General features: G+C 68.6%; 59 protein-coding genes (1 of these 59 running past the window's edge). 37 read left to right on the top strand and 22 right to left on the bottom strand.

From position 1 onward, the window contains the following. The 5 genes in view from APY03_RS28530 to APY03_RS28510 are tightly spaced (at most 16 nt apart) and all read left to right on the top strand, a layout consistent with a single transcriptional unit that may run on beyond the window. Nucleotides 1-201, top strand: the 3' end of a protein-coding gene (locus APY03_RS28530; RefSeq protein ID WP_068682253.1) for an ABC transporter substrate-binding protein. It extends 1,023 nt beyond the left edge of the window; the window shows 201 of its 1,224 coding nt (coding positions 1,024-1,224); its start codon lies beyond the left edge, outside the window; its stop codon occupies nt 199-201. Continuing rightward, complete coding sequence (locus APY03_RS28525; RefSeq protein WP_068682251.1) at nt 198-962, top strand: ABC transporter ATP-binding protein; 765 nt, start codon at nt 198-200, stop codon at nt 960-962. Before APY03_RS28530 ends, APY03_RS28525 begins: the two co-directional genes overlap by 4 nt. 2 nt (nt 963-964) lie before the next feature. After that, a complete protein-coding gene (locus APY03_RS28520; RefSeq protein WP_068682249.1) occupies nt 965-1,684 on the top strand; it encodes an ABC transporter ATP-binding protein in 720 nt (239 codons plus the stop codon). Next, nucleotides 1,677-3,602 carry an ABC transporter permease gene (locus APY03_RS28515; protein ID WP_068682247.1) on the top strand — a complete coding sequence of 642 codons (1,926 nt, stop codon included), beginning with the start codon at nt 1,677-1,679 and terminating at the stop codon, nt 3,600-3,602. The genes APY03_RS28520 and APY03_RS28515 overlap by 8 nt, the downstream gene beginning before the upstream one ends. A gap of 16 nt (nt 3,603-3,618) precedes the next feature. Further along, on the top strand, nt 3,619-4,344 hold the full coding sequence (locus APY03_RS28510) for a DJ-1/PfpI family protein (protein WP_068682245.1): 726 nt from the start codon (nt 3,619-3,621) through the stop codon (nt 4,342-4,344). Between the two features lie 23 nt (nt 4,345-4,367). On the opposite strand, the gene APY03_RS28505 is transcribed toward APY03_RS28510, so the two are convergent. Beyond that, nucleotides 4,368-5,150 (bottom strand): IclR family transcriptional regulator domain-containing protein, encoded by a 783-nt coding sequence (locus APY03_RS28505; RefSeq protein WP_068682299.1) that lies wholly within the window; start codon nt 5,148-5,150, stop codon nt 4,368-4,370. Nucleotides 5,151-5,296: 146 nt separating this feature from the next. On the opposite strand from APY03_RS28505, the gene APY03_RS28500 reads away from it, so the two are divergent. From APY03_RS28500 to pcaF, 3 genes are read left to right on the top strand one after another with little or no spacing between them, the layout of a single operon-like run. Beyond that, nucleotides 5,297-5,998 carry a 3-oxoacid CoA-transferase subunit A gene (locus tag APY03_RS28500; protein ID WP_068682243.1) on the top strand — a complete coding sequence of 234 codons (702 nt, stop codon included), beginning with the start codon at nt 5,297-5,299 and terminating at the stop codon, nt 5,996-5,998. Between the two features lie 2 nt (nt 5,999-6,000). Beyond that, entirely contained in the window at nt 6,001-6,645 is a 645-nt protein-coding gene (locus APY03_RS28495) for a 3-oxoacid CoA-transferase subunit B (protein WP_174262823.1), read from the top strand. Between the two features lie 26 nt (nt 6,646-6,671). Continuing rightward, nucleotides 6,672-7,877 (top strand): 3-oxoadipyl-CoA thiolase, encoded by a 1,206-nt coding sequence (gene pcaF / locus APY03_RS28490; protein ID WP_068682239.1) that lies wholly within the window; start codon nt 6,672-6,674, stop codon nt 7,875-7,877. Here pcaF and APY03_RS28485 read toward each other — a convergent pair. Next, nucleotides 7,858-8,880 carry an ornithine cyclodeaminase family protein gene (locus tag APY03_RS28485; RefSeq protein WP_083944616.1) on the bottom strand — a complete coding sequence of 341 codons (1,023 nt, stop codon included), beginning with the start codon at nt 8,878-8,880 and terminating at the stop codon, nt 7,858-7,860. The two genes, pcaF and APY03_RS28485, sit on opposite strands and share 20 nt — an antisense overlap. Before the next feature lie 337 nt (nt 8,881-9,217). On the opposite strand from APY03_RS28485, the gene APY03_RS28480 reads away from it, so the two are divergent. Next, entirely contained in the window at nt 9,218-9,436 is a 219-nt protein-coding gene (locus tag APY03_RS28480) for a hypothetical protein (RefSeq protein ID WP_068682237.1), read from the top strand. Nucleotides 9,437-9,465: 29 nt separating this feature from the next. Further along, nucleotides 9,466-9,834: a hypothetical protein gene (locus APY03_RS28475; protein WP_068682231.1), complete on the top strand. Its 369-nt coding sequence runs from the start codon at nt 9,466-9,468 to the stop codon at nt 9,832-9,834. 30 nt (nt 9,835-9,864) lie between these two features. On the opposite strand, the gene APY03_RS28470 is transcribed toward APY03_RS28475, so the two are convergent. From APY03_RS28470 to APY03_RS28440, 7 genes are read right to left on the bottom strand one after another with little or no spacing between them, the layout of a single operon-like run. Continuing rightward, complete coding sequence (locus APY03_RS28470) at nt 9,865-10,350, bottom strand: MarR family winged helix-turn-helix transcriptional regulator (protein WP_068682229.1); 486 nt, start codon at nt 10,348-10,350, stop codon at nt 9,865-9,867. A 48-nt stretch (nt 10,351-10,398) separates the two neighbouring features. After that, nucleotides 10,399-12,126, bottom strand: coding sequence for an acyl-CoA dehydrogenase family protein (locus tag APY03_RS28465; protein ID WP_068682227.1), 1,728 nt, complete (start codon nt 12,124-12,126; stop codon nt 10,399-10,401). Continuing rightward, complete coding sequence (locus APY03_RS28460) at nt 12,123-13,844, bottom strand: tannase/feruloyl esterase family alpha/beta hydrolase (protein WP_068682225.1); 1,722 nt, start codon at nt 13,842-13,844, stop codon at nt 12,123-12,125. Before APY03_RS28460 ends, APY03_RS28465 begins: the two co-directional genes overlap by 4 nt. Further along, the gene (locus APY03_RS28455; RefSeq protein WP_068682222.1) at nt 13,841-14,830 is read right to left on the bottom strand and encodes a tripartite tricarboxylate transporter substrate-binding protein; all 990 of its coding nucleotides are present in this window, start codon (nt 14,828-14,830) and stop codon (nt 13,841-13,843) included. The genes APY03_RS28460 and APY03_RS28455 overlap by 4 nt, the downstream gene beginning before the upstream one ends. 49 nt (nt 14,831-14,879) lie before the next feature. Beyond that, the gene (locus APY03_RS28450) at nt 14,880-15,644 is read right to left on the bottom strand and encodes an SDR family NAD(P)-dependent oxidoreductase (protein ID WP_068682220.1); all 765 of its coding nucleotides are present in this window, start codon (nt 15,642-15,644) and stop codon (nt 14,880-14,882) included. Further along, entirely contained in the window at nt 15,641-17,509 is a 1,869-nt protein-coding gene (locus APY03_RS28445) for a feruloyl-CoA synthase (protein WP_068682218.1), read from the bottom strand. The genes APY03_RS28450 and APY03_RS28445 overlap by 4 nt, the downstream gene beginning before the upstream one ends. Beyond that, nucleotides 17,506-18,282: a crotonase/enoyl-CoA hydratase family protein gene (locus tag APY03_RS28440; protein ID WP_068682217.1), complete on the bottom strand. Its 777-nt coding sequence runs from the start codon at nt 18,280-18,282 to the stop codon at nt 17,506-17,508. The genes APY03_RS28445 and APY03_RS28440 overlap by 4 nt, the downstream gene beginning before the upstream one ends. A 117-nt stretch (nt 18,283-18,399) precedes the next feature. On the opposite strand from APY03_RS28440, the gene APY03_RS28435 reads away from it, so the two are divergent. Continuing rightward, nucleotides 18,400-19,263, top strand: coding sequence for an amidohydrolase family protein (locus tag APY03_RS28435; protein ID WP_068682216.1), 864 nt, complete (start codon nt 18,400-18,402; stop codon nt 19,261-19,263). 24 nt (nt 19,264-19,287) lie between these two features. Here the strand turns inward: APY03_RS28435 and kefC are convergent, their stop codons facing one another. Both kefC and kefF read right to left on the bottom strand, forming a co-directional pair. After that, entirely contained in the window at nt 19,288-21,141 is a 1,854-nt protein-coding gene (kefC, locus tag APY03_RS28430; RefSeq protein ID WP_068682214.1) for a glutathione-regulated potassium-efflux system protein KefC, read from the bottom strand. Then, entirely contained in the window at nt 21,141-21,785 is a 645-nt protein-coding gene (kefF, locus tag APY03_RS28425) for a glutathione-regulated potassium-efflux system oxidoreductase KefF (protein ID WP_068682212.1), read from the bottom strand. Before kefF ends, kefC begins: the two co-directional genes overlap by 1 nt. 83 nt (nt 21,786-21,868) lie before the next feature. On the opposite strand from kefF, the gene APY03_RS28420 reads away from it, so the two are divergent. Continuing rightward, on the top strand, nt 21,869-22,489 hold the full coding sequence (locus tag APY03_RS28420) for a ParA family protein (protein WP_068682210.1): 621 nt from the start codon (nt 21,869-21,871) through the stop codon (nt 22,487-22,489). 146 nt (nt 22,490-22,635) lie between these two features. Further along, nucleotides 22,636-23,094, top strand: coding sequence for a MaoC family dehydratase (locus tag APY03_RS28415; RefSeq protein ID WP_068682206.1), 459 nt, complete (start codon nt 22,636-22,638; stop codon nt 23,092-23,094). A gap of 23 nt (nt 23,095-23,117) precedes the next feature. Here the strand turns inward: APY03_RS28415 and APY03_RS28410 are convergent, their stop codons facing one another. Continuing rightward, nucleotides 23,118-23,579: a tRNA (cytidine(34)-2'-O)-methyltransferase gene (locus APY03_RS28410; RefSeq protein WP_068682205.1), complete on the bottom strand. Its 462-nt coding sequence runs from the start codon at nt 23,577-23,579 to the stop codon at nt 23,118-23,120. Nucleotides 23,580-23,592: 13 nt separating this feature from the next. Continuing rightward, nucleotides 23,593-24,327 carry a ComF family protein gene (locus APY03_RS28405; RefSeq protein ID WP_068682204.1) on the bottom strand — a complete coding sequence of 245 codons (735 nt, stop codon included), beginning with the start codon at nt 24,325-24,327 and terminating at the stop codon, nt 23,593-23,595. Between the two features lie 22 nt (nt 24,328-24,349). Here APY03_RS28405 and APY03_RS28400 point away from each other — a divergent pair, with 22 nt between their 5' ends. From APY03_RS28400 to APY03_RS28370, 8 genes are all read left to right on the top strand, one after another. Next, nucleotides 24,350-25,264: a biotin synthase gene (locus tag APY03_RS28400; protein ID WP_068682203.1), complete on the top strand. Its 915-nt coding sequence runs from the start codon at nt 24,350-24,352 to the stop codon at nt 25,262-25,264. 146 nt (nt 25,265-25,410) lie between these two features. After that, nucleotides 25,411-25,887 (top strand): DUF2244 domain-containing protein, encoded by a 477-nt coding sequence (locus tag APY03_RS28395; RefSeq protein WP_068682297.1) that lies wholly within the window; start codon nt 25,411-25,413, stop codon nt 25,885-25,887. A 63-nt stretch (nt 25,888-25,950) separates the two neighbouring features. Further along, on the top strand, nt 25,951-27,129 hold the full coding sequence (gene coxB, locus APY03_RS28390; protein ID WP_068682201.1) for a cytochrome c oxidase subunit II: 1,179 nt from the start codon (nt 25,951-25,953) through the stop codon (nt 27,127-27,129). A gap of 51 nt (nt 27,130-27,180) precedes the next feature. After that, nucleotides 27,181-28,818, top strand: coding sequence for a cytochrome c oxidase subunit I (ctaD, locus tag APY03_RS28385; RefSeq protein WP_068682199.1), 1,638 nt, complete (start codon nt 27,181-27,183; stop codon nt 28,816-28,818). 12 nt (nt 28,819-28,830) lie between these two features. Beyond that, nucleotides 28,831-28,941, top strand: a complete 111-nt coding sequence (locus APY03_RS44680) for a cytochrome oxidase small assembly protein (RefSeq protein WP_232081142.1) — start codon at nt 28,831-28,833, stop codon at nt 28,939-28,941. 7 nt (nt 28,942-28,948) lie between these two features. Next, nucleotides 28,949-29,581: a cytochrome c oxidase assembly protein gene (locus APY03_RS28380; protein ID WP_068682197.1), complete on the top strand. Its 633-nt coding sequence runs from the start codon at nt 28,949-28,951 to the stop codon at nt 29,579-29,581. After that, on the top strand, nt 29,578-29,793 hold the full coding sequence (locus APY03_RS28375; RefSeq protein ID WP_068682195.1) for a DUF2970 domain-containing protein: 216 nt from the start codon (nt 29,578-29,580) through the stop codon (nt 29,791-29,793). The genes APY03_RS28380 and APY03_RS28375 overlap by 4 nt, the downstream gene beginning before the upstream one ends. 54 nt (nt 29,794-29,847) lie before the next feature. Beyond that, entirely contained in the window at nt 29,848-30,729 is an 882-nt protein-coding gene (locus APY03_RS28370) for a cytochrome c oxidase subunit 3 (RefSeq protein ID WP_068682193.1), read from the top strand. Between the two features lie 71 nt (nt 30,730-30,800). On the opposite strand, the gene APY03_RS28365 is transcribed toward APY03_RS28370, so the two are convergent. After that, on the bottom strand, nt 30,801-31,022 hold the full coding sequence (locus tag APY03_RS28365; RefSeq protein WP_068682191.1) for a twin transmembrane helix small protein: 222 nt from the start codon (nt 31,020-31,022) through the stop codon (nt 30,801-30,803). Between the two features lie 51 nt (nt 31,023-31,073). Between APY03_RS28365 and APY03_RS28360 the strand changes: the two genes are divergently transcribed. Genes APY03_RS28360 through APY03_RS28340 form a run of 5 tightly spaced genes read left to right on the top strand, consistent with a single transcriptional unit; the run spans nt 31,074 to nt 35,250 of the window. Beyond that, entirely contained in the window at nt 31,074-31,850 is a 777-nt protein-coding gene (locus APY03_RS28360; protein ID WP_068682295.1) for an SURF1 family protein, read from the top strand. After that, nucleotides 31,789-32,514 (top strand): hypothetical protein, encoded by a 726-nt coding sequence (locus APY03_RS28355; RefSeq protein ID WP_068682189.1) that lies wholly within the window; start codon nt 31,789-31,791, stop codon nt 32,512-32,514. The genes APY03_RS28360 and APY03_RS28355 overlap by 62 nt, the downstream gene beginning before the upstream one ends. Before the next feature lie 20 nt (nt 32,515-32,534). Continuing rightward, nucleotides 32,535-33,731, top strand: coding sequence for a COX15/CtaA family protein (locus tag APY03_RS28350; RefSeq protein WP_068682182.1), 1,197 nt, complete (start codon nt 32,535-32,537; stop codon nt 33,729-33,731). Next, complete coding sequence (gene cyoE, locus APY03_RS28345; RefSeq protein WP_068682181.1) at nt 33,728-34,633, top strand: heme o synthase; 906 nt, start codon at nt 33,728-33,730, stop codon at nt 34,631-34,633. The genes APY03_RS28350 and cyoE overlap by 4 nt, the downstream gene beginning before the upstream one ends. Nucleotides 34,634-34,641: 8 nt before the next feature. After that, nucleotides 34,642-35,250 carry an SCO family protein gene (locus APY03_RS28340; RefSeq protein WP_174262764.1) on the top strand — a complete coding sequence of 203 codons (609 nt, stop codon included), beginning with the start codon at nt 34,642-34,644 and terminating at the stop codon, nt 35,248-35,250. Nucleotides 35,251-35,343: 93 nt separating this feature from the next. Here the strand turns inward: APY03_RS28340 and rpoH are convergent, their stop codons facing one another. From rpoH to ftsY, 3 genes are all read right to left on the bottom strand, one after another. Continuing rightward, nucleotides 35,344-36,279 (bottom strand): RNA polymerase sigma factor RpoH, encoded by a 936-nt coding sequence (rpoH, locus tag APY03_RS28335; RefSeq protein WP_068682178.1) that lies wholly within the window; start codon nt 36,277-36,279, stop codon nt 35,344-35,346. 162 nt (nt 36,280-36,441) lie between these two features. Continuing rightward, a complete protein-coding gene (locus APY03_RS28330) occupies nt 36,442-36,903 on the bottom strand; it encodes an Mpo1 family 2-hydroxy fatty acid dioxygenase (protein WP_068682176.1) in 462 nt (153 codons plus the stop codon). A gap of 61 nt (nt 36,904-36,964) precedes the next feature. After that, complete coding sequence (gene ftsY, locus APY03_RS28325; RefSeq protein ID WP_068682175.1) at nt 36,965-38,170, bottom strand: signal recognition particle-docking protein FtsY; 1,206 nt, start codon at nt 38,168-38,170, stop codon at nt 36,965-36,967. Between the two features lie 29 nt (nt 38,171-38,199). On the opposite strand from ftsY, the gene APY03_RS28320 reads away from it, so the two are divergent. The 8 genes from APY03_RS28320 to pcp all read left to right on the top strand — a co-directional run bounded on the left by APY03_RS28320 (nt 38,200) and on the right by pcp (nt 45,447). Continuing rightward, the gene (locus APY03_RS28320; RefSeq protein WP_068682173.1) at nt 38,200-39,663 is read left to right on the top strand and encodes a M16 family metallopeptidase; all 1,464 of its coding nucleotides are present in this window, start codon (nt 38,200-38,202) and stop codon (nt 39,661-39,663) included. Nucleotides 39,664-39,683: 20 nt separating this feature from the next. Beyond that, nucleotides 39,684-41,033, top strand: a complete 1,350-nt coding sequence (locus APY03_RS28315; protein ID WP_068682171.1) for a M16 family metallopeptidase — start codon at nt 39,684-39,686, stop codon at nt 41,031-41,033. 114 nt (nt 41,034-41,147) lie between these two features. Then, on the top strand, nt 41,148-41,807 hold the full coding sequence (locus tag APY03_RS28310; RefSeq protein ID WP_083944615.1) for an RsmD family RNA methyltransferase: 660 nt from the start codon (nt 41,148-41,150) through the stop codon (nt 41,805-41,807). 44 nt (nt 41,808-41,851) lie between these two features. Beyond that, complete coding sequence (coaD, locus tag APY03_RS28305; protein ID WP_068682170.1) at nt 41,852-42,355, top strand: pantetheine-phosphate adenylyltransferase; 504 nt, start codon at nt 41,852-41,854, stop codon at nt 42,353-42,355. Then, entirely contained in the window at nt 42,352-43,008 is a 657-nt protein-coding gene (gene pxpB / locus APY03_RS28300) for a 5-oxoprolinase subunit PxpB (RefSeq protein WP_068682169.1), read from the top strand. Before coaD ends, pxpB begins: the two co-directional genes overlap by 4 nt. A 14-nt stretch (nt 43,009-43,022) precedes the next feature. Then, a complete protein-coding gene (locus tag APY03_RS28295; RefSeq protein ID WP_068682291.1) occupies nt 43,023-44,048 on the top strand; it encodes a biotin-dependent carboxyltransferase family protein in 1,026 nt (341 codons plus the stop codon). After that, the gene (gene pxpA, locus APY03_RS28290) at nt 44,038-44,778 is read left to right on the top strand and encodes a 5-oxoprolinase subunit PxpA (RefSeq protein ID WP_068682168.1); all 741 of its coding nucleotides are present in this window, start codon (nt 44,038-44,040) and stop codon (nt 44,776-44,778) included. The genes APY03_RS28295 and pxpA overlap by 11 nt, the downstream gene beginning before the upstream one ends. Nucleotides 44,779-44,793: 15 nt before the next feature. Further along, nucleotides 44,794-45,447, top strand: coding sequence for a pyroglutamyl-peptidase I (gene pcp, locus APY03_RS28285; RefSeq protein WP_068682289.1), 654 nt, complete (start codon nt 44,794-44,796; stop codon nt 45,445-45,447). On the opposite strand, the gene APY03_RS28280 is transcribed toward pcp, so the two are convergent. After that, complete coding sequence (locus tag APY03_RS28280; RefSeq protein WP_232081139.1) at nt 45,444-46,148, bottom strand: alpha/beta fold hydrolase; 705 nt, start codon at nt 46,146-46,148, stop codon at nt 45,444-45,446. The two genes, pcp and APY03_RS28280, sit on opposite strands and share 4 nt — an antisense overlap. An 81-nt stretch (nt 46,149-46,229) precedes the next feature. Here APY03_RS28280 and APY03_RS28275 point away from each other — a divergent pair, with 81 nt between their 5' ends. After that, on the top strand, nt 46,230-46,901 hold the full coding sequence (locus tag APY03_RS28275) for a histidine phosphatase family protein (RefSeq protein WP_068682167.1): 672 nt from the start codon (nt 46,230-46,232) through the stop codon (nt 46,899-46,901). Nucleotides 46,902-46,925: 24 nt separating this feature from the next. Here the strand turns inward: APY03_RS28275 and APY03_RS28270 are convergent, their stop codons facing one another. Next, on the bottom strand, nt 46,926-49,928 hold the full coding sequence (locus APY03_RS28270) for a transglycosylase domain-containing protein (RefSeq protein ID WP_068682161.1): 3,003 nt from the start codon (nt 49,926-49,928) through the stop codon (nt 46,926-46,928). 150 nt (nt 49,929-50,078) lie between these two features. Here APY03_RS28270 and APY03_RS28265 point away from each other — a divergent pair, with 150 nt between their 5' ends. Then, entirely contained in the window at nt 50,079-50,441 is a 363-nt protein-coding gene (locus APY03_RS28265) for an SPW repeat protein (protein ID WP_068682159.1), read from the top strand. 15 nt (nt 50,442-50,456) lie between these two features. Here the strand turns inward: APY03_RS28265 and APY03_RS28260 are convergent, their stop codons facing one another. Together APY03_RS28260 and APY03_RS28255 are read right to left on the bottom strand one after the other, a co-directional pair. Further along, a complete protein-coding gene (locus APY03_RS28260) occupies nt 50,457-51,794 on the bottom strand; it encodes a tetratricopeptide repeat protein (protein ID WP_068682157.1) in 1,338 nt (445 codons plus the stop codon). Nucleotides 51,795-51,807: 13 nt separating this feature from the next. Beyond that, nucleotides 51,808-52,206: a tautomerase family protein gene (locus APY03_RS28255; RefSeq protein ID WP_068682155.1), complete on the bottom strand. Its 399-nt coding sequence runs from the start codon at nt 52,204-52,206 to the stop codon at nt 51,808-51,810. Between the two features lie 110 nt (nt 52,207-52,316). Here APY03_RS28255 and APY03_RS28250 point away from each other — a divergent pair, with 110 nt between their 5' ends. Next, nucleotides 52,317-53,180 (top strand): LysR substrate-binding domain-containing protein, encoded by an 864-nt coding sequence (locus APY03_RS28250; RefSeq protein WP_068682153.1) that lies wholly within the window; start codon nt 52,317-52,319, stop codon nt 53,178-53,180. Nucleotides 53,181-53,194: 14 nt separating this feature from the next. Here the strand turns inward: APY03_RS28250 and APY03_RS28245 are convergent. Then, nucleotides 53,195-54,363 (bottom strand): amidase (locus APY03_RS28245; protein WP_232324449.1); only part of this gene is annotated, 1,169 nt, incomplete at its 5' end.

Raw genomic sequence — 54,363 nt, 5'->3', positions numbered from 1 at the left:
ATGTTCGCCAAGAACGCCTCGCTGCGCGACGACGGCAAGCTGTCTCACGATTTCCTGCTGGTCACGGTCAAGTCGAAGGCGGAGTCCAAGGGGCCGTGGGACTACTACAAGATCACCAGCGTCATCCCCGCAAGCGACGCCTACATTCCGCTGAGCGCGAGCGACTGTCCTCTGGTCGCCAGCGCCGCCAAGGCCAAATGAACGGGCCTGGCATCGATGGCGCAGGCGCCATCCTCACTGCGCGCGGGCTGACGCGCAGCTTCTCGGGCTTCACCGCCGTCAGCAATGTCGACCTCGTCGTTCGCCGCAACACGGTCCATTCCGTCATCGGCCCCAACGGCGCAGGCAAGAGCACGCTGTTCAATCTCCTGACCCGGTTCCTGGAGCCCGATGCCGGCAGCATCGTCTACAAGGGCGCGGACGTCACGCGCACGCCCCCGGCGCAGCTGGCCCGGCAGGGCGTGGTGCGCTCGTTCCAGATCTCGGCTGTCTTCCCGCATCTGACGGTCGCGCAGAACGTCTGCGTGCCCTTGCAGCGGCTGTCGGGCCTGCAGAAGGTGTTCTGGCGATCCACCGCCTGCCTGAGCGAGCTCGACGACCGGGTGCACGCGCTGTTGCGCAAGTTCGGTCTCTCGGAGTGGGCCGACACGGCCGCCGGCGAGCTGCCTTATGGCCGCAAGCGGGCACTGGAGCTGGCCACGACGTTCGCGCTCGAGCCAGACCTCGTGCTGCTGGACGAGCCGATGGCGGGCCTCGGCATGGAGGATGTGACCCGCGTGTCCGATCTCATTGCCGACCTTGCGGGAGAGAAGACCATCGTCATGGTCGAGCACAACCTGAAGGTCGTCGAACGGCTCTCCGACACCGTTACCGTGCTGTGCCGTGGCGAAGTGCTGGCCGAGGGCAGCTATGCGGAGGTCGCCGCCGATCCGCGCGTGCTCGAAGCGTACATCGGACATTGACCATGGATGCATCGACCACCGTCCTCGACGTCAGGGGCCTCAGTGCCGGCTATGCGGGCAACCAGGTGCTGGACGGCGTCAGTTTCAAGCTGGAGCGCGGCGAAGTCATTACGCTGCTGGGCCGCAATGGCGCCGGCAAGTCCACCACGCTCAAGTGCCTGATGGGCTTCATCACCGAGAAGACCGGCGGCATCGCCTTCGAAGGGGTGCCGGTTGCGCAATGCCTGCCCGAGCAGATCGCCAGGCTCGGCATGGCCTACTGCCCGGAGGAGCGCGGCATCTTCTCGCAGTTGAACGTGCTCGAGAACCTGACCCTGCCGCCCGTGCTGCGCGAAGGCGGGCTCACGCTCGACGAGGTCTACGCGCTGTTCCCCAACCTGCGCGAACGCAGCGCCAGCCAGGGCACCAAGCTGTCCGGCGGCGAACAGCAGATGCTGGCGATCGGGCGCATCCTGCGCACCGGCGCCAAATGCCTGCTGCTGGACGAACCGAGCGAAGGGCTCGCGCCCGTGATCGTCAAGCTCATCGCACAGACCGTGCTCGAGCTCAAGCGCCGCGGCTTCACCATCCTGCTGGTGGAGCAGAACCTGCGGTTCGCCACCGAACTGGCCGATCGGCATTACGTCATGGAGACGGGGCGCGTGGTCGACATGCTGACCCGCGGCGACATGCACAAAGACTCCGCACGCGTCGAGGCCTACCTGGGGATCCGACATGCTTGAATCGCTTGGAATTCTCTCCCCGGCGTTGTTCGGCCAACTGCTGCTGGGGCTGATCAACGGCTCCTTCTACGCGATGATGAGCCTGGGGCTGGCCATCATCTTCGGGTTGCTGAACGTCGTGAACTTCACGCATGGCGCGCAGTACATGATGGGCGCGTTCACGGCGTGGATGCTGCTGCAGTGGCTCGGCATCGGCTACGGTGCCGCGCTGGTGCTGGCGCCGCTGGTCGTCGGCCTGAGCGGCATCGTGCTGGAGCGGCTGTTCGTGCGACGGCTCTACCACCTGAACCATGTCTATGGGCTGTTGCTGACGTTCGGGCTCACGCTCATCGTCGAGGGTCTCTACCGCAAGGCCTTCGGGTCCGCCGGCCTGCCCTATGCGAACCCCATGCCCGGGGGCTTCCGAACAGCCCTGGGCTACTTGCCGTACTACCGGCTGTGGGCCTTGTTCGCCTCGTTCCTCGTGTGCCTGGCCACGTGGTACATGATCGAGAAAACCCGGCTCGGGTCCTACCTGCGCGCCGCCATCGAGCGACCGGACCTGGTGCGCGGCTTCGGCATCAACGTGCCCCGCATGGTGACCCTGGTCTACGGATTCGGCGTGGGGCTGGCGGGCCTGGCAGGCGTGTTCGCCGCACCGATCTACAACGTCAGCCCGATGATGGGTTCCAACCTGATCATCGTGATCTTCGCGGTCGTCGTGATCGGGGGCATGGGGTCCATCAAGGGCGCGATCATCACCGGCTACCTGCTGGGCCTGGCAGAAGGCCTGGTGCGTTATTACTACCCGCCCCTGTCGGATACGGTCGTCTTCATCATCATGGCCGCCGTGCTTCTCATCAAGCCCGCAGGGCTGTTCGGCAAAGGCGTAATTGCGCAGCACGCGGGCGGCACGCTGACCAGCCAGGCCGGCATCGAGCCGAAGCTCCGCGGGCGGCTGAGCTGGGTGCTTCTGGTTGTGTCGCTGGCGGCGCTGGTCCTCGCGCCGTTCGTGGTGTACCCCGTGTTCCTGATCAAGGTGCTGTGCTTCGCGGTGGCTGCCAGCGCGATCAACCTGCTGCTGGGCTACATGGGGGTGCTTTCGTTCGGCCATGCCATGTTCTTCGGCTTGTCGGCGTATGTGGCCGGGCACCTGGCCAAGGTCTGGGGGCTGGCGCCCGAATGGGCGATCCTGGGCGCGACGCTTGCCTCGGTCGCGCTCGGCGCCCTTGTCGGCGTCATCGCCATCCGCTTGCAGGGCATCTACTTTGCGATGTCGACCCTTGCACTCGCCCAGATGGTCTACTTTGTCTGCTTACAAGCCCCCTTCACCCATGGCGAAGATGGAATCCAGGACATTCCACGTGGGGTCGCCTTCGGTGTGTGGGACTTGAAGGGAGATGTTTCCGCGTACTTCTTTGTGCTGCTGATCTGCGGCGCGGCCATCCTGATGATCGCAAGGCTGGTGCATTCGCCCTATGGGCGCATCGTAGCTGCCGTGCGCGACAGCGAGCCGCGGGCGATCTCGCTGGGCTACAACGCCAATCGCTACAAGCTGGCGGTTTTCATTTTCTCCGCGGGCGTGACCGGACTGGCGGGCGCGACCAAGGCCATTGCAGTGCAGATCGCCTCGCTCACCGACGTGGGCTGGCAGATGTCCGGTGAGTTTCTCCTGATGACCCTGGTGGGTGGGCTCGGCACCATTACCGGTCCGATCATCGGCGCGCTGGCACTCATCGGCATGGAGACCTACATGGCCGAGCTGCAGGACTGGGTCACCGTGGCACAGGGTGCGGTCTTCTTCATCGTCGTGCTGGCCTTTCGTGAAGGCATCGTCGGGAGCTTGTCGAGCTTCTCGCGCAAACGGGCAGAGGCGAAGGTGAGCCATATCGACCGCGCCGCTGTGCGGAGCCCGTTGGTCGACGAGCGGGGAGGATGAAATGGAGCAATCACCCATGGACAATCAACACTTGCATATCGGCGTTCTCGTTTTCGAGGGCATGACTTCTCTCGATGCATTGGGACCCTTCGAGGTGCTCGCACGTACGCCCGACAGCACCTGCCACCTGGTGTGGAAAGACTGCACGCCCCTCAAGGGCGATACGGGCCTGACCGTGACACCGTCCGTTTCCTTTGCCGATGCGCCCCCGTTCGATGTCCTCGTCGTGCCTGGCGGCCCTGGCCAGAACGACCTCATGGCCGATGACGAACTCCTGGAATTCTTGAGGCAACAGGCGAAAGCAGCCCGATGGGTCACCTCCGTCTGCACGGGCTCATTGCTGCTGGCGGCAGCGGGTCTGTTGAACGGGTACAGGGCGACCTGCCATTGGCTGTCGCTGGACTTTCTACGGATGTTTCCGGTGGAGGTCGTTCCCGATCGCGTGGTCATCGACCGGAACCGGGTGACCGGGGGCGGCGTGACGTCCGGGCTGGATTTTGCGTTCGTGTTGCTCGACCTGCTGCGGGGCGGAGAGGTGGCAAGGAAGACGCAGCTGCTGCTGGAGTACGACCCCGCACCACCGTTTCGCAGTGGGCATCCGGACGTGGCGGACGCCAGCGTCGTCGAGGCAGTGAGGGCACTTGCGCAGCCCATGCTTGCGAGGCGCCGTGCTGTGAGCCTCGAGGCCGCACGGCGGTTGAGCGGCGCGAGAGCCCAGGCTGCGCAGGTCGGCAGCGAGTGATGGTGCTTCGCCGGGTCTAGCGCCTAGAGCAACCGCGAGATCTCCTGCGCTGCGCCCATCAGCGCCGGCAGCATCGTCTCCTGCATGACCTTCGGGCTCGTGCGGTTGGCCTGCCCGCTGATGTTGAGCGCGGCCACCATGCGTCCGCCGCGGTCGACGATGGGCGCGGCAATCGAGACCAGCCCTTCCTCCAGCTCCTGGTTCACCAGGCACCAGCGCTGGCGCCGGGCCTGCTGCACCTTGGCGACGAGCGCATCGATGTCGGTCAGCGTGTGGCGGGTGAGCGGGGCGATGCTCGAGGCCTCGAGGCGCGCGCGCAGCGCATCGTCGTCCAGGTCGGCCAGCAGCAGCCGGCCCATGGAGGTGCACCACGCCGGCAGGCGCGAGCCGATGCCCAGGCTGATGCGCATGATCTTGTGCGTGGGCACGCGCAGCACGTAGACGATGTCCGTGTCGTCGAGCACCGCGGCCGAGCACGATTCCTGCACCTGCTGCACCAGTGTCTCCATCACCGGCTCGGCGCGGTTCCAGATCGGCATGGACGACAGGTACGCGAAGCCGAGGTCGAGGATGCGCGGCGTCAGCGCGAATTGCTTGCCATCGGATTGCACGTAGCCCAGGGTCTGCAGCGTGAGCAGGATGCGGCGCGCGCCGGCGCGCGTGAGGCCGGTGGCGGCCGCGACCTCGCTGAGCGTCTGGCGCGGCGCACGCTCGCTGAAAGAGCGGATGACCTGCAGCCCGCGCGCGAAGGACTGCACGTAGGTGTCGCCCGGCGTGGGAGCGGGGGGCTTCTTCTGGGTTGCCATGTGGGGTGCCGTGGTTGCCATGCGGGGCGATCTTCCCTAGAATTCATTATACGAACACATGTTCTACATACGAACAACTGGCAACATTGTGCTCCACGCCTGAAGCCGAGGCCTTCGGCTTTTCCCTTACCCCGGAGACAGATTCAATGATCAACAAGATCGCCCGTTCGATCGCCGATGCCATGGCCGGCATCCCCGACGGCGCCACGGTCCTCATCGGCGGCTTCGGCACCGCCGGCATTCCCAACGAGCTGATCGACGGCCTGATCGAGCAGGGCGCCAAGGAGCTCACCGTCGTCAACAACAACGCCGGCAACGGCGATACGGGCCTGGCCGCGCTGCTCAAGGCCGGGCGGGTGCGCAAGATCATCTGCAGCTTCCCGCGCCAGGCCGACAGCCATGTGTTCGACGAGCTCTACCGCTCCGGCAAGCTGGAGCTGGAGCTGGTTCCGCAGGGCAACCTCGCCGAGCGCATCCGCGCGGCCGGGGCGGGCGTCGGTGCCTTCTTCTGCCCCACGGGCTACGGCACCGAGCTGGCCGGCGAGCGCGAGACGCGCATGATCGACGGCAAGCAGTACGTGCTGGAGTACCCGATCCGCGGCGATGTGGCGCTGATCAAGGCCGAGAAAGGCGACCGCTGGGGCAACCTGGTCTACCGCAAGGCGGCGCGCAACTTCGGGCCCGTGATGGCGATGGCGTCGGAGCGCACCATTGCGACCGTGCACGAGATCGTGGAGCTCGGCGAGATGGACCCCGAGACTGTCGTCACCCCGGGCATCTTCGTGCGAAGCATCGTCAAGATCGACCGCGTCGCCACCCAGGCCGGCGGCTTCAAGAAGGCAGCATGACCATGAGCAATTACCAACGCCGCACCAAGGACCAGCTCGCAGCACGGGTCGCGCAGGACATCTTCGACGGCGCCGTCGTCAACCTCGGCATCGGCCAGCCCACGCTGGTGGCCAACCACCTGCCGGCCGGCCGCGAGGTCATCCTGCACAGCGAGAACGGCATCCTCGGCATGGGCCCCGCGCCGGCCGCGGGCGAGGAGGACTACGACCTCATCAACGCCGGCAAGCAGCCGGTCACGCTTCTGCCTGGCGGTGCGTACTTCCACCATGCCGACAGCTTCGCGATGATGCGCGGCGGGCACCTGGACATCTGCGTGCTGGGCGCCTTCCAGGTCTCCGCCACCGGCGACCTCGCCAACTGGAGCACCGGCGAGGCGGGGGCGATCCCCGCCGTCGGTGGGGCCATGGACCTGGCCATCGGCGCGAAGCAGACCTGGGTCATGATGGACTTGCTCACCAAGAAGGGCGAGAGCAAGATCGTCGCGCAGTGCACCTATCCGCTGACCGGCATCGGCTGCGTGAAGCGCGTGTATTCCGACCTTGCCACGCTCGAATGCACGCCTGCGGGCCTGAAGCTCATCGACAAGGTCGAGGGCCTCGAACATGCCGAGCTGGAGAAGCTGGTCGGCCTGCCGATCGCCGCCTGACAACCCCGTTCAACCAGAGACACACCATGACCACCCAAGCCTTCATCTGCGACGCCGTTCGCACCCCCTTCGGCCGCTACGGCGGCTCCCTCTCCAGCGTGCGCACCGACGACCTGGGCGCCGTGCCGCTCAAGGCGCTGATGGAACGCAACAAGGAAGTCGACTGGCAGGCCGTGACCGACGTGCTCTACGGCTGCGCCAACCAGGCCGGCGAGGACAACCGCAACGTGGCGCGCATGTCGGCGCTGCTGGCGGGCCTGCCGCTGGAACTGGGGGGCGCCACCATCAACCGGCTGTGCGGCTCGGGCCTCGATGCCCTGGGCAGCGCGGCGCGCGCCATCAAGGCCGGCGAGGCCGGGCTGATGATCGCGGGCGGGGTGGAGAGCATGAGCCGCGCCCCCTTCGTCATGCCCAAGGCCGAGAGCGCCTTCAGCCGCGCCAACGCGGTGTACGACACCACCATCGGCTGGCGCTTCGTCAACAAGCTGATGAAGGCACAGTACGGCGTCGACGCCATGCCGGAGACGGCGGAGAACGTGGCCACCGACTACAAGATCGAGCGCGAGGCGCAGGACCGCATGGCGCTGGCCTCGCAGCAGCGCGCGGTCGCGGCGCAGAAGTCGGGCTTCTTCGATGCCGAGATCGTGCCGGTGCTCGTGCCGCAGAAGAAGGGCGACCCTGTCGTCGTGAACAAGGACGAGCATCCGCGCGACACCAGCCTGGAAGCGCTCGCCAAGCTCAAGGGCGTGGTGCGTCCCGATGGCACGGTAACGGCCGGCAATGCCAGCGGCGTGAACGACGGCGCCTGCGCGCTGCTGCTGGCCGACGAGGCGAGCGCGGCGAAGTACGGGCTGACCCCCCGCGCCCGCGTGGTGGGCATGGCCACCGCCGGCGTGCCGCCGCGCGTGATGGGCATCGGCCCGGCGCCGGCCACCGAGAAGGTGCTGAAGCTCACCGGCCTGAAGCTCGACCAGATCGACGTGATCGAACTCAACGAAGCCTTCGCCGCGCAAGGCCTGGCGGTGCTGCGCCTGCTCGGCCTCAAGGACGACGACGCGCGCGTCAACATCAACGGCGGCGCGATCGCGCTGGGCCACCCGCTGGGCGCCAGCGGCGCGCGGCTGGCGACCACCGCGGTCAACCAACTGCACAAGGGGGGCGGGCGCTATGCGCTTTGCACCATGTGCATCGGCGTAGGCCAGGGGATCGCGGTCATCCTCGAACGGGTCTGACCGGAATCGCCCCGGGCGCGGGCGCTGACGTCTCGCCCGGCTGAAGGGGGGCGCTCGCGGACGGGTGTGCCTGGCACGCGGCCTGCCACACCAGCGTGGCGGCCGCGAGGTCTTCGAGCGCGCTGCCGACGGCCTTGAAGACGGTGCGCTCGGTGCCGTTCGCACGCCCCGCGCGCCGGCCCTTGCACAGGTCCGCCAGGGTGGCCTGCACCGTGTCGCGCGACAGGGTGCCGTCTGCCATCGCGTCGAGCAGGTCGCCGGCCTTCTGCAAGGCCTCCTCGGTATCGACGAAGGTCCGCGCATTGGCGAAGCATGCCGGGTCGGCCTCGCGCATCTGCGGCGTGAAGCTGCCGATCAGGTCCAGGTGCGAACCCGGTGCGAGCCATTCTCCTCTCACCAGGGGAGATGTCGCGAGGGTGGCGCAGCTCACGATATCCGCGGCGCGCACGGCGGCCTCCAGGTCGGCCGCGGGCTGCGCATTCCAGCCCTCGCTGCGCCATTGGGCTGCCAGGGCTTGTGCTCCCTCGGGGCGGTGGTTCCACACCTGGATCTCGTCGATCGCGCGCACGGCCGCATGCGCGGCCGGCAGCAGGCGCGCGACGCGGCCGGTGCCCAGCACCAGCAGGCGCCGCGCGTCCTGTCGCGCTAGAAAGGAGGCTCCCAGGGCGGAGGCGGCCGCAGTCCGATGCGCGGTGATCTCGTTGCCGTCCATCATTGCCAGCGGCACGCCGGTGTGGGCGTCGTAGAGCACGTAGGTGGCGTGCAGCCCGGGCAGCCCGCGGGCGCCGTTGCCGGGAAAGATGTTGATGGTCTTGATGCCGAGATAGCCTGCCTCGCTCCAGGCCGGCATGATCAGCACCGTGCCGCGGTCGGCGCCGGCCTCGACGGTGTGCACATGGCGCGGCGGGACCGTGGCCTCGGCCGCAAAGGCAGCGTGCAACGTCGGGATCAGGCGAGCGAAACCCAGGGCCGACCGGGTTGCGTTGGCGTCGAAGTGCTTCATGGCTGGGCCGAGCATTCTAGGCACCGGATGGCGACGTCAAGGCCCGGAACTGGAGAAGTCACGAAGAGCGACGAGGTGCGCGAGTTCGTGCGCCCGTGTGAAGGAGGGACGATGAAGTGGTGGAACACGCGGGTCGAGCCCGTGCCGAATGCAGACTACGCGATGCTCGAACCGGGGTCTGGTCCTGCCGCATCGTGTACCTTGGTATGCTTTTTGACTGGTTATCAAGCTGAGCTGGGATGGATCTTCGGTGACAGGCCTGGCATAGGCCCGATCGGCCATGTAATGCAAAGCTCTACGATTGCCGCGGCGTCGTCGCGTGTGCAAAATTTCACGCATGTCCGAATCGATGACGACGCCCGCCAAGCTCGAGGATTCCGAGCTGCAGAGCCTGGCTGCCGAATGGCGCATCCGCGCCATGCAGGGAGACCAGCTGGCGCACCGCATGGCGCAGGCCCTGGAGGCCGAGCAGCGCCGACGCATTCGCGATTCCGGGCTGCAGCCGCTGCCTCCGGCACGTTCTTCCGCCTCGGCGCCCTGGTGGAAGTTCTGGTGATGCAGCCGTACGGCTTTTCCTGACCGCTGATGGATTTTGCGATCTCGCTCGCCCTGGCGAGCCTTTTCCTGGCAACCCTTCTTTCCAACCTGCTGGCCCGCCGGCGCGAGAAGGCGCTGGTGTTCGACCCGATCACCCACGAGGCGCGCGAGCTGCTGCTGCGCGAACGCGCTGCGCCCGTGCCGCTGTGCCCGACGCTCGGCCCCGAGCACTGGGCTCGGCTGGAGGCGGTGCAGCCCTCGTGGCGGCGGCAGGTGTTCGAGGCCGCGCGCACGCGTTACGTCGAGGCGCGCAAGGCTTTTTCCCGCAGCGAGATCGACGGAGAGCTCTATTACCCGAACCCGGCCTTGGTGGCCGGCGCGGCGCACCAGGTGCTGATGCTGACGGAGCGCTTCTGACGCTCCGGCGGCCCGCGGCGGGGCACCCCTTCAGTGATAGATCTTCTGCAGCAGCCGTATCAGCATCTCGCGCTCGCGCGCCGTGAGCTTGGCGCTGGCGTCCGCTTCCAGCTCGACCACCGTGCGCTCAGCGTCGCGCACCAGGGACTCGCCGGCCGGGGTCAGGTACAGGCCGATGGCGCGGCCATCGTAGGGGTGGGGGCGGCGTTCGATGAGGCCGCGGCTGTCCATGGCGGAAATCAGGCTCACCAGGTTGGGCGGCAGGATGTCCAGGGTGGCGCAGAGCTGCCGCGAGGTGGCGCCGGGGTTGTGCGCGAGCAGCGAGAGCACCGAGAAATCCACTTGCTTCAGCCCGTAGACCGCCATGCGCTCGGCGAAGACCGTGCTCACCGTCAGCCAGGCGCGCCGTGCGTTGTAGCCGACCAGGGCTTCGAGTACTCGGGTGTCGAGCCGATCCGGCCGCGACGGCTGGGCGGAGACGGCGGGGATGGCGGCTTTCTTGCGCGGGGCAGGCATGGGTCGAGGGTAACTGCCTTTGCGCAGCAGACGTAGGGGGCGAGCCCCCTATGCCGCGGCGTCCGGCGACATGACGGCCTCGCAGGCGCGCTTGACCATGCCGAGCCGCATATCGAATTCCGGCAGCACGTATCGGCGGAAAGCGGCCGCCGGCGCCGTCCAGCGCGATGTCTCCGGCGCGGCATGCGCGATGCGCGCCCAGGCCCAGGCCAGCAGGGACAGCGCCACCACCCGCAAGTAATCGTCGGCCACCTCGTGGGGCAGGGCCGGGTCGCGCTGCGCCGCCAGGGCGATCGTGGTGCCGAGGTAACGCAGCTGCGCAAAGCGGCGCTGCACCTCGGCGTCGAACTCGCGCGCGGCATCGAGCTCGTCGCGCAGCTCGATCAGCAGGCTCGCCATGCCAGCGCCGCCGTCGGGCACAAGCTTGCGCACGACCAGGTCGATGGCCTGGATCTCGTTGGTGCCCTCGTAGATCATGGTCACGCGGGCGTCGCGCAGCACCTGCTCGATGCCCCACTCGCGCACATAGCCGTGGCCGCCGAATACCTGGAGGCAGGCGCTCGCGCCCTCGAAAGCCTGCTGCGTGCAGGCCGCCTTCAATACCGGCGTGATCAGCGCGCACCAGCGCTCGGCGCGCTCGCGGCGCGCGGGGTCGGCATCGTGGCGCGCGATGTCCAGTTGCAGCGCGCTGCGGTAGGCCAGCAGGCGCGCGCCGTCGATCCAGGCGCGCTGCGTCTCGAGGATGCGGCGCACGGCCGGATGCTCGACGATCAGGTCGGCGGCCTCGGTGCCGCGGCTGGCCGGCGCCGGGCCGGGGGCGCGCATCTGGCGCCGCTCGCGGCCGTAGGCGTCGGCCTTCTGCCATGCGGCGTCGAGCAGGCCGATGCCCTGAAGCGCCACATGCAGGCGCGCCGCATTCATCATCACGAACATCGCGGCCAGGCCGCGGTTCGGCTCGCCGACCAGCCAGCCGGTAGCTTCGTCGAATCGCATCGCGCAGGTGGGGCTGCCGTGCAGGCCCATCTTCTCCTCGATGCGCTCGCAGTGCACCGGGTTGCGGATGCCATCCGGCAGCAGCTTGGGCACCAGGGCCAGCGAGAGGCCCTTGGGTCCTGCCGGCGCACCGGGCAGCCGGCACAGCACCAGGTGCACGATGTTCGGCGTCAGGTCGTGTTCGCCCCCGGAGATGAAGATCTTGCTGCCGCTCACCCGCAGGCTGCCGTCGGACTGCGGTAGTGCGCGCGTGCGCACCTGGCCCAGGTCGCTGCCGGCATGGGCTTCGGTCAGGCACATGGTGGCCAGCCATTCGCCGCTGGCGATCTTCGGTAGATAGGCCTGCTGAAGCTCGGCGCTGCCGTGGTGCCGGAGGCATTCGTAGGCGCCATGCAGCAGGCCGGGCGCCATCGTGAGGCCGTGGTTGGCCGCGCTCAGCCATTCGAAGAGGATGGCCTCGAGCACGGCCGGCAGGCCTTGTCCGCCGTCCTCGGGTGCGGCGGACAGCGCGAGCCAGCCGCCGTCGACGAGGCCCTGGTAGGCCTCGCGGAAGCCGGGAGGCGTCAGCACCTCCCCGTTGGCCAGGCGGCAGCCCGTTTCGTCGCCGATCCGGTTCAGCGGCGCGACCACCTCGGCCACGAACTTGCCGGCTTCGTCGAGCACCTGCGCCTGGAGCGCGTCGTCGAACTCCGCGAAAGGCCCGAGCGCGCGCAGGCGCGGGGTGGCGCCGAGCACAGCGTCGAGCAGGAAGCGCTGATCGTCGGGATGGGGCTGGTAGTTCATCGGCAGGCGAAGCTGGAAGCGATCTCGGGGTCGCCGCCGGTGTAGACCGCGACGCGCGGATAGGGGCACAGCGGACGCGTGCGCCGGGGCGACCAGTCGGCCGGTATCTCTGGGTTGGGCACCGCGGCGCCCGGGCCGCGCGCGCTGGCGGTGACGAACTGCGGCGCCCGGCCCTGCTCGACCCAGTCCACCAGCGTGCTCAGCATGTCGAACTGGTCCGTGGCTGGGCCGCCTGCGCAATGGTTCATGCCGGGGACCGGGAAGTAGCGCGCGAAGGATGAAGCGTCGCCGCCGTGGTTCGCCTGCAGTTGCTCGTACCAGGCGGCAGTGTCGTCGGAGGAGAAGACCGGATCGCTGGTGCCGTGGTAGACGATCATCTTGGCGCCGCGTGCGCGCAGCGTGTCGAGCTTCGCGGCCTGCGGCGGTGCCATGAAGGCCATGGCCGACTCGCGGTAGATGCCGGACGTGGCCTCGATCAGCGGCGCATCGCGGTCCATGTCGAAGCCCAGCGCGAAGGGCAGGCCGCCCGGCCGCTCGGCCAGCGGCGGCGTTGCGAAGATGAAAGCCACGGCGCCGGCGTCGCGCGTCGCCGGGCTGGCGAATTTCCATTCGCGCCAGTTGGCGCCCGCGATGCCGGTGTCGAAGGGGAAGCTGCTGTAGATGGCGCGGCCGGCGCTGTTGCGCGCACCGGCGAAGACACTGGCAAGTGCCGTCTTCTGCGCCGGTGCCAGGCAGCTGCCGTCGCGCGCGCCGCTGCAGGTGGGCACGTCGGCGTTGAGCCTGAAGCGCGCCTGGCAGGCCTTCACGTCGGAGACGATGCCGTCGGCCAGCCCGTCGAGCGCATCGCAGCGCGCGACCAGGCGGCGGGCCACGAGCTGCAGCTCCGCAGGTGTGAAGGCGCTCTGCAGATCGGGCTGGCCGGTTGGCGTGGTGGCGGTCGCGGCCTTGGCGTACTGCTGCGCCCCGTAGAGCTGCGCGACCGCCGCCCTCGGCAGCTGGAAGCCGGGATTGCCGGCGAGGATGCCGTCGTACTGCGCCGCCGAACGGGCGGCCGCCACCATCGCATGCCGGCCGCCGTTGGAGCAGCCGCCGATATAGGAGCGGTCCGGGCCGCGGCCGTAGGCCTGCGCGATCAGGTGCTTGGCCATGGGCGTGAGCTGGGCGACGGCGTTGTAGCCGTAGTCCTGCCGCGCCTGTGGATCAAGGCCGAAGCGCGGGCCCATCGAGCCCGCATGGCCCGCGTCCGCGCTGATGACGGCAAAGCCCATCTGCAAGGCGGTGCTCGCGGGCCCGCCGCCGCCGATGCCGCCGAGGGCCGGCACCACCACGCCGTCGAGCCCGCCATTGGCTTGGTAGAAGAAGCGGCCGTTCCAGGCGTGCGGCAGGCGCATCTCGAAGCCGATGGCATAGCGCTGGCCGTCCACCGCGCTCACGCGCTCGTTCATGCGGCCCTGCACCAGGCAATGCGCGGGGGCGGGAATGCGGGCACTGCCAAGGGTGACGGGACCGGCGGCGACTTCCACCGCGCTGGTGTAGGCCGTGCCGGGCCGCGCGGCCTTGGCTGCGAGGTCGGTGCACGACAGCAGTGGACCGGGCTGTGCCGCCGAGAGCTGCGGCATCGGCGCGCCAGGGCCCGAGGCAGTGCAGGCCGCAAGCGCCGAGGCCAGGCTCAGCAGGCCGAGGCGCCGCCCGCCTCGGGGCAGCCGGGCGCTCCTCACGACTCCGCCGTGAAGCCGATCTGCTTGACCAGCGGCCCCCAGCGCTCGTACTCCGCCTTCTGGTCGGCCGCCATCTCCTGCGGCGTGCTGCCGTTCGCCACCAGGCCGACGAGGGCCAGGGCGTCGATCACCGACTTGTCCTTCAGCGCCGCGGTGATCGCGGCGTTGGCGGCGGCGATGGTGGCGGGCGGCGTCTTCGCGGGGGCGTAGAAGCCGAACCACTCTTCGGAGGTCACGTCCGGGTAGCCCAGTTCGGTGAAGGTGGGCACATCGGGCAGGTAGGGCGAGCGCTTGCGGCCGGAGGTGGCCAGCACGCGCACGCGGCCGGCCTTCATGTACTGCAGGTAGTCGCCGCTGGGGTTCATGGCGGCGGCGATCTGGCCGCCGACCAGGTCGGTGATGCTGGGGACGGTGCCGCGGTAGGGCACGTGCTTGAGTTCCACGCCCGCGCGCAGGCCGAGCAGCGCGCCCAGCAGGTGCGGCATCGAGCCCGCGCCGGGCGAGCCGTAGCTTGCCTGCGCCGGGTTGGCCTTGGCCCAGGCGAGGAAGTCCTTCAGCGTCTTCACCTCGGCCGGCACGGCCGGCCCGACCGCCAGGCCATGGAACATGATGGCGCCGATCGACACCTGGGTGACGTCCTCGGGCTTGTAGGCGAGCTTGGGATAGATGTAGGGATAGACCGCCAGCGCGGAGACCGGGGCCAGCGTGAGGACCGAGCCATCGGCCGGCGAGTTCTTCAGCGTCTCCACGGCGATGCGGCCGCCCGCGCCGGGCTTGTTCTCCACGAAGCCGGGGTTCTTGCTGTAGGGCGTGCCGCCCAGCTTCTCGGCCACGCGGCGCGCCACGCTGTCGCCGGCGCTGCCGGGCGGGAACCCGTACATGATCTTGACCTGGTCCAGCGCCTGGGCCAGTGCCGAGAGGGGCGACAGCCCGCCCAGGACGGCGGCGCTGCCCAGGGCGTGCAGGAAATGGCGACGGTGTTGCATGGCGATGTCTCCTTGGTGAATTCGGGTCGCAGGTTCGGATGTCCGGTATTCAGCGCGGCGCCATGCGCAAGGCCCCGTCGAGCCGGATCACCTCCCCGTTGAGGTGCCCGTTGGTGACGATGTGGCAGGCCAGCTCGGCGAACTCCGAAGGCTTGCCCAGGCGCGGCGGGAACGGGATCGACGCAGCCAGCGATTGCTGCACAGGCTCGGGCAGCTCCTTCAGCAGCGGCGTTGCGAACAGGCCGGGCGCGGTGGTGCACACGCGGATGCCATGCTGCGCGAGGTCGCGCGCCATCGGCAGCGTCATGCCGACCAGCCCGCCCTTGGAGGCGCTGTAGGCCTGCTGGCCGACCTGGCCGTCGAAGGCAGCGACCGAGGCGGTGAACATCATCACGCCGCGCTCTCCGCCATCCAGCGGGTCGAGCTTCGCGCACTGCGCCGCGTAGAGGCGGCTGATGTTGTAGGCGCCGACGAGGTTGACGTTGACGACGCGCACGAAGTCTTCCAGCGGAGCGGGGTTGCCGTCCTTGCCGACGATGCGCTTGGCGCTGCCGATGCCGGCCACGTTCATCAGGATGCGAGCCGGGCCGTGCGCGGCGGCGGCTTTGTCGAGCGCGGCGTTCACGCTGTCGGTGTCGGTGATGTCGCAGGGGCAGGCGATGCCGCCGATCTCGGCTGCCACTTTCTCCGCAAGAGCGGCATTGAGGTCCAGCACGGCCACCTTGGCCCCCAGGCGCGCGAGCTCGCGCGCGGTCGCCTCGCCCAGGCCCGATGCGCCGCCGGTGACCAGCGCGGCTTGTCCTTCGATCTTCATGGCTTGTCTCCTTGCGGTTTGAGCGTGAAAGGCAGGCTGCCGGCGTGGAAGGCTTCCACGGTATCGGCGCGGTGCTTGAGTACGGAGCGCTGGTTGATGGAGCCCTTGTCGGTGACCTCGCCCTTGTCGATGGAAGGCGGCTCGTGCTCCAGGTGCAGCCGCGCGATGCGGTTGGCGCTGCCGGTGGCGGTGCGGGCGAGTTCGTCGAGCACGCGCTGGAAATGCGCCTGTACCGGCGCGCTCTCGACGACCTCGCGCATGCCTGCATCGGCGGCAAGGCCTGCAAGCTGCCGGATCTTCTGGGTCGGGAAGATCAGTGCGCCGACCTCCTTGAGGTTGATGCCGGTCAGCACCGCGTCCTGCACATAGGGCGCGCCGGCCGCAATGATCCTGGCGCGCAGCGGCCCCACGCTGACGAAGGTGCCGGTGGCGAGTTTGAAGTCTTCCGCAATGCGGCCATCGAAGCGCAGCCCGCGGTGGATGTTGCTCTCGTCGATCCACTTCACCGCGTCGCCGGTGCAGAAGAAGCCCTCCTCGTCGAAGGCCTCGGCCGTGGCCTCGGGTGCGCGCCAGTAGCCCGGCGTGATGTTGGGGCCGCGATAGCGCACCTCGGTCTTGCCGTCGGTGTCGATCAGCTTGATGTCGATGCCAGGCGCCGGCAGGCCCAGGTCGCCCGACTTGACCTCGGGGCCGGTGACGTAGAGCGCGAAGGGCCCCGATTCGGTCATGCCCAGGCCGGTGCCCATCACGATGCGCTCGCCGACCTCGGCCTCCTGGGTGCGGTGCAGGCTGTCCCACACCGGCTGCGCCAGCGCGGCGCCCGAGTAGAAGAACATCTTCACGCGCGACAAGAGGTTGCGGCGCAGCACCGCATCGCTTTCCATGGCGTGGGCGATGGCCTCGAAGCCGGTCGGCACGTTGAAGTAGATGGTGGGCGCGATCTCGCGCAGGTTGCGCAGGGTCTCCGCCATGCCCGTGGGGGTGGGCTTGCCGTCGTCGATGTAGAGGGTGCCGCCGTTGTCCAGCACGATGCCCACGTTGTGGTTGCCGCCGAAAGTGTGGTTCCAGGGCAGCCAGTCGACCAGCACCGGCGGCTCCTCGCCCAGCGCCGGGATCGACTGGCGCAGTTGCTGCTGGTTGGCGCACCACATGCGGTGCGTGTTGACCACCGCCTTGGGCAACTTGGTGGAGCCCGAAGTGAAGAGGAACTTGGTAATGGTGTCGGGCCCGGTGGCCTGCATCGCGGCGTCGATCGCCGGCGTGGCCGGGGTGGCAGCCAGTTCCTCGAGGCTCGTGACGGAACGGCCCTCGACCTCGCCGTCGCCGAGCACCAGCTCGATGTCGGCCCGCACGGTGGCCGTGATGGCGCGCTCGAAGCGCCGGGCATCGGCGGCGAACACCAGGCCGGGCGTCAGCGTGTCCAGCACATGGCGCAGCTTCTCGAAGTCCTGGCTCACCAGCGAATAGGGCGGCGAAACCGGGCAGTACGGGACGCCGGCATAGAGGCAGCCCAGGGCCATGAGTGCGTGCTCGATGCCGTTCTCGCTGAGGATGGCGACAGGGCGCTCGGGGCCCAGGCCGCGCGCGAGCAGGCCCTGGCCGATGCTGCGGGCCTTGCGGTGCGCCTCGGCGTAGCTCACACGGATCCAGTCGCCGGTGCCGCCGCCGGGCAGGCGCTCGCGGCGGGCGATGAAGGTGCGATCGGGCGCCGCCTCGGCCCAGTGGCGCAGGCGATCAGTCATGCGCTCGGCATAGGGCTCGAGCTCGGCCTCGGCCCGCAGGTAGCGGATGCCGGGGGCGCCTTCGCGCAGCACGGCGCGCGTCACGCCGAAGGCGAGCGGCCGGTAGCGGACCATCGTGCTCATGACTTCGTCACCTTGCCGGCGCGGCCTTCGAGGAAGGCGCGCACGCGCTCCTTGGCCTCCGGCGCGCTCTGGACGATGCCGGAGATCAGCGCCTCGGTGAAGAAGCCGTGGTCCGCCGGCTGCTCGCTGATGCGCGGCAGCGCGTGCATCAGCGCGTAGTTGGTGAGCGGCGCGTTGCCGGCCACCTTGCGGGCGAGCTCCAGCGCCTTCTCGAAGGAGCTGCCTTCCGCCACCAGGTACTGCGCGAAGCCGGCGCGCTCGCCGGACTCGGCGTCGTAGACGCGGCCGGTCATCATCATGTCCATCATGCGTGCGGTGCCGATCAGCTTGGGGATGCGCACCGAGCCGCCGCCGCCGACGAAGATGCCCCGCGAGCCTTCGGGCAGGGCATAGAAGGTGGTGGTGTCGGCCACGCGGATGTGGCAGGCGCTTGCGAGCTCGAGTCCGCCGCCGACCACCGCGCCGTGCAGCGCCGCAATCACCGGCACCGGGCCGCCTTGCACGACATCGAGGGCCGCGTGCCAGAGGCGCGAGTGCTGCATGCCCTGACCGGCGTCGCGCTCCTTCAGCTCGGAAAGATCGAGGCCGGCGCAGAAGTGCGGGCCGTCGCCGTCGATCACCGCCGCGCGCACGGTGGAAGGCAGGTTCTGGAAAGTGTCGCGCAGGGCGAGGATGAGGGAATCTGACAATGCGTTGCGCTTGGCGGCGCGCGTCAGGCGGATGATGGCGATCTCGTCGCGCAGCTCGAGTTGAAGGTCGGTGGTGGTGGTCATGGTTGCGCTCCCTTTCACGATCGATTATGGTTATTGGAAATAACTAATTCAAGCCGAGTCGACAGGCTCGGCACCCGGATTTACCCTTAGTCGCTGCACAGCCTGGAGACAAGCCCCATGGACCACCGCAACCTGATCGCGATCGACACCCACACGCACGCCGAGGTGAGCTGCTGGAATCCCTTCGACAACTACGGCGAGGAGTACGACCGCGCGGCCGACAAGTATTTCCGATCGAGCCGGCGCCCGACCATCCAGGAGAGCATCGACTACTACCGCGAGCGGAAGATCGGCCTGGTGATGTTCATGGTCGACGCCGAGTCGAACCTCGGCCGGCGCCGCATCCCGAACGAGGAGATCGCCGAGGCGGCGCAGAAGAACAGCGACATCATGATCGCCTTCGCCAGCATCGATCCGCACAAGGGGAAGATGGGTGCGCGAGAGGCAAGGCGCCTGATCGAGGAGCATGGCGTCAAGGGCTTCAAGTTCCATCCGACGGTGCAGGGCTACCACCCGTACGACCGGATGGCCTGGCCGATCTACGAGGTGATCGCCGAGCACGGGCTGCCGGCGGTGTTCCACACGGGCCACAGCGGCATCGGCTCAGGCATGCGCTGCGGCGGCGGCCTCAGGCTGGAATACAGCAACCCGATGCACCTGGACGACGTGGCCATCGATTTCCCGGACATGCAGATCATCATGGCGCACCCCAGCTTCCCCTGGCAGGACGAAGCGCTCAGCGTGGCGACGCACAAGCCCAACGTCTGGATCGACCTCTCGGGCTGGAGCCCGAAGTACTTCCCGAAGCAGCTGGTGCAGTACGCCAACACGCTGCTGAAGGACCGCATCCTGTTCGGCAGCGACTACCCGCTGATCACGCCCGACCGCTGGATGAAGGACTTCGAGGAGGCGGGCTTCAAGCCGGAGGTGATGCCCGGCATCCTGAAGGGCAATGCGGTGCGGTTGCTGAAGCTCGACTGAAGGGAGTCCGAAAGCAGCTGCTGGTCATTCGACGCTGCTTCGACCCTCTTCCACCGCCAGGTTCCAGTCCTGGCCCGAGCGCTGCTTGCGTTCCTCGCGCTCGCGCGCGATCTGCTCCTGGAACTGCTGGCGCCCTTCCTTCGAGGCCGCGATCAGCTTGGCGCGGTCCTTGTAGTGCGGGTAGAGCTCATGCATGAGCTCGATGTTGCGGCGGCGAAAGCGCATCGCCGCTTCGCGCGCCTCGTGCGCGGGCCAGCCCAGTCCCTCCAGCACCGAGCGGGCGCTGCGCAGGGAGGATTCGAAGAGCTCGCGCTCGATGAACTCCACCTTGCGGTCGAGCAACTGGTAGAGATGACCCACGTTGCGCGCGCGGGCGATGATGCGCGCGTTGGGGAAGTGCGCGCGCGCCATGTCGACGATGGCCAGCGATTGCTCCACGCCGTCCACCGCCACCACCAGCACACTGGCCGTGCCGGCGCCGGCGGTGCGCAGCACGTCCAGCCGCGTGGCGTCGCCGTAGAAGACCCGAAAGCCGAACTCGCGCAGGCTTTCGATGGTGTCGGGGTCGTGGTCCAGCACGGTCAGCTTCAGGCCCTGGGCGCTGAGCATCCGCCCCAGGATCTGGCCGTAGCGGCCGAAGCCGCAGATCAGCACCTTGGCTTCCTGTTGCTCGGAGATCTCTTCCATCGTGACCGGCGCCCCGTCGCTGTAGCGTGGCAGCACCCACTTGTCGAGCGCCACCAGCAGCAGCGGCGACAGCAGCATCGACAAGGCCACCGCGCCGATCAGGAACGACGCGACCCCGGCCGGCAGGACCTGCGGGCCGGCCGCCTGGAAAACCACGAAGGCGAACTCGCCGCCCTGCGCCAGCAGCAGCGTGAACACCGGCCGCTGCTGGTAGGGCAGTCCCATCAGCTTCGCCAGCGTGAAGATCACGATCGCCTTCAGCAGCATGAAGCCGACGACGACCAGCGCCATCAGGCCCGGCCGGTCCAGCAGCACGCCGAAGTCGATGCTCATGCCGACCGCGATGAAGAAGAGGCCCAGCAGCAGGCCCTTGAAGGGCTCGATGTCGGTTTCCAACTCGCGCCGGTACTCGCTCTCGGCCAGCAGCACGCCGGCGAGGAAGGCGCCGAGCGCCATCGACAGGCCGACGAACTGCATCAGCGCGGCGATCGCCACCACCAGCAGCAGCGAGGCGGCGGTGAAGATCTCGGGCGTGTCGCTGCGCGCGATCCAGCGCAGCAGCGGGCGCAGCACCAGCCGGCCGCCCAGCACGATGCCGCCGACCACCGCGACGATCTTCAGACCCTCGAGCGCGCGGTCGGCGCCGGTGAGGGCCGGCGCGGTGTCGGAGCCGACAGCCAGCAGGGGCAGGAGCGCGAGGATCGGGATCGCCGCCACGTCCTGGAACAGCAGGATCGAGAAGCCGGCCTGCCCGCTCGGCGTCGGCAGCAGGTTGCGTTCGCCCAGCACCTGCAGCGCGATGGCGGTCGAGGACAGCGCCAGGCCCAGCGCGGCGACCAGGGCCACGCGCCAGTTCGCGCCGCCCGCCCAGCCGGCCAGGAAGAGCACGGCCGCGCAGGCCACGACCTGCGCAGTGCCCCAGCCGAAGATCGGCCGGCGCAGGCTCCACAGGCGCCTGGGCTCCAGCTCGAGGCCGACCAGGAACAGCATCAGCACCACGCCGAACTCGGCGAAATGCAGGATGTCGACCACGTTGGTCACGAGGCCCAGGCCCCAAGGGCCGATGACGATGCCGGCCGCGAGATAGCCGATGATCGAGCCGAGGCCGAGTGCCTTCGACAACGGCACCACCAGTACGGCGGCGCCCAGGTAGATCAGCGAATTGACGAGCCAGCCCGGTGCGTGTTCCATCAGGCCTCCTCGTGTTCCAGCGGCCGGTCGGTCGCCGGGACTTCGCAGGCGGCGCATTCGGGGATGTCTTCCATCTCCGGCCAGTCGGGGTAGCTCGAGAGGCGCTGCCTGAAGACCTCGATGTGCGCCGCCAGCATTTCGGGGGTGGCGCTGCGCGCGCCGTGGAAGAGCAGCGGCGGCAGGAAGCGCATGCCGCAGAGGGCGGCGGTCTGCTCGTAGGGCGGCAGGAAGGCGTCGAAGAAGTAGCGGTTGTAGCTCTGCGGGTGGTAGCTGTGCTCGGGGCCGCCGGTGGTGGCCACCAGCCAGCAGTCCTTGCCCTGCAGCGCCATGCCGCCGCCGCCGTAGGCCCAGCCGTAGCTCAGCACCTCGTCGAGCCAGAGCTTCTGCAGCGCCGGCATCGAATACCACTGGATCGGGTGCAGCAGCACCAATAGCTTGGCGCGGGCGAGGCGGGCCTGCTCGGCCTGGATGTCGATCGCGTAGTCGGGGTAGCTGGAATAGAGGTCGTTGGCCTCGACGTGGGGCAGGCTGCGCGCGGCCTGCAGAAGCTGCCAGTTGACGCGCGAATCGCGCCAATGGGGATGGGCGGCGAGCAGGTAAATGCCGCCTGCGGAACGGCCCGGGCTTGGTGTTGTCGTGGTCATGGTGCGCGAACATAGCGCAACTCGGACGGCCGGCGGGCGCGGCTACCATGGCGCCTGTCTCTTCAGTCTGGAAGGAGCCTGTCATGCCGGTGGTCCTGGTCGCCAACCCCAAGGGTGGGGTCGGCAAATCCACGCTCGCAACCAACATTGCGGGCTATTTCGCGAGCCGCGGCCATGCGGTGATGCTCGGCGACATCGACCGGCAGCAGTCCTCCCGGCTATGGCTCGGCCTGCGCACGCCGGCGGCGCGCGAGATCAGGACCTGGGAGGCTTCGGAAGACGGCACCGTGGTGCGGCCGCCGCGCGGCACCACGCACGCGGTGATCGACACGCCAGCGGGCCTGCACGGCGCGCGGCTCAAGGAGGTGGTGCCGATGGCCGACAGGGTGCTGGTGCCGTTGCAGCCCAGCATCTTCGATATCTATGCCACGCGCGACTTCCTGGACAAGCTGCTGGCCAACCGCCATGTCGGCAAGACGCAGGTCGGGGTGGTCGGCATGCGTGTCGACGGGCGCACGCTGGCAGCCGAGCGCCTGCGCGAGTTCGTCGCCGGGCTGGGCGTGCCGGTGCTGGGCGAGCTGCGCGACACGCAGAACTACGTGCAACTCGCGGCGCGCGGACTCACGCTCTTCGACATCGCACCGGGCCGGGTGCAGCGCGACCTGGAGCAGTGGGAACCCATCCGCCAATGGCTCGATGCTTAGCTCCTCCCCAGGTTGGCTCACTTCGTGTAGCCGCCCACCCCCTGCCGGGGGCAACACCAGCGGCCCGGCACAGCCGGTTCCGCGGTGTTCTCCGGACTGTCACGCCGGCTACAGCGGCGGAGGCCCTGGCCAAGTAGAGTGAAAACATGAAGAAGACATTCCAGACCCTTCAGGATCTCGCCGCCTGCGTCGGCCAGGAAGTCGCGGTGAGCGACTGGATCACGGTCACGCAGGAGCAGGTCAACCAGTTCGCCGAGGCCACCGGGGACCACCAGTGGATCCACGTCGATGTGGAACGCGCCAAGGCCGGGCCCTTCGGCGGGCCGATCGCCCACGGATTCCTGACGCTGTCGCTGCTGCCACGTTTCTACGAATCGGCCTTCGAAGTGGTCGAGTCGCGCATGGGCGTCAACTACGGGCTCAATCGCGTGCGCTTCATGACGCCCGTGCCGGTCGGCGGCCGGCTGCGCGGGCGCATGAAGCTGCTGAGCTGCGAGCCCATCGACGGCGAAGGCATCCAGATGGTCTGGGAGGCCACCATCGAGCTCGAGGGTGCGACCAAGCCGGCCTGCGTCGCCGAATCGGTGGTGCGCCGCTTCCGCTGAGGGCCCCGCGGCGACCTGGCTCCTCAGGCGAAGCCGTTCTGCCGCCAAGCCTCGAACACCGTCACTGCCACCGCGTTCGACAGGTTCAAGCTGCGCTGGCCTGCGCGCATCGGCAGGCGCAGGCGCTGCGGCGGCGGGAAGCGCTCGCGCAGTTCCGGCGCGAGGCCGCGCGTCTCCGATCCGAACACCAGCCAGTCGCCGGGGCGGAAGCCGACCTCGTGGACGATGCGCGTGCCGCGCGTCGTGAGGGCGAAAAGGCGCTCGGGCGCGGGCTGCTCGGATGCCAGCAGCGCCTCCCAGCCGGCATGGCGGCGAACCTCGGCGTACTCGTGGTAGTCGAGGCCAGCGCGCCGCAGCAGCCGGTCGTCCATCGAAAAACCCAGCGGCTCTACCAGGTGCAGGGTGCAGCCGGTGTTGGCGGCCAGCCGGATCACGTTGCCGGTGTTGGGCGGTATCTCGGGTTCGACCAGGACGATGTGGAACATGGGCCGATTCTCTTCAAGACGGCGGATCGGTCCTTGCGAGCACGATCGCGGTGACGTGCGCTGCCCCGCCGGTGCGCAACACCTGCGCCGCCGAGAACAGCGAGGCGCCGCTGGTCATCACATCATCCACCAGCACGATGCGCCGCCCACGCACGACCTCTGCGCGCAGCGGTTCGAGCGCGAAGGCGCCGCGCAGATTGCGCAACCGCTCGGCGCGCGCGAGGCCGCTTTGCGGTGGCGTGTCCCGGGTGCGCAACAACAGTGCTGGATCGGTCTTCTGCGGGGCGAGCCGGCGCGCCAGCTCGTACGCCTGGTTGAAGCCGCGCTCGCGCAGCCGGCTTCTTGCCAGCGGCATCGGCACCACCAGGTCGGCCTGCTCCAGGGCCGGCTCGACCCAGGGGGCGCTTCGCAGCAGGGTCGCCAGCGGCGCGGCCCAGCCCGCTCGGCCCTGGAACTTGAACTGCGCGATGCAGTCGGGCCAGGGCCAGGCATAGGCGCAGGCCGCGAGGCAGGCGTCCAGCGGGGGCGGATGGGCAAGGCACTCGCCGCACCGGGCCACGCCCTGCGGCACCGGCAGGGCGCAGCTGACGCAGCGCGAGGCCGGCGGGGCGAAACGCGTTACGCAGGCGTCGCACACGGGACGCGAGGGCCAGGCGCGGCACACCGCGCACTGGCTCGGCACGCGCTCGAGCAGGGAGGAGAGCAGGGAAGAGAGCAGAGAAGGGCCCTGGCGCCAAGGGTTGGACATCGCTCAATATACTGAGCGCCCGATGGACTCCACCCCCCCTCAGCGACCGCCGACCATCGATGCTGCGGCCGCCGCACGCTGGGGCCGCCTCGCGCCCGCCGGCGGTTCGCCCTGGCTGCACGAGGAGATCGGCCGCCGCATGGAGGACCGTCTCCAATGGATCAAGGCGCAGCCGCGCCACTGGGCCGACTGGTCCCCGCTGCGCGGCGGGCTGGAATCGCACGCACTGCTCGCGCGCCGCTACCGTGACGCGGCCGCCTTCGTGATCGAACCGGAGCCGGCGCTGCTTGCGCCTACCCGCGCGGCGCTCGCCGCGCCCTGGTGGAGCGCGCGGCGCTGGCAGGGCGCCCGGTCCAGCTTCGAGGCGCCGCCAGAGGAGGGGGTGGATCTGCTGTGGGCCAACATGGCGCTGCACATGGCGGCCGATCCGCAGGCGCTGATCGCCCGCTGGCACAGTCTGGTGGCGACCGACGGCTTCCTGATGTTCTCCTGCTTCGGCCCCGACACCGTGCGCGAACTGCGCGTGCTGCACGAACGCCAGGGCTGGCCGCCTCCCAGCCACGAATTCACCGACATGCACGATTGGGGCGACATGCTGGTCCACGCCGGCTTCGCGGAGCCGGTGATGGACATGGAGCGCATCGTCCTCACATGGCCGAGCGCCGAGGCGGCGCTGGCCGAACTGCGCACGCTGGGGCGCAACCTCCATCGTGCACGCTTTCCCGGGCTGCGAGGCCGGACCTGGCATCGCGTGCTGCGCCGTGCGTTGCCAGACGTGGCCTTGTCCGCGGAAGGAGTCGGGCGGATTGCCTTGACTTTCGAGATCATCTACGGGCACGCCTTCAAGCCGGCACCGCGGGTGGCGCTGGCGGCCGAAAGCGCGGTCTCGCTGCGCGAGATGCGTTCGATGCTTCAGCGCGGGCGACCGGGTGCGTGAGCCGCAAGGCCGCTGCGCGAATGACCACCTCTGTTCACCCGCTACAATCCGCCGTTGCGTGAACTCCGGGTATTGTCCCGTGATCGAGGCCTGTCGGACATGGGTTTGACGGCGATCGACGCACCGATTTGCTGAACTCGCTCGCCGTGTCGAATTCCGTGTTTCGTTTTGCCACCGTTTCAGGCCAGAACATCCACTGGTTCCTGAAGCGCAACTGCTCGGTCACGCCGAGCCAGCTTGGCTGGCTCTACGCATCCCTGTGCGTGGTCTCGCTGGGCATCGGAGCCATTTTCTGGGTGCATGGCGCGCCTCTGGTGCTGCCTTTCGCCTGGCTCGAGCTGGGCGCGGTCGGCTTCGCTTTTCTGCTGTATGCGCGCCACGCCGCCGACGGCGAGCGCATCGCGCTCCAGGGCGGCCGGCTGGTGGTCGAGCTCGAGAATGGCGGGCACTACGAGCGCACTGAATTCTTGCCGCACCAGGTGCGGGTCGAACCTCAGCTCAGCGACCGCTCGCTGATCGAGGTCTCGGGACAGGGTCGTTCGGTCAAGGTGGGGCGCTATGTGCGTCCGGAGTTGCGCGCGGCGCTGGCGCGCGAGATTCGCATGGCATTGCGTGGCGCCTGAAAGGGTGCGCAATGCAGCCCGTGGGGACCGGTGGGTTACTTGAAAATTGAAGAAGTGAACACGATGAAGAGCAATTGGTGCAACAAGAAGTGGCCGGCGAATCTGCTGCTGGCGGCCGGCGCGATGTGGGGCAGCGCGGCGCATGCAGTCAACGATCTTGCCGGCGGCCCGTCGGTGCGCCAGCTGAACCTGCCGGTGGGCGTTACCAAGATCGCGGAAGAGCAGCACTTCCTGCACACCGTGATGCTGGTGCTTTGCACGGTGATTTTCATAGCCGTCTTCGCGGTCATGTTCTATTCGATCTGGAAGCACCGCAAGTCGGTGGGCCACAAGGCGGCCAACTTCCATGAATCCGTGGTGGTCGAAGTCCTCTGGACCATCGTGCCCTTCATCATCGTGATCCTGATGGCGCTGCCGGCCACCAAGGTGCTGGTGGCCCAGAAGGACACCACCAATGCCGACCTCACGATCAAGACCACCGGCTACCAGTGGAAGTGGGGCTACGACTACATCAAGGGCGAGGGCGAGGGCCTGGCCTTCATCTCGACGCTCGACAGCTCGCATCGCGCCATGTCGGACGCCGGCGCCAAGGGCGATGTGCCGGACGACTACCTGCTGAAGGTCGACAACCCGATGGTGGTGCCGGTCGACACCAAGGTGCGCATCATCACCACCGCCAACGACGTGATCCACGCCTTCGCCGTGCCGCAACTGGGCGTCAAGCAGGATGCCATTCCCGGCTTCGTGCGCGACACCTGGTTTCGCGCCGAGAAGGTGGGCGACTACTACGGCCAGTGCCAGGAGCTCTGCGGCAAGGAGCACGCCTACATGCCGATCCACGTGAAGGTGGTCTCGAAGGGCGACTACACGGCGTGGGTCGACGGCAAGCGCAAGGAGGCGGCCGCCAAGCAGGACGACCCGAGCAAGGTCTGGACCCTGCCCGAGATCCTGGCGCGCGGCGAGAAGGTCTATGCCGCCAACTGCGCGGCCTGTCACCAGGCCAACGGCAAGGGCGCGGGCCCGATCAAGCCGCTGGACGGCTCGGCGCTCGTGGTCGATCCCGACCACAACAAGCAGATCCACATCGTCCTCAACGGTGCGAACAACGGCGCCATGCCGGCCTGGAAGCAACTGAGCGACACCGACATTGCGGCCGTGGTGAGCTTCACCAAGAACAGCTGGTCGAACAAGACGGGCCAGCTGGTGCAGCCGGCCGAGGTGCTGGCGCAGCGCGGCAAGTAAGCCGGCGCTGCCTCACGACGCCACGACGAAGAGTTTGCAAGGAATATCACAATGAGCGCAGTCATCGATCCCCACGGCCACGCACACGGCCACGGCGACCATGCCCACGACGAACATCACGCCGCGCCGACCGGCTGGCGCCGCTGGGTGTTCGCCACCAACCACAAGGACATCGGCACGCTGTACCTGCTGTTCTCCTTCACCATGCTGATGGTGGGCGGCGTGCTCGCGCTGCTGATCCGCGCCGAGCTGTTCCAGCCCGGCCTGCAGGTCGTGAACCCCGAACTGTTCAACCAGTTCACCACCATGCACGGCCTGATCATGGTGTTCGGCGCGATCATGCCGGCCTTCGTGGGCTTTGCGAACTGGATGATCCCGCTGCAGATCGGTGCTTCCGACATGGCCTTCGCGCGGATGAACAACTTCAGCTTCTGGCTGCTCATCCCCGCAGCCATCATGCTGGTGGGCTCCTTCTTCATGCCCGGCGGCGCACCCGCGGCAGGCTGGACGCTCTACGCGCCGCTGACGCTGCAGATGGGCCCGTCGATGGACGCCGGCATCTTCGCGATGCACATCATGGGTGCCTCGTCGATCATGGGCTCGATCAACATCATCGTGACCATCCTCAACATGCGCGCCCCGGGCATGACGCTGATGAAGATGCCGATGTTCTGCTGGACCTGGCTCATTACCGCCTACCTGCTGATTGCCGTGATGCCTGTCCTCGCCGGCGCCATCACCATGACGCTGACCGACCGTCACTTCGGGACCAGCTTCTTCAGCCCCGCCGGCGGCGGCGACCCGGTGATGTATCAGCACATCTTCTGGTTCTTCGGCCATCCCGAGGTCTACATCATGATCCTGCCGGCCTTCGGCATCATCAGCCAGATCGTGCCGGCCTTCTCGCGCAAGCGCCTGTTCGGCTACGCCTCGATGGTGTACGCAACTTCCTCCATCGCGATTCTTTCGTTCATCGTGTGGGCGCACCACATGTTCACCACCGGCATGCCGGTAACCGGCCAGCTTTTCTTCATGTACGCGACCATGCTGATCGCGGTGCCGACGGCGGTGAAGATCTTCAACTGGATCGCCACCATGTGGCAGGGCTCGATGACCTTCGAGACCCCGATGCTTTTCGCAGTGGGTTTCATCTTCGTGTTCACCATGGGCGGCTTCACCGGCCTGATCCTGGCCATCGCACCCATCGACACCCAGCTGCAGGACACCTATTACGTCGTCGCCCACTTCCACTACGTGCTGGTGGCCGGCTCGCTCTATGCGATGTTCGCTGGCTTTTACTACTGGGTGCCGAAGTGGACCGGCGTGATGTACGACGAGACGCGCGGCAAGATCCACTTCTGGTGGTCGCTGATCTCCTTCAACATCACCTTCTTCCCCATGCACTTCCTGGGCTTGGCCGGCATGCCGCGCCGCTATGCCGACTACCCCATGCAGTTCGCCGATTTCAACGCGGTCGCCTCGGTCGGCGCGTTCGCCTTCGGCCTGGCGCAGGTTTACTTCTTCTTCTTCATCGTGCTGCCCACGATGATGGGCAAGGGCGAGAAGGCTTCGCAGAAGCCCTGGGAAGCGGCCGAGGGCCTCGAGTGGGAAGTGCCGTCGCCCGCGCCCTTCCACACCTTCGAGAATCCGCCCAAGCTGGACGCCACCGCCACCAAGGTGATCGGCTGAGAGATGCGTGCAATGACGTCTGAACAGAAGAGGAACAACCGGCGCATGGGGCTCACGCTGGCCTCCATCGCGGTGCTGTTCTTCATCGGCTTCGTCGTCCGCATGGTCTGGATCGGGCACTGAGCCGCACATGAGCATCGGTCAACGCATCCGGCGCGAGAATGTTCGCATGGTGGGCAAGCTGGCCGTGGTCGCGGCCGGCATGTTCGCTTTCGGCTATGCGCTGGTGCCGCTGTACCGCGCCATCTGCGAGATGACCGGGATCAACATCCTCGCGCTTTCCGAGCTCGAGGTGCCGGGCGGCGCCAGCGGCGGCAAGAACGTGCGTCTGCCGGACAACACGCAGGTCGACACCAGCCGCACCATCACGGTCGAGTTCGACGCCAACGTGCGCGGCCTCTGGGACTTCAAGCCGGCGCAGCGCTCGATGGACGTCCATCCGGGCCAGCTCAACACGGTGATGTACGAGTTCCAGAACGTGCAGAACCGCCGCATGGCCGCGCAGGCCATTCCCAGCTATGCGCCGCAGCAGGCCGCGCCCTACTTCAACAAGCTCGAGTGCTTCTGCTTCAACCAGTACACGCTCGAAGCGGGCGAGAAGAAGCAGTGGCCGGTCGCCTTCGTGATCGACCCGAAGATTTCGAAGGACGTCAAGACGATCACGCTGTCGTACACCTTCTTCGAGGTCGGCGGGAAGACGCCGCCCGCGCCCGTGGCGGCCAATGCTGCCACGCCTGCGCTGGCCGCGGAGCCGCGTTCATGATCATGGCCGAGACACCGCCGCCCAAGAAAGGCTCCCTGTGGCGCACCGTCAAGGCCGTGGCCTGGGGCTTCTTCGGCGTGCGCAAGAACAGCGACTACCAGGAAGACATCGCCAAGCTCACGCCTTTGCACATCGTGGCCGTCGGGCTGGTGGCGGCGGTGCTCTTCGTCGTTGGCCTGATCCTGCTGGTGAAGTTCGTCGTCGCGCCCTGACAGCGATAAGTGCCCCACAGATTCGAATCGATAGAGAAGACACCAGGACCTGATATGAGTTCAAGCACCCACGGCACCACGCCCTACTACTTCGTGCCCTCGCCATCGCCGTATCCGGTCATGGCGTCTATCGGCCTGCTCTTCGTGATCTTCGGCGCCGCCCAATGGATCAACGGTCACCAGTGGGGCGCCTGGTCGCTGCTGGTGGGCATGGTCTGGTGGCTGGCCACACTCTTTGTCTGGTTCCGTCGCGCAATCGGCGAGAGCGAGAGCGGCCAGTATGGCCACAAGGTGGACCTCTCCTTCCGTTGGAGCATGAGTTGGTTCATCTTCTCCGAGGTGATGTTCTTCGGCGCCTTCTTCACCGCGCTGTGGTGGGCCCGCACCCATGCGCTGCCTTCGCTCGGTAGCCTGGACAACGCCCTGCTGTGGCCCGACTTCAAGGCCGTCTGGCCAACGCTTGCGCCGGGTGCCACCGGCTCGCCGGCGGACATCGTCGAGCCCTTCCAGACCGTCGGGCCCTTCTGGCTGCCGACCATCAACACCGCGCTGCTGCTGAGCTCGGGCGTCACTCTGACCATCGCTCACCACGCGCTGCGTGCAAATCACCGCGCGCAGGCGGTTCGCTTCATGTGGCTGACCGTGCTGCTGGGCGCCATCTTCCTCGGCGTGCAGGGCTACGAGTACTACCACCTCTATACGGAGCTGAACCTCAAGCTCAGCTCGGGCGCCTACGGCTCCACCTTCTTCATGCTGACCGGCTTCCACGGTCTGCACGTGTTCATCGGCATGCTGATGCTGCTGTTCATCACCCTGCGCCTGCGCGCGGGACATTTCACGGCGGAGCGCCACTTCGGCTTCGAGGGCGCGGCCTGGTACTGGCACTTCGTCGACGTGGTGTGGCTCGGCCTGTACTTCCTGGTCTACTGGCTTTGAGCTTCCAGGACGGCACAAAGAAAAAGCGCCGTAAGGCGCTTTTTTCATGGGGCTTGTGGAACGAGCACGACCTACTTGCCGATGGGCAGCCCTCCCGGCTGGATATAGCCGAGTTTCCAGGCCAGCAGCAGGCACAGGAACAAAACCACCGAAAGCCCGATCCGAACGGTGAGAGCGCGCACCATTCCGCCGCTCTTGGCGCGGCCCTCGCGCCCATCCCTCAGCATGAAGAACAGCGCGGCACCGAGGCTCGCCAGGATGCCGATGAAGGCCAGGGCGACAAGGTATTTCATGATTCCGATTATCGGCCGCACAGGCCATACCGCGGCGTGAACGATGCAGCGATGCCCGCTGCGGGTCGGTCGCGCGCCGGGCGGTTCTGGCTGGTCACCCTGGCGGCCCTGATCATGCTCGCGGTCACGGTGTCGCTGGGCCGGTGGCAGCTGTCCCGCGCCGCCCAGAAGGAGGCGCTGCAGGCAGAGATCGAGGCGCGCAAGACCCTGCCGTCGCTCGAGCAGGAGGATTTCCTCGCGCTCGATCCGGCGACTTCCGCCATGCACCGGCCGGTGCGGCTGCGCGGCCTGTGGCTCGCGCCGCACACTGTCTACCTGGACAACCGACAGATGCATGGCCTGCCCGGCTTCTATGTGCTGACGCCCTTTGCCATCGAAGACAGCGACCGGACCGTGCTCGTGCAGCGCGGCTGGGTCCAGCGCAACTTCACCGACCGCACGCAGCTCGCCCCCGTACAGACGCCGAGCGGCCTGGTCGAGCTGGTGGCCCGCGTCGCGCCGCCGCCGGCCCACCTTTTCGAACTGGGCAAGGAAGCCCCTCCGCCCGCCGCGGCGCCGGGGTCTTCGCCCATCCGGCAGAATCTCGATCTCGAAGCGTTCCGCGAGCAGACCGGGCTGCCCCTGCGGACCGATGTCTCGCTGCTGCAGACCGGCCCGGCCACCGAGGGCTTGCAGCGCGACTGGCCGGCCCCCGCGCTGGGCATCGAAAAGCATTACGGCTATGCGTTCCAGTGGTTCGGGCTCGCCGCCCTCGTCGTCATCCTCTATGTCTGGTTTCAATTCATCGCCTCCTACCGCCGCGCGCGCCGCCTCCGCCATGGCCGATGAGCCGCTCGGGCTGACGGTGCATTCGATGCCCTCGCCGCGCCAGGCGCTCGATGGCGCCGAGGGCCGGCGCACGGTCTTCGGCCGTTGGAAGATGATCCTGGTCATGCTGTGTTGCGCGGCGCCGGTGATTGCCTCCTACTTCACCTACTACGTGATCCGGCCGGAGGGACGGCGTGTCTATGGAGAGCTGATCGACCCGCAGCGCACCATGCCCGAGCTGATCGCCACGAGCCGCGAGGGCGCGCCCGTGCGTCTCTCCGCCTTGAAGGGGCAGTGGCTGCTGGTCACGGTGGCCGATGCGGGATGCGACGCGCTGTGCGAGCAGCAGCTCTATCTGCAGCGCCAGCTGCGCGAAAGCCTGGGCCGCGAAAAAGACAGGCTCGATCGCGTCTGGCTGGTGAGCGACGCCGCGCCGGTGCCCGCGCGCCTGGACAACGGCCTGCATGGCGCGACCGTGCTGCGGGTGCCGGCGGCGCAGCTGGCGCAGTGGCTGTCGCCCGCAGCCGGCCACGCACTGGCGGAGCACTTCTTTGTCATCGACCCGATGGGTAACTGGATGATGCGCTTCCCCGCCCGCATGGACACCGCCGGCGCGGGCCGCGCCAAACGCGACCTCGAACGGCTCCTGCGCGCCTCGGCCTCCTGGGACGAGCCGGGCCGCTAGACGCGCCGGCCGCGCACAGCATGGATACGAACTCGCTCTACGACCTCAAGCCCATCGCCTGGCTCCTGGCGGTCGGCGTGTTGCTCGCGCTCGGGCCGCTGATCTGGGTCTGGCGGCGCGGCGCCGGCCATGGTGCTGCCCGGCGCCTGCACGCGCTGACCGTGCTCACCCTGTTCCTGACCTTCGACCTCACCCTGTTCGGCGCCTTCACGCGCCTGACGGATTCCGGCCTGGGCTGCCCCGACTGGCCCGGTTGCTACGGCAACGCCAGCCCCTTCGGCGCGCGCCACGACATCGCCATGGCGGAAGCAGCGCAGCCCACCGGCCCGGTGACGCACGGCAAGGCCTGGGTGGAGATGGTGCATCGCTACCTGGCAACAGGTGTCGGCTTCCTGATCCTCGTCCTGGCCGTGGCCACCTGGGTGGCGAGGCGCAGCCAAAGGTATCCGGAGCATGCGCGCGAACGCCCGCTGAGCGCCTGGTGGCCGGCGGCCACGCTGGTGTGGGTCTGCCTTCAGGGGGCATTCGGCGCGCTCACCGTGACCTGGAAGCTGTATCCGGCCATCGTCACGCTGCACCTGCTGGGCGCCGTGGTGCTGCTGGCGCTGCTGTGCATCCAGGCCGTGCGCTACAGGCAGGCAGCGGCCGGGCGGCAGCCCACGCCCATTCCCCCGGCATTGCGCACTTTGCTGATGGTGGTGAGCGCCTTGCTGCTGCTGCAGATCGCGCTCGGCGGCTGGGTCAGCACCAACTACGCGGTCCTGGCGTGCACCCAATTCCCCACCTGCCAGGGCAGCTGGTGGCCGCCGATGAACTTCGCCCAGGCCTTCCACATCTGGCGCCCGCTGGGTGAGGGCACCGACGGCGGGGCTGTCGACTTCGCGGCGCTCACTGCCATCCACTACGTGCATCGCCTCATGGCCTACCTGGTGTTCCTCGCGATCGGCCTGCTGGTCTGGCAACTGCGGCGCGTCGCAGCGCTGCATCCGCAGGCTCGATGGCTTGCCGGGCTGGCGCTGCTGCAGCTTGCCACCGGCCTAGGCAATGTGCTCCTGGGCTGGCCGCTGGTTGCTGCCGTGCTGCATACCGGCGGCGCCGCGGCGCTGGCGGTGGTGCTCACGTGGGCCCTGTGCGAAAGTCGACGGGCGCAGGGCACCGTGGCTGCCGCTGCGAAGGCCCGTGGCACCGCAGGCCGCAGGGCGGAGGTCATCCAATGAGTACGCCGGCCTCTATCCACAGCCATAGCGCTGCCAGCGTGCTGCGCCAGTTCCATGCGCTGACGAAGCCGCGTGTGGTGCAACTGATCGTGTTCTGCGCCCTGATCGGCATGGTGCTGGCGGTGCCGGGCCTGCCCAATCTGGCCGAGCTGCAGCGCATCGTGGTGGCCTGCGTCGGCATCTGGCTGGTCGCCGGCGCTGCGGCGGCCTTCAATTGCCTAGTGGAGAAGGGTATCGATGCGAAGATGAAGCGCACCGCCTGGCGGCCCACGGCCCGCGGCGAGCTGAGCGACCGGCAGGCGCTGCTGTTCTCGGGGGCGCTGTGCGCGGCCGGCTCCGCCCTGCTGTGGTTCGCGGTGAATCCGCTCACCATGTGGCTCACCTTCGCGACCTTCGTCGGCTATGCGGTGATCTACACCGTGATCCTCAAGCCGCTGACCCCGCAGAACATCGTGATAGGCGGTGCCTCCGGCGCGATGCCGCCGGTGCTGGGCTGGGCGGCGATGACGGGCGAGGTCAGCCCCGAGGCGCTGATCCTCTTCCTCATCATCTTCCTGTGGACGCCGCCGCATTTCTGGGCGCTGGCCCTGTACCGCGTGGAGGACTACCGCAAGGCGGGCCTGCCGATGCTTCCGGTGACGCACGGCAACGAGTTCACGCGGCTGCAGGTGCTGCTCTACACCTTCATCCTGTTTGCCGCCTGCCTCATGCCCTTCATCTACGGCATGAGCGGCTGGCTCTACCTGGCGGTCGCGGTGGCCGTGAGCATCGGCTTCACCGGCTATGCCTTCGCGCTGTGGCGCAACTACTCGGACACGCTGGCGCGCAAGACTTTCCGCTTCTCGCTGATTCACCTGAGCGTGCTCTTTGCCGCGCTGCTGATCGACCACTACCTGCGATGAATGAATCCATGAACAAGCGCCACGCACTTCGACTGATGGGCTTGACCGGGCTGGCGGCACTCGCGGGCACGGTCCTCGCGGCCTGCTCGGAAAAGAAGCCGAGCTTCAATGCCGTGGACATCACCGGCGCCGACTACGCCAAGGGCTTCACGCTCAGCGATGCCGACGGCAAGCAGCGCACCCTGGCCGACTTCAAGGGCAAGGTCGTCGTGATGTTCTTCGGCTATGCGCAGTGCCCGGATGTCTGCCCGACCACCATGAGCGAGATGGCGCAAGTCAAGCAGCAATTGGGTAGCGACGGCGACAAGCTGCAGGTCCTGTTCGTCACGGTGGATCCCGCGCGCGATACGCCCACAGTGATGAAGGCCTACATGGGTGCCTTCGATCCAGGCTTCGTTGCGCTGATTCCGACGCCCGAGCAACTGTCCGCGCTGGCGAAGGACTATAAGGTCTACTACAAGAAGGTCGAGGGCAAGACGCCGACCAGCTACTCGATGGACCACTCTGCCGCCAGCTTCGTCTACGACACCGAGGGCCGGGTGCGGCTCTACGCCCGCTACGGCGCGGGCGTGCCGGCGATGGTGTCGGACCTCAAGGCCCTGCTGAAGCCCGCCTGAGGCGCAGGAGCGCTGCGCATCGGCCCAACGTCGCTTCGGTCAGGCCACAAAAAAGCCCGGGCGGCGCCGGGCTTCCATGGATGGGGTGGAGGCTCAGGCGAATTCCGCCAGCGCCTTCTTCATCTTCTTCATGGCCGCCGACTCGATCTGGCGGATGCGCTCGGCGCTCACCCCGTACACCGCGGCCAGGTCGTGCAGAGTCATTCCTCCCGAGCCATCGTCGTTGACCTTGAGCCAGCGCTCTTCCACGATACGGCGGCTGCGATCATCCAGCGTCGCCAGGGCGGTCGAGATACCGTCGGTCGACAACCTGTCGCGCTGGCGCGCCTCGATCTGCGCCGTGGGCTCCTGCGAGGCGTCTGCCAGGTAGGCGATGGGGCCGAAGCCGTCATCCCCGTCATCCGAGGGGCTGGGGTCGAGCAGCACGTCACCGCCCGACATGCGCGTTTCCATTTCGAGCACTTCCTCGCGCTTGACGTTCAGGCGGGTCGCCATCTGGGAGACCTCGTCCGCGCTCAGCGTGTCGCGGTGAGTGTCGCCGTCGGCCGAGCCGGCCTTGAAGCCCTGCTTCATCGAGCGCAGATTGAAGAACAGCTTGCGCTGGGCCTTCGTCGTCGCGACCTTGACCATGCGCCAGTTCTTCAGGATGTACTCGTGGATCTCGGCCTTGATCCAATGCATGGCATAGCTGACCAGGCGCACCCCCTGGTCAGGGTCGAAGCGCTTGACGGCCTTCATCAGGCCGACGTTGCCTTCCTGGATCAGGTCGCCGTGCGGCAATCCGTAGCCCAGGTACTGGCGGGAAATCGAGATCACGAGGCGCAGGTGCGAAAGCACCAGCGCACCGGCCGCTTCGAGGTCGTTGTTGTCCCGCAGACGGCGCGCATAGCGCTGCTCTTCCTCCTGCGTCAGCAGGGGGAGGCGATTGGCCGCGGAAATATAGGCGTCCAGGTTACCCAGCGAAGGCACCATCGACCACGGATTGGCGACGGCGAGCTGGTTGGCGGGGGCTCCGGACATTGCTGTCATTGGGCAAACTCCTTCGTTCGGGAACATATTAGCACTCGGTTGGAGGGAGTGCTAAGCCAAGGGTTCCCGCGGAGATTCAATGGGATGGATAGGCTCAGCCTATTCCCGTGCCGTGCCATGGGAATAGGACGGCACCGCAATCTGCGTCGAGGGAAGCCGCTGTCACCAGCGGACGCCGAGGCGCAAGAACAATCTGGACAGCACGAAAAGCGGTCCGACCCACAGGTACTGGACATCTTCGAAGAAGGAGGGCTTCTTGCCCTCGATCTTGTGCCCGATGAACTGGAAGACCCAGGCCACGACGAAGATGGTGGCTGAAATCGGGAGCACAAGGTCCTCCATCGCATGCACCGCGGCCAGCGCCAGCCCGATGCAGATGCCCATCGCGACAAAAAAGCTCGCGGAGCGCAGAGTCAGGTAGTAGACCGCACTGGCGGCCACGAAGGCGTAGGCCACCCAGGGATGGAGGGCGTACAGCAGGCCCACGATGCTCAACATGATGGCCGGGATGGCGATCAAGTGGATCGTCTCGTTGGTCGGGTTCTGGTGGCTCTCGCCGTAGTGGGCGAGCAGGCGGTCGACCTTGCGGTCGGCGCGCGGCAGGGGCGTGGCGGCGCTGTGCATGGCGGTCTCCTGGCGGGCTCTGCGGCCCCTGGGCATGATGCCAGAAGCGCCACCGCCGGGGCTACCCCATCAAGGCCTGGGCGAACTCCCGGGCCTTGAAGGTCTCCAGGTCTTCCAGCTTCTCGCCAACCCCGATGAAATACACCGGAATCGGCCGCTCGCGCGCGATCGCGCACAGCACGCCACCCTTGGCAGTGCCGTCCAACTTGGTGATGACCAGGCCCGTGAGGCCCAGCGCTTCGTCGAAGGCCCGGACCTGGGCCAGGGCGTTCTGCCCGGTGTTGCCGTCGATCACGAGCAGCACCTCGTGCGGCGCCGTGGCGTCGGCGCGGGCCACCACGCGCTTGATCTTCTTCAGTTCGTCCATCAGGTGCAGCTGGGTCGGCAGGCGGCCGGCGGTGTCGACCAGCACCACGTCCTTGCCGCGCGCCTTGCCGGCATTGACCGCGTCGAAGCTCACGGCGGCCGGATCGCCGCCCTCCTGGCTCACGATCTCGACCGTGTTGCGGTCGGCCCATACCAGCAGTTGCTCGCGCGCCGCAGCGCGGAAGGTGTCGGCTGCCGCCAGCAGCACCGAGGCACCCTCGTTGGACAGGTGCTTCGTCAGCTTGCCGATCGAGGTGGTCTTGCCTGCGCCGTTGACGCCCGCCACCATGATCACCGTGGGGGTGTGCTCGCCGATCACCAGTTCCTTCTCGAGCGGGCGCAGCAGGTCCGCGACGGCGTCGGCCAACAGCAGTTTGACCTGCGAGGCCTCGGTCGCCATGTTGCTGCGCACGCGGCGGCGCAGGTCGTCCAGAAGGTATTCGGTGGCCTTTACGCCCGTGTCGGCCATCAGCAGGGCCTCTTCGAGCTCCTCATAGAGGGCGTCGTCGATCTGGGCGTTGACGAAGGCGGCGGTGATGCTGTTGCCGGTCTTGCGCAAACCCGTCCTGAGCTTGCTGAGCCAGCCGCTGCGCTCGGGAGGTGCAACTTCCGCGGGCGCCACCGCCGGCCCGGGCACTGGCACCGCCACTGGAACCGGCACCGGCACCGGCACCGGCGCGGCCGCGGGCGCCTCGGCGCCGGGAGAAGGGGCGGGCGCCTCCGGGGCGGCAGGTGCAGCGGGGGAAGGGGCCTCAGCGGGCGGCGGCTCGACTGGCTTGGCGCCGAACCAGCTGGACGGCGAGAACACCGACCGGGCGGGTGCCGGCGGCTCGGCGGGCGTCTCGGCAGGCGCAGGCGCAGAGCTGTCGGGTGGCGGCTTTTTCTTGAAGAAACTGAACATCGCGGCGTTTTTACAATCCGACCCATTCTATGAAACACCCCTCGCCACGCCGTGCTGCGTCTGGTGCGGTGCTGGCCTCGGTGCTGATGGCGCCCTGGGCCGGGGCCGCCCTGGCGCAGACACCCCCGCCGGACGCCCCCGCTGCCGCCCTTGCCGCGGCCTTCAAACCGGTCCAGGCCCGGCAATTCACCCTCGCCAACGGCATGACCCTGATCGTGAAGCCCGACCGGCGCGCGCCGACGGCGGTCCAGATGCTCTGGGTGCGGGTCGGCTCCTTCGACGAGGTCGACGGCACCTCGGGCGTGGCGCACGTGCTCGAACACATGATGTTCAAGGGCACCAGGACGCTCAAGCCCGGCGAGTTCTCGCGCCGAGTCGCCGCGCTCGGTGGCCGCGAGAACGCCTTCACAACGCGCGACTACACCGGCTACTACCAGCAGATCCCGGCCGACAAGCTGGAGCAGGTGATGGCCCTGGAGTCCGACCGCTTCGCCAACAACCAGTGGGCCGACGACGAATTCAAGCGCGAGATCGAGGTGGTCAAGGAAGAGCGCCGCCTGCGCACCGAGGACCAGCCGCGCGCCCTCCTCGGCGAGCAGCAGAACGCCGCCATCTTCATGGCCTCGCCCTACCGCCGCCCCATCGTCGGCTGGATGAGCGACCTCGACGCCATGACGCCGGCCGACGCGCGTGCCTTTTTCGAGCGCTGGTACGTGCCTGCCAATGCCGCGGTGGTGGTGGCGGGCGATGTCGATGTGGAGCGGGTGCGCGCCCTGGCCGAGAAGTACTACGGCCGTATCCCCGCTCGCGCGGTGCCCGAGCGCAAGCCGCGCATCGAGCCGCCGCAGCGCGGCATCCGGCGCCTCGAGTTCAAGGCGCCGGCCGAGCAGGCCTACGTCTCGCTGGCATTCCGCGCCCCGCAGATCCCGGCCACCGACCAGTTCGATGGCGCAAGCGATGCCTATGCGTTGACGGTGCTGTCCGCCGTGCTCGACGGCTATCCCGGCGCGCGGCTCGACCGTGCGCTCACGCAGGGCCCGGGCCGCGTGGCCGATGCCGCCGGCGCGTACGCGGGCTTCGTCGGCCGCGGCCCGCAGATCTTCGTGCTCGACGGCGTGCCCGCCGCCGGCAAGACGCCTGAAGCGGTCGAGGCCGCGCTGCGCGAGCAGGTGGCGAAGATCGCCCGCGAAGGCATCGGCGCGGCGGAACTGGCGCGCGTCAAGACCCAGTGGACGGCCAGCGAGACCTACAAGCTCGACTCGGTGATGGCGCAGGCGCGCGAGCTCGGCAGCCACTGGGTGCAGGGCCTGCCGCTCGACGCCAGTGCGCGCATCATCGCGCGCCTGCAGAAGGTCACGGCCGAAGAGGTGCAGGTGGTGGCCGCGAAGTACTTCGGTGACGACCAGCTGACGGCTGCCACCCTGCGGCCGCTGCCGCCCGATCCCCAACGCCGCGCGCGCGGCTTCGCGGCGCCTGCGGGCGACCTGCGTTGAAGACCCGGAGCGGCCCCACCATGCTGAGCTTCAAGAATTCCCGAACCCTGCGGCGCCTGGCGTGCCTGGCACTGGCGTTGGCCGGCGCTGCAGTGCATGCGGCCGTGCCCATCGAACATTGGACACTGCCGAGCGGCGCCAAGGTCTACCTCGCTGCCACCGACGCGTTGCCCATCGTCGACGTGCAGATCGATTTCGACGCCGGCAGCCGCCGCGACCCGCCGGCGCAGTCCGGACTGGCCGGTGTGACTGCCGGCATGGTCGAGAAAGGCATACGCGCGAATGGCAGCGATCCGGCGATGGACCAGAACGCCCTGGGCGAGGCCTGGGCCGATCTCGGCGCCAGCTTCGATGCCAGCGCCGGTTCCGACCGCATGAGCTTCTCGCTGCGCACACTGTCCGAGCCGACGCTGCTGGGCAAGGCGGTGCACCTCGCGGCGCGTGAGATCGGCGAGCCGGCCTTTCCCGAGGACGTGTGGCAGCGCGAGCGCGAGCGCCTGAACGCCTCGATACGGGAAGCCAACACCAAGCCCGCAACCCTCGCGGCGCGTACCTTTTCGCAAGACGTGTACGGCGACCACCCCTACGGGCTGGACACCACCGAGGCCACGCTGGCGCGCATCGACACGGCCGCGATGCGCCAGCGCTACGAGCAACTGATCCAGCCCTGCCGCGCAAAGCTCAGCATCGTCGGCGCGGTCACGCGCTCGCAGGCGGAGTCGATCGCCAACACGCTGTTGTCGCGGCTGCCAACGCCTGCTGGCGGCTGCGCCGCGTTGCCCCCCGTGCCCGAGGTGGCGCCGCTCGCTGCGGCCAAGGACGAGCGCCTGCCTTTCGACTCGGCCCAGGCCCATGTCTGGATCGGCCAGCCGGGTTACGCGCGCCGCGACCCGGACCATTTCGCGCTCACCGTGGGCAACTACATTCTTGGCGGCGGCGGCTTCGTCTCGCGCCTGACCGAGGAGGTGCGCGAGAAGCGCGGCCTCGCCTACAGCGTCTACAGCACCTTCTCGCCGGGCCTGCACGCGGGCTCGTTCCGCATCGGCTTCCAGACCCGGCCCGATCAGGCGGCCGAGGCGGTGAAGGTCTCGCGCGAGGTGATCGCAAGGTTTGTCGCCGAAGGCCCGACCGCGGCCGAGCTCAAGGCCGCAAAGGACAACCTGATCGGCGGCTTCCCGCTGCTGCTCGACAGCAACCGGAAGCTGCTGGGCAACGTGTCCAACATCGCGTGGAACGACCTGCCGCTCGACTACCTCGAGACCTGGACTGCCCGCGTGAACGCGATTACGGCGGCCGATGTCAAGGCCGCCTTCGCGCGCAAGCTGCAGCCTGATCGCATGGTCACTGTCGTTGTCGGCGGAAAGCCTTGAAGTCGCCGCCCGCCGCTTGGCTACCATCCTCGCCTCACAGCGCAACGAGGAGCGACAGGATGGCGATGGATTTGGTGGACTGCGAGATCCACGGGGCCGAGGTCGGGTGCGTCGATGACGATGAATAAACGCACACCAGCCCGCAGCGGCGGCATGAAGCCGGCCCCCAGGCCGGCCGATGCGCGCCGCAACGAGGTCCGCATCATCGGTGGTCGATGGAAACGCACGCGCCTTGCCGTGGCCGACAAGCCCGGGCTGCGCCCCACGCCCGACCGCGTGCGCGAGACGCTCTTCAATTGGCTCGCCAGTCTTGCCGGAGCCGGCGGCGGGGAGCTGCCGGACTGGCACTGCGTCGACGCCTTCGCGGGCACCGGCGCGCTCGGCTTCGAGGCTGCCTCGCGCGGCGCGGCCTCCGTGCTGCTGTGCGAGCAGGACGCAGCGCTGGTCGCGCAATTGCAGGCATTGAAATCAAAGCTGCAATCCGATGCCGTCCGCATCGAGCGCGGCAACGGCGTCACCGCGCTGGAGCGCGCCGCGTCGGGCAGTCTGCATGCCGTGTTCCTCGATCCACCCTTCGAGAACACGGCGCTCTACGCGCCCGCGCTGCGCGCCGCCGCGCGCGCATTGCGGCCCCAGGGCGTGGTCTACCTCGAAGCGGCGCGTCGCTGGCCGGACGAAGAACTTGCAGCCCTCGGCCTCCGCGTGTTCCGATACCTCAAGGCCGGCGCGGTGCATGCACATCTCTTGATACTTGCGTCTGACACCGCTGCATAATCCGCCGGAATCGGCCGCGTCGGCTGCACCAGGAGGAAGCAACCATGTCCAACAACGTGATCGCGGTGTACCCCGGCACTTTCGACCCCATCACGCTCGGGCACGAAGACGTCGTGCGCCGGGCGACCCAGCTGTTCTCCAAGGTCATCGTGGCGGTGGCCGCCGGCCATCACAAGAAGGCATTGTTCACGCTGCAGGAGCGCATGGACATGGCGCGCACTGCGGTGGCGCCGTTCAGCGACCAAGTCTCGGTGGAGAGTTTTTCGGGCCTCTTGCGCGATTTCGTCGTCGCGCGCGGCGGCAAGGCCATGGTGCGCGGCCTGCGCGCCGTGACCGACTTCGACTACGAGTTCCAGCTCGCCGGCATGAACCGCTCGCTGATGCCCGATGTCGAGACCGTGTTCCTCACGCCGAGCGACAAGTACCAGTTCATCTCCAGCACCTTCGTGCGCGAGATCGCGATGCTCGGTGGGGAAGTCGACAAGTTCGTCTCCCCCAACGTGCAGAACAACCTGATGGCCAAGGTGCGCAGCCTGGGCCGCGAATGACGCACGGGCCGCGTCTGCACGCGCTGGGCGACGCGGCATTGCTGTGCGAGCTGCCGGCGCCCGCGACGCTGGCGCAGCAGCAACAGATCTGGGCGCTGGCAAACGAAGCTTTGCAATGGCGCGGCGTGCACGAGGTGCTGCCGGGCATGAACAACCTGAGCCTGCTTTTCGATCCCGAAGAGGTCGATGCCGCCGAGCTCGAGATGCAGGTGCTGTCGGCCTGGCCGCAACTGGCGGGCATGACGATCGAAGGGCGCGACATCCGCATCCCGGTGGCCTACGGCGGCGAGGCCGGCCCCGACCTGGCCGATGTCGCGGCGCACACGGGGCTGGCGCCCGCCGAGGTGGTGCGGCGCCATAGCGACGCCGACTATGTGGTCTACCTGCTGGGCTTCCTGCCGGGCTTCGCCTTCCTGGGCGGGTTGCCGCCTGAACTGGCGACGCCACGGCGTGCGGAGCCCCGGGTGGCGGTGCCGGCCCGCTCGGTCGGCATCGGCGGGGCGCAGACCGGCATCTATCCGTTGGTCTCGCCCGGCGGCTGGCAGCTGATCGGCCGCACGCCGCTCGAGCTCTTCGATCCGCGCGCGGCCGAGCCCACGCTGCTGCGTCCGGGTGACCGCGTGCGCTTCGTCGTCGAAAGTGCCGAGCTGTGAGGGCCGCGGGTGCCATCACCGTGCTGCGCCCTGGCCTGCTGGCCTCCGTGCAGGACCTGGGCCGCTATGGCCACCGGCAGCAGGGCATCTGCCCAGGCGGCGCCCTCGACGCGCTCGGGCTCGCGATGGCGAATCGGCTGGTGGGCAACGACGACGGCACGGCCGGCCTCGAGCTCACACTGGGCGGCTGCGAGATCCGCTTCGACAGCCCCACCCGCATCGCGCTGACGGGCGACGACTTCGGCGCCCGGCTCGACGGAGCGCCACTGTGGCCCTGCTGGAGCGTCCCGGTGCAGGCCGGCCAGGTGCTCCGGCTCGGACCTGCGAACGAATGGAGCGCGAAGGCGGGCCTGCGCAGCTGGCTCGCCGTTGCCGGCGGCATCGACGTGCCGCTGGTCATCGGCTCGCGCAGCACCGACCTCAAGGCCGGCTTCGGCGGCCATCTGGGGCGTGCGCTGAAGAAGGGCGACCGCCTGCCCCTGGGCGCATCGAGCCTCGACGCGGCACGCCTGGCGCGCCGTGCCTTCGGCATGCGCGCGCCCGCGTGGGAACAGGACAGCGAGGGTTCGGTCGTCCTGCGCGTCATGCCCGGCCCCGAGTTCGAACAGTTCACCATCGCTGCGCGCGAGCAGCTGTGGGGTGCGTCCTGGCGCATCACGCCGCAGAGCAACCGCATGGGCAACCGGCTCGATGGGCCCGAGCTCAAGCGCAAGCGCAACGCGGACATGCTGTCCTCCGCCGTGATTCCCGGCACGATCCAGGTGCCGCCCTCCGGGCAGCCGATCATCCTGATGGGTGATGCCCAGACCACCGGCGGCTACCCGCGCATCGGCGTCGTGATCCGCGCCGATCTCTGGAAGCTCGCCCGGGCGCCGCTCAACGGCCGCCTGCGCCTCGCCGAGGTCGATGCCGCGGCGGCCCTGCAGGCCTGGGCCGCGCAGCGGCGCTACCTCGCGCAGGTCGGCCAAGCCCTGGCCGCTGCGGGGTGGCCGGTGCCGGCGCACAATCCGGCCGAAGGAGAAAGCCACCATGCGGATTGACCTCAACGCCGACCTCGGCGAGGGCTGCGGCAACGACGAGGCGCTGCTCAAGCTCGTGAGCTCGGCCAACATCGCCTGTGGCTGGCATGCGGGCGACGCGAAGACCATGCGCCAATGCGTGCGCTGGGCGCTGGACAACGGCGTCGCGATCGGGGCCCATCCCAGCTTCCCGGACCGCGAGAACTTCGGCCGCAGCGAGATGCATCTGCCGCCCGAGGACATTGTTGCGGGAGTGCTCTACCAGGTCGGCGCGCTGGCGGCCATCGTCAAGGCCGAGGGCGGCGCGCTGGCGCATGTCAAGCCGCACGGCGCGCTCTACAACCAGGCGGTGAAAGACCCGGTGCTGGCCGACGCCCTGTGCGAGGCGGTGCGACGCTTCGACCCCGGCCTGCGCTTCTTCGGCCTCGCCGGCAGCGGCATGATCGGCGCCGCCGAACGCGCGGGGCTGGAGCCGGTCGAGGAGGTGTTCGCCGACCGCGGCTACATGCCTGACGGCAGCCTGGTGCCGCGCAGCCGGCCCGGCGCCCTGATCGAGGACGAAGAGCAGTCGCTGGCGCAGACGCTGTCGCTGGTGCGCGATCATCGCGTGACCGCGATCGACGGCACGGTGGTGAGCGTCAATGCGCAGACCGTCTGCCTGCATGGCGACGGCGCGCATGCGCTGGCCTTTGCGCGCCGCATCCGCGAGCGCCTCGAGGGCGAAGGCATCACGGTCGCTGCGACGGCCTGAGTGTCCGAGCCGCCTGTGCCGAACGTGCTGCTGACGGGCTTCGAGCCCTTCGACAAGGACGCGCTGAATCCCTCATGGGAAGCAGTGCGCGCGCTGCAAGGCTGGCGCTGCGAAGGCGCCACGGTGCAGGCCCGCCGCATTTCCTGCGTCTTCGGCGCTGCGCTGCGGGAGCTCGATGCGGCCATCGACGAGTTGCGGCCTCAACTGGTGATCGGTATCGGCCAGGCCGGCGGGCGCAGCGAGATCACACCCGAGCGCGTGGCGATCAACCTCGACGACGGCCGCATCTGCGACAACGCAGGCTGCCAGCCCATCGACGTGCCGGTGGTGGCAGACGCGCCGGCGGCCTACTTCTCCACGCTGCCGATCAAGGCGATGGTGCGCGACCTGCGCGCGGGCGGCATACCGGCCGCGGTGTCGAACAGCGCCGGCACCTTCGTCTGCAATCACCTGTTCTTCGGCCTGATGCACCGCATCGCGACGCGGCCGGTCACAGCCGGCCTGCGCGGCGGCTTCATCCACATTCCTTACCTGCCCGAGCAGGCCGCGCGCTTTCCCGGCGCGCCGAGCATGGCGCTCGACATGGTGATCGCCGCGCTGCGCATCGCCGTGGCCACGGCGCTTACGGTGCGCGAGGACGTGCGCGAGACCGGCGGCCAGCTGAGCTAATCCAGCATGCGTTGCAGCCACGGCATCAGCGCGGCGTTGACTTCGGCGGGCTTCTCCAAGGTCAGCATGTGGCCGCAGTTCTCGATCCACACGAGCTCGGCCTGCGGCACCAACTGCGCGATCTCCTTTGAGCATTCGGGAGGCGTCAGCCGATCGGCATCGCCGCAGATCACCAGCACAGGGCAGCGCAGCGATGCGAGCGAGGGGCGCTGGTCCGGCCGCGCCATCAGCGCACGGTTCTGGCTGATGAGCTGCTGCGCGCCCCCGTCGAGCACGAGTTCCACATAGCGCCGCACCAGAGCGGCATCGCCGGCCTGCTTGGGATGGAAGGCGAAGCCCGCGTTGAACTGGATCACGTCGCGTGCCTCTCCCTGCTCGAAGAGCTCGATCGCCGAGGCGCGCAGGTCGAACATCTCGGGCGTCTCGGGCCGCGGGTTGGTGCCCAGCAGCGCGAGGCCGGCGATGCGCTCGGGCGCCTGGCGTGCGGCCTCCATCGCGATCATGCCGCCCATCGAGGCGCCACAGAGGACCAGTGGGCCTTCATGCTCGCGCAGGACGGCATCGGCCATTGTCTCGATGCTTGGGTGGCGCATGTGGGCATCGCTCACGCGGACGTCGATGCCGGCGGGCAGGGCGGGTAGCTGGGCTTCCCAGAGGCGCTCGTCGCAGGCGAGGCCGGGCAACAGGACAAGAGAGGGCATGGGCCGATTCTCGGCCATCCGCATGCCGTCCGCCCCCTGCCGCCGGGCCGACATGTGTTGCGAGGACAATAGCTTCATCCCATGTCCACAGACCTCATCCTGATCCGTCACGGCGAGACCGACTGGAATCGCGAGCTGCGCTTCCAGGGCCACATCGACGTTCCCCTCAACGACACCGGCCACGAGCAGGCACGCCGGCTGGGCCTGCGGCTGGCGAGCGAATCGGTCCAGTACCTCGTCAGCAGCGACCTCTTGCGAGCGCAGCAGACGGCAGCGCCTGCGGCGCAGCAGCTCGGACTCGACATCGTCGGTTCGGTCGAGTTGCGCGAGCAGAACTTCGGACTCGTCGAGGGCCTGCGGGCCGACGAGATCCAGCGCCTGCATCCGCGCGCCTGGGAGGACTGGCTCAAGTTCAGCGAGGACCATCGCATGCCCGAGGGCGAGTCGCCGCGCGAGTTCCATGCGCGCATCATCGATGCGCTGGGCCGCATCGCGGCGGCGCACATGCAGCAGACGGTGATGGTGGTGACGCACGGCGGCGTGCTCGACATGGTCTGGCGCACTGCGAAGGGGCTGGGGCTCAACGGGCCGCGCCAGAGTGCGATCCCCAATGCGGGCTTCAACCGCATCCGCATCGCAGACGCTGCCGCGCCTGCGCAGATCGAGATCGTCGACTGGGCCGATACCGTGCATCTCGATGGCATGCCGGCGCAGCCCAACTACGACCAGCGGCGGCATCTGGGCAAGTCATGAGCCGCACGGCCGCTCCCGCTCCAGTCAGCCGCGATCGCCGGCGCAGCCCTCGCGCTGGAGCACCGGCAGCAGCTGCGGTGCCATCGACTTGAGCAACTGCACCGGCAGCGCACTGGTGAAGCGGTAGCGCCCTGCGTACGGCTCGCGCACGTAGGCCACGAGGGTGCCGAAATAGCGGTCGCCGAGCGTGAAGACGAAGGTGGCCGTGCGTTCGACCTTGCGTTCCGCGATCACACGCCCGCCGCGTCCGATGACCTGGTAGCGGTGGTCGCCGGTGCCGGTCTTGCCGGCAATCTCGATGGGCCGCCCCGTCGCATCTGCCACGGCATCCTTGAGGCGGCGCGCGGTCCCGTTGTTCACCACGTCGGCCAATGCGCGGCGCGCGGCCCGCGCCACTTCCGGCGCCAGCACCTGTTGCGGGGCCATGCCGCGCCGCTCGAGCCTTGTCTCGTAAGGCATGTCGCGCGCGAAGTGCAGCGCGCTCACGCGCTGCTGCGGCAACCGCCGGCCGTCATTCGCCAGGATGCCGATCAACTCGGCCAGCGCCGCGGGCCGGTCGCCCGAGGCGCCGATCGCGCTGGCGTACGAGGGGGTCAGCGAGGCGAAGGGATAGCCCAGGCGCTGCCATGAACGATGGATCTGGGCAAAGGCATCGCGCTCGAGCAGCTCGCGGATGCGCCGGTCCTGCGCGCTCTTGTGGCGCGTCCTGAAGAGCCATGCATAGGCGTCCTGCCGTTCCTGCACGCTCGCGTCCAGTACCTCGGTGAGCGTGGCGCCGGGGCGGCGCTGCAGGTAGCCGACCAGCCACAGCTCCAGCGGATGCACGCGCGCCACGTACCCGCGGTCAGCCAGCGACAGGCTCGAGTACGTGCCGTGCATGGCACGCAGCGCGCGCGGCGAACCGGCACCGCGTCCGAGGCGGCGCTTGAGCCATTGGTCGAGCCGCACCTCGTCGGCCCCTGGCTCGAGGGTGAAAAGCACGCTCGCGAGACGCGGTGCCGACGGGTGCACGCCCTTGAGCAGCAGTGCTTCGGCCTCGGCGGGCGACTTGCCCTTGTACTTGCGGTGGAAGCGCGCCAGATAGGCAGAGCCCTCCCGGTCGGCGAAGAGGACCAGCATCTCCCGCCGGCCCGGGTCGGATGGGTCCTCCAGCATCTGGCGCCCGACGGCTTCGTCGCCGTGCATCCGGTGGCGCACGATGTCGCGCATCACGCGGATGAACACCAGGTTGACCGAGTGCCTGAAGGCTTCCTGCACGGTCATCGGCCCACCGCGCGTGCGATCGAAATTGCTGAAGCGGTGCAGGCCGCCGCCGGTGAAGAAGGCCTCGCCCGCGCCGGCCGGGTAGCGCCGCTGCATCGCCGCCTCCAGCATCGGGGCAAGGCTGCGGTCCCCGGCGCGCAGCAGGTATTCGCGCGCCCAGCTGCCGAGCGGGTCGCGCTTGCTCGGCGTCCATGCGGCAATGGCGGATACGTCGCGCCCGGCCCAGCGTTCATGCAGCTCGGCGACGAGCTCGAGGTAGCTCACCAGCGTGCGCAGCTTGGCGGTGGAGCCGAGGTCCAGGCGTGCGCCCTGGTTCACGTCGAAGGGCTGGTCGATGTTGTCGGCCTGGATGCGCAGCAGGTTTGCCTGGGCGCCGCGCTCGTAGAGGGTGAAGCTGTAGACCAGGTGGCGCGGGTCGTCGCCGGGGTCGAGCAGGTGATGGCCGTACAGCCCCGCCGCCTTGGCGCCCGCCGGGGTGCGCAAGGCGGCCAGCGCCCGTGCCGCGATCGCCTGCGCCTCGCTGTCCACGCTGCCCTCCACCTCGAGGTCGAGCCGCTCGAGGTCGTAGGCACGCGGCACGCCGAGCAGGGCGGATACCTCGCCGCGCAGGGCATTCAGCCCCTTGCGCTCGACGAAGTCGGGCCGAGGCGTCGCCCGCCGCGCCGCTGACCGCTGCAGGGAAACCTGCAGAGCCGCGTCGCGCAGGGAGGGGGCGATGACGCCCGCGTCGGCCATCAGCCGCAGGTAGCTGTCGGTGAGCCGGTTGAGGCTTTCGCCCTTGCCCAGCAGGTGCTGCGAGGGTCGGCGCTGCGCGACCATCAGCGACAGCGCCTGTTTGAAGGCCTCGGCCTGGCGTCGCAGCGCCTGGTCGGATGGCGCGGCACCCTCCGCGTTGTCGGCCAGCAGGCGGTTGACCTCGGCGAGGTCGCGCCCGTACCAGGCCCAAAGGCCGTCGCCGAGGCCATGCACCTCGCCGAATCCGGGCCGCGCAGCGAGCGGCACGGTGTCCAGGTAGTCGACCACGACCTGGCGTCGCCGCGCCTGCGTGTCTTCGCCGTCCCGGTAGGCGCGCAGCGAGGCCGAAGCCATCTGGCGCAGCTTGTCCCCGATCGACTGCGTGCGGCCATGAGGCGAGTGGCGGTACTTCTCGATCTGGGTGGCCAGCGTGCTGCCGCCGGAGGCCGATTGCCGCGCACCGAGCGCCCGGTGCAACTGCTCGATCGTCGCCTTCGCGAAGCGCTCGGGGTCGACCGCCGGATTGCGCTGCGCCGGCTGCGTATCCAGCAGGTGGCGGTCCTCGACGAAAAGCAGGGCATCCACCAGCAGCGGCGGCACGTCCTCGAAGCGTTCGTACACGCGCTCGGGCACGCGCGACTGCGACAGGGTCCGGGCGCGGCAGTCGCGCACCGTCAGGCCGGCCTGGTTCTTTTCGCGGTAAGGGCCGTAAAGGCCGCGCTCGTGCAACTCGACCAGCCGCGGCGACATGCGGGCCTGCTGCGTCACCTCGTAGCCGCGGGCCTGCAGGCGCTCGATGAACTGCGGGAGCTGGCGGTAGCCGAGCCGCTCGTCGTAGGGCCCGGAACGCGGGGAACGGAGGGCGTCGCTGGGTCCGGCGGCCACGCTGAAGTGCGCATCCCGCCCCAGGTCGCGCCAAAAGGCCGATTGCAGCCTCGAAGTCTTGAGCTCGTCGACTGCAAGTGCGGCGAGCGCAGTCACAACGGCGAGCCCTGCGCCGAGCCAGAAGACCGTCTTGAGTCTTGCCACGACCTGCCTCGCTGTTGAGCCCGTACCGTGGGTTCTTCAGCTCGGATGATGCTCCTTTCGCGGCCTTATTGGGCACGGGAGTGCTGGAACCTGCGACGGGTGCAAAGCTCCAAGAAGAACCGGCGTTCCAGCCGGCAGGAGGTATGAACCATGTTCCAACTGAAACATTGGCAAGATCCGGTGAACGGGGCGCTGGGTGCCTGGCTGCTTCTTTCGCCGTGGATCCTGGGCTATGCCGGCGAGGCGGCCGCCATGCCCAACGCGGTGATCGTCGGCATTGCGCTGATCGCCGCTGCGCTCGGCGCCATGCTGCTACCCCGCGCGTGGGAGGAATGGACCGAGGCGGCGCTCGGCCTGTGGCTGATGGCTTCGCCCTGGGTGCTGCGCTTCAACGGGAACGCCGACGCGATGCTCACCGCGGTCATCACGGGCCTGGTGGTGCTGGTGCTCGCGGCGTGGACCCTGCTGACTGACGAGGAGTACAGCCGTTGGTGGCATCGCGCCGCCCACTGAAGGCGGCCGGAGCTGCTAGGCGTTGGACGCCAGTTGCGGCAGTCCCAGCGACGCGTAGACCTTGTCGGCCTGACGTCGCAGGCGCCGCGATTCCGGCTGGGCATTGACCCGCTGCTGCAGAACACCCTGGGCGCTGGCCAGCGCCGCTTCGGTTCCGGTGCCGATCAGGGCATCGAGGTACAGCTGCTCGAAAAGGTCACGCTGCGCATGGCTGCCGCCTATTTCGACCAGGCGCGGCAGCGCCAGGCCCAGTCCCTCGACAGCGCCGGCGGCGTCGCCCCTGGCCTTGGCCAGCAGGCCACGGGCGGCGGGCACCGCCACGCGCTGCCAAGCTGCTTGTGTCGAAGGCGCGGCCCTTGGCGCGAAGGCCTCGATGTTGTTCAGCAGGCGCTCGGCCTCGGGCCGGCCGGCACGCGCCAGGCCGTAGAGGTACTGCAGATCGAGGAAGGGCAGCACGTGGTCGTCGAGCCGCTGCGCCAGATAGCCGGCGAGCTCTTGCCAGCGCTCGCCGACGTCGATGCCTGCGAGCTCCAGCCGCGCAAGCAGCGACACGGCGCCGATCTGGTCCTGCGAGTAGTCCTTGGCCACGCCCCACACCTGCTCGTCGTACACGGCGAGCGCCTCGGCATCGCGGCCCAGGTCGATCAGGAACAGCGCCACATGCCACCAGTTGTGGGTGACCATGAAGGAATTCAGGCCGACCCAGCTGTCGCTCACACCCCGCATGAAGTCCAGGCCCTCGGCGAGCCGGCCATCGGTCAGCATCACATGCCCGAGCGCATGGTGGGCCCAGGGCTCTTTGCGCTCCATCGCGACCGCACGGCGGGCGCTGGCTTCGGCTTCGCGCAGCAGGTGGCATTGTTCGTAGCCGAAGGCCGCCATGCCGTGCAGGTAGGGTACGTCGGCCGCGGCTGGCATCGCCGCCAGCGCGAGCCGCAGCATGCCCGGGCAATCGCCGATGTTGAAGCAGTGGTACTGCCCCAGCTTGAGCGAGGCCAGGTCGCGCGGATGCTCTCGGGCCTGCTCGTGGTGCAAGGCGATGGCGCGCGCGATGTCGCCTTCGGCCCAGGCCGAGACAGCTTCGATGTAGCGCCGCTCGCGCGGGCTGGCGCGGGAGCCGCCGGCTTGCGCGCGTTCGAGAAAGGGGCGCGCGTTGGGCACGGCATCGCGCGACTCCGCGAAGAGGTGCAGCGTCGCGCAGTAGGCCTGCACGAGGGGGCTGTCGTCCTGCGCGGCCGCCAGCACGTCGGCCGCGCGCGCCTCGCAGGCGATGAAGCCTTCGACGAAGTCGTTGACCGCGCGCAAGCTGGCAGGCTCGGTCAGGGTGGTCGGATTGCCCAGGCTGTCTTGCATGGGCTCATTTTGCCTAGACCCCGGCCCGCTGGTGGCGGTACTCCTGCGTCAGCCCACCATAGCCGTAGGCTGCGGCGCGCGCATCGATCAGGTGCACGTACGACACCTCGTGCAGGTTTGTTCGCAGGGCCGCCATGGCAGCGTGGATCTCGCGCAGGTAGCGCGCCTTCTCCGCCTTGGTGTTGGTCTCGTCCGTGATGCTGATGTCGAGGTGGAAGGCCGACTTGCCGAGCTCGGCGAGGGACCGGCCGCCGATGAACCAGGCGTCGTCTGCGATGTACTGCACGGTGGTGGCGATCACCGGCAATTTCTTGTCCAGGACGCTCTGGGTCAGCTCGGCGACGGTGTCGACCACGCGGCGGGTGAGTTGGGCGTCGGGCTGGCCGGAGAGGTGGATCACGATGTGGGGCATTGCACTTTTTCCTTTGGAACCGTCGAGGGCCTCAATTGTGGAGATCCGAGTCCCATCGAAAAAGCGGGAAGATATGATGGATCTCATCGATTTCTCGAATGGATGGTGTCATGCAGACCTTCGATCTGGAGCAGCTCAGGACCTTCGTCGCCGTCGTCGAGGCGGGCAGCCTCACCGCGGCCGCGCCGCAGGTGTTCCTGTCGCAATCGGCCGTCAGTGAGCAGATGCGCAAGCTGGAGGAGCGTGCCGGCCACTCGCTGCTGACGCGCAGCAAGGCCGGCGTGGCACCCACCGTCGTGGGCACGCGGCTGCTGGGGTACGCGCAGCGTCTGCTGGCGCTCTCGGACGAGGCCCTGCGCGACCTTCGCGGTGAAGCGCTGCAAGGGGTGCTGCGCCTCGCCGTGACCGACTACTTCAGGCCTGGCGAGCTGGCGCGGCTGTTGGGCCGCCTCGGCGAGCGGTACCCGCAGGTGCGGCTGCACGTGAGCGTCATGAAGAGCGGCGCGATCGAGGCAGGCTATGCGCAGGGCCAGTTCGACGTGGGCCTGTCGATGCGCATCGCGGCGCAAGACCACGCGGCTGCCTCGAGGACCCCCGCGCTGCGCCGCGAGTCGTTGGCCTGGATGGGGGCGATCGGCCTGCGTTTTGCGCGCGGCGAGCCGCTGCGGCTGCTCGTGCTGCCCGACACCTGCTCGCTGCACCAGTTCACGGTCAAGCTGCTGAAGCAGCGGCGCGTGCCCTTCACCGTGGCGCATGTCGCCTCGGGCGTCGCAGGTCTTCAGTCGGCCTTGGCCGCCGGGCTGGGCGTCGCCTGCCTCAACGAGTCCTCGCTGTGCGAGGGCGTGGCGCGCCTGGCGCCGCCGCACGGGCTGCCCGCGCTGCCGCGTGTGGCTTTCCATTTCCTGCCGCCGCGGCGCGGCGAAACCGAGTTCGTCACGCGCGCACGCGAGCTGCTGGCCTCGCACCTCGCCTGAGGTGCGAGGCGCATTCAGGCGTCAGGCGGCTTTGGCCACGGCCGTTGCGGGCCGCGGATCAACTCGAAGGCGCGCGCGACCCTGAGCACGCCCAGGTCGTCGAAGCGCTGACCCGAGATCTGCAGTCCGATCGGCAGGCCGTCGCGGCTGTAGCCGCAATTGATCGACGCCGCCGGCTGCTCCGACATGTTGAAGGGCACGGTGAAGCCGATGTGCTCCAGCGGCCGCAACGGGTCGTTGGTGGGCGACGGCAGTTCGGCCTCCACGGGCATGTTCGGCGCGGTGGGGGAGATCACGTAGTCATACTTCGCGCAGGCTGACACCGCCGCCACGCGCGTCGCGTGGAACTGGCTGAACGCGCGAAAGACATGCTCGCCGCTGAAGCCGGCGGCGCTCTCGGCCCATGCGCGGATGTACGGCAGCACCTTGGCACGCCGGTCCGGGGGCAGGGCATCGATGTCCACCAGCGAGCGCATGCGCCAGAGGTGGTCCATGCCGTCGAGCATGACCTGCGACATGAAGGGCTGGAGGATTTCGACGATGGCGCCGGCTCGCTCGAACAGGCGTGCCGATTCCTCGACGGCCGCTCGGATCTCGGCTTCGACCGCCAGGCCGCAGCCCGCATCGAGCAAGAGGCCGATGCGCAGGCCGCGCAGATGCTCTGCGTCCACCTCGAAGGACGACCAGTCGATGTCCTGGGGCGGCAGGCTCATGCTGTCGCGCGCGTCGGGCTGGGCGAGCACCCGCATCATGAGCGCTGCATCGGCGACGCTGCGCGTCATGGGCCCGGCGGCGCGGCCCATGTAGGGCGGGTCGATCGGAATGCGGCCCAGGCTGGGCTTGAGCGTGAAGATGCCGCACCAGCCGGCCGGCAGCCTGAGCGAGCCGCCGATGTCGGTCCCGATGTGCAGCGGGCCGTAACCGGCCGCCGCGGCGGCACCGGCGCCGGCGCTCGAACCGCCCGGCGTCTTCGTCAGGTCCCAGGGATTGCGCGCCAGCGCATGGAAACTCGACAAGCCGGAGGACAGCATGCCGTAGTCGGGCATCGTGGTCTTGGAGACGATCACGGCGCCCGCCTCCTTCAGCCGCGCGGCCGGCGGCGCGTCGGCTGCGGCGGGGCGCAATTCGACCGCGGCCGTGCCGGCGGGCAGTGGGTCGCCGCGGGTGGCGATGTTCTCCTTGA

It is taken from the genome of Variovorax sp. WDL1, from assembly GCF_001541225.1.
GTDB lineage: Bacteria > Pseudomonadota > Gammaproteobacteria > Burkholderiales > Burkholderiaceae_C > Variovorax.
This window is presented reverse-complemented; position numbering and strand designations above follow the sequence as displayed.

Bases quoted from the DNA above. Each gene is read 5' to 3' on its own strand.
- APY03_RS28455 (WP_068682222.1), bottom strand. From the start codon at position 14,830: ATGCAACACCGTCGCCATTTCCTGCACGCCCTGGGCAGCGCCGCCGTC.
- APY03_RS28375 (WP_068682195.1), top strand. From the start codon at position 29,578: ATGATCATGGCCGAGACACCGCCGCCCAAGAAAGGCTCCCTGTGGCGC.
- APY03_RS28515 (WP_068682247.1), top strand. From the start codon at position 1,677: ATGCTTGAATCGCTTGGAATTCTCTCCCCGGCGTTGTTCGGCCAACTG.
- APY03_RS28450 (WP_068682220.1), bottom strand. From the start codon at position 15,644: ATGAAGATCGAAGGACAAGCCGCGCTGGTCACCGGCGGCGCATCGGGC.
- APY03_RS44680 (WP_232081142.1), top strand. From the start codon at position 28,831: ATGACGTCTGAACAGAAGAGGAACAACCGGCGCATGGGGCTCACGCTG.
- APY03_RS28435 (WP_068682216.1), top strand. From the start codon at position 18,400: ATGGACCACCGCAACCTGATCGCGATCGACACCCACACGCACGCCGAG.
- APY03_RS28250 (WP_068682153.1), top strand. From the start codon at position 52,317: ATGCAGACCTTCGATCTGGAGCAGCTCAGGACCTTCGTCGCCGTCGTC.
- APY03_RS28400 (WP_068682203.1), top strand. From the start codon at position 24,350: ATGGACTCCACCCCCCCTCAGCGACCGCCGACCATCGATGCTGCGGCC.
- APY03_RS28360 (WP_068682295.1), top strand. From the start codon at position 31,074: ATGCCCGCTGCGGGTCGGTCGCGCGCCGGGCGGTTCTGGCTGGTCACC.
- APY03_RS28350 (WP_068682182.1), top strand. From the start codon at position 32,535: ATGGATACGAACTCGCTCTACGACCTCAAGCCCATCGCCTGGCTCCTG.
- APY03_RS28255 (WP_068682155.1), bottom strand. From the start codon at position 52,206: ATGCCCCACATCGTGATCCACCTCTCCGGCCAGCCCGACGCCCAACTC.
- APY03_RS28365 (WP_068682191.1), bottom strand. From the start codon at position 31,022: ATGAAATACCTTGTCGCCCTGGCCTTCATCGGCATCCTGGCGAGCCTC.
- APY03_RS28320 (WP_068682173.1), top strand. From the start codon at position 38,200: ATGAAACACCCCTCGCCACGCCGTGCTGCGTCTGGTGCGGTGCTGGCC.
- APY03_RS28415 (WP_068682206.1), top strand. From the start codon at position 22,636: ATGAAGAAGACATTCCAGACCCTTCAGGATCTCGCCGCCTGCGTCGGC.
- APY03_RS28520 (WP_068682249.1), top strand. From the start codon at position 965: ATGGATGCATCGACCACCGTCCTCGACGTCAGGGGCCTCAGTGCCGGC.
- APY03_RS28265 (WP_068682159.1), top strand. From the start codon at position 50,079: ATGTTCCAACTGAAACATTGGCAAGATCCGGTGAACGGGGCGCTGGGT.
- pcaF (WP_068682239.1), top strand. From the start codon at position 6,672: ATGACCACCCAAGCCTTCATCTGCGACGCCGTTCGCACCCCCTTCGGC.
- APY03_RS28445 (WP_068682218.1), bottom strand. From the start codon at position 17,509: ATGAGCACGATGGTCCGCTACCGGCCGCTCGCCTTCGGCGTGACGCGC.
- APY03_RS28480 (WP_068682237.1), top strand. From the start codon at position 9,218: ATGTCCGAATCGATGACGACGCCCGCCAAGCTCGAGGATTCCGAGCTG.
- pxpB (WP_068682169.1), top strand. From the start codon at position 42,352: ATGACGCACGGGCCGCGTCTGCACGCGCTGGGCGACGCGGCATTGCTG.
- APY03_RS28495 (WP_174262823.1), top strand. From the start codon at position 6,001: ATGAGCAATTACCAACGCCGCACCAAGGACCAGCTCGCAGCACGGGTC.
- APY03_RS28525 (WP_068682251.1), top strand. From the start codon at position 198: ATGAACGGGCCTGGCATCGATGGCGCAGGCGCCATCCTCACTGCGCGC.
- APY03_RS28260 (WP_068682157.1), bottom strand. From the start codon at position 51,794: ATGCAAGACAGCCTGGGCAATCCGACCACCCTGACCGAGCCTGCCAGC.
- APY03_RS28475 (WP_068682231.1), top strand. From the start codon at position 9,466: ATGGATTTTGCGATCTCGCTCGCCCTGGCGAGCCTTTTCCTGGCAACC.
- APY03_RS28275 (WP_068682167.1), top strand. From the start codon at position 46,230: ATGTCCACAGACCTCATCCTGATCCGTCACGGCGAGACCGACTGGAAT.
- APY03_RS28440 (WP_068682217.1), bottom strand. From the start codon at position 18,282: ATGACCACCACCACCGACCTTCAACTCGAGCTGCGCGACGAGATCGCC.
- APY03_RS28510 (WP_068682245.1), top strand. From the start codon at position 3,619: ATGGACAATCAACACTTGCATATCGGCGTTCTCGTTTTCGAGGGCATG.
- ctaD (WP_068682199.1), top strand. From the start codon at position 27,181: ATGAGCGCAGTCATCGATCCCCACGGCCACGCACACGGCCACGGCGAC.
- APY03_RS28315 (WP_068682171.1), top strand. From the start codon at position 39,684: ATGCTGAGCTTCAAGAATTCCCGAACCCTGCGGCGCCTGGCGTGCCTG.
- APY03_RS28310 (WP_083944615.1), top strand. From the start codon at position 41,148: ATGACGATGAATAAACGCACACCAGCCCGCAGCGGCGGCATGAAGCCG.
- APY03_RS28500 (WP_068682243.1), top strand. From the start codon at position 5,297: ATGATCAACAAGATCGCCCGTTCGATCGCCGATGCCATGGCCGGCATC.
- APY03_RS28355 (WP_068682189.1), top strand. From the start codon at position 31,789: ATGTCTGGTTTCAATTCATCGCCTCCTACCGCCGCGCGCGCCGCCTCC.
- coaD (WP_068682170.1), top strand. From the start codon at position 41,852: ATGTCCAACAACGTGATCGCGGTGTACCCCGGCACTTTCGACCCCATC.
- APY03_RS28330 (WP_068682176.1), bottom strand. From the start codon at position 36,903: ATGCACAGCGCCGCCACGCCCCTGCCGCGCGCCGACCGCAAGGTCGAC.
- APY03_RS28340 (WP_174262764.1), top strand. From the start codon at position 34,642: ATGAACAAGCGCCACGCACTTCGACTGATGGGCTTGACCGGGCTGGCG.
- APY03_RS28420 (WP_068682210.1), top strand. From the start codon at position 21,869: ATGCCGGTGGTCCTGGTCGCCAACCCCAAGGGTGGGGTCGGCAAATCC.
- APY03_RS28465 (WP_068682227.1), bottom strand. From the start codon at position 12,126: ATGAACTACCAGCCCCATCCCGACGATCAGCGCTTCCTGCTCGACGCT.
- ftsY (WP_068682175.1), bottom strand. From the start codon at position 38,170: ATGTTCAGTTTCTTCAAGAAAAAGCCGCCACCCGACAGCTCTGCGCCT.
- APY03_RS28485 (WP_083944616.1), bottom strand. From the start codon at position 8,880: ATGAAGCACTTCGACGCCAACGCAACCCGGTCGGCCCTGGGTTTCGCT.
- APY03_RS28410 (WP_068682205.1), bottom strand. From the start codon at position 23,579: ATGTTCCACATCGTCCTGGTCGAACCCGAGATACCGCCCAACACCGGC.
- coxB (WP_068682201.1), top strand. From the start codon at position 25,951: ATGAAGAGCAATTGGTGCAACAAGAAGTGGCCGGCGAATCTGCTGCTG.
- cyoE (WP_068682181.1), top strand. From the start codon at position 33,728: ATGAGTACGCCGGCCTCTATCCACAGCCATAGCGCTGCCAGCGTGCTG.
- APY03_RS28405 (WP_068682204.1), bottom strand. From the start codon at position 24,327: ATGTCCAACCCTTGGCGCCAGGGCCCTTCTCTGCTCTCTTCCCTGCTC.
- APY03_RS28470 (WP_068682229.1), bottom strand. From the start codon at position 10,350: ATGCCTGCCCCGCGCAAGAAAGCCGCCATCCCCGCCGTCTCCGCCCAG.
- kefC (WP_068682214.1), bottom strand. From the start codon at position 21,141: ATGGAACACGCACCGGGCTGGCTCGTCAATTCGCTGATCTACCTGGGC.
- APY03_RS28280 (WP_232081139.1), bottom strand. From the start codon at position 46,148: ATGCCCTCTCTTGTCCTGTTGCCCGGCCTCGCCTGCGACGAGCGCCTC.
- APY03_RS28380 (WP_068682197.1), top strand. From the start codon at position 28,949: ATGAGCATCGGTCAACGCATCCGGCGCGAGAATGTTCGCATGGTGGGC.
- pxpA (WP_068682168.1), top strand. From the start codon at position 44,038: ATGCGGATTGACCTCAACGCCGACCTCGGCGAGGGCTGCGGCAACGAC.
- APY03_RS28505 (WP_068682299.1), bottom strand. From the start codon at position 5,150: ATGGCAACCCAGAAGAAGCCCCCCGCTCCCACGCCGGGCGACACCTAC.
- APY03_RS28370 (WP_068682193.1), top strand. From the start codon at position 29,848: ATGAGTTCAAGCACCCACGGCACCACGCCCTACTACTTCGTGCCCTCG.
- kefF (WP_068682212.1), bottom strand. From the start codon at position 21,785: ATGACCACGACAACACCAAGCCCGGGCCGTTCCGCAGGCGGCATTTAC.
- rpoH (WP_068682178.1), bottom strand. From the start codon at position 36,279: ATGACAGCAATGTCCGGAGCCCCCGCCAACCAGCTCGCCGTCGCCAAT.